Raw genomic sequence first — 56,103 nt, 5'->3', positions numbered from 1 at the left:
TGGACCCGCAATTCCCCTCGATCACTGCAGCTGTTTCGAGCCAGACCTGCGACGCCTCGGCGGCGTTGCTGGTGGTGTCCGAGGCGGCGCTCAAGCGTTACGACTTGACGCCACGGGCCCGCATCCATCACCTCACGGTGCTGGGCGATGATCCGATCTGGCACCTCACCGCGCCGATCGCCGCGACACGTCGGGCCCTGGCAAAAACCGGCTTGCGCATGAGCGATATCGACCGGGTAGAGATCAACGAAGCTTTTGCCTCGGTGGTCATGGCCTGGACCAAGGAACTGGACTACGACCCGGCGCGCACCAACGTCAACGGTGGCGCCATTGCCTTGGGTCACCCGCTCGGCGCCACGGGAGCCCGGCTGATGACCACGCTGTTGAACGAGCTGGAATGCAGCGGCGGCCGTTATGGCCTGCAAACGATGTGCGAAGGCGGCGGCCAGGCCAACGTCACGATCATCGAACGCCTCTAGGTTTTTCCCATCCTTGCCGCCGTCCGCTGGGCGTGCGGTCACGCAGTCATAAGGAGTCAAGCATGGCTATTTGTTCAGGCCGCACCGTGATCATCACCGGGGCCGGCGGCGGACTCGGTCGCGCCTACGCGCTGGCGTTCGCGGCGGCGGGCGCCAACGTGGTGATCAACGATATTCGCGCCGACGCGGCGCAGGATGTAGCGGGCGAGATTCGCGCCAACGGTGGCCAGGCCATCGCCAACAGTGACGACATCACCACCCTGGCCACCGCCGAGCGCATCGTCGAGGCCGCAGTGGCGGCGTTCGGTGAGGTGCACGTGCTGGTCAACAATGCCGGCGTCCTGCGCGACCGCATGTTCATCAGTCTCAGCGAAGAGGACTGGGACATGGTCATGCGTGTGCACCTCAAGGGGCATTATTGCCTGGCGAACCTGTTGGGGCGACGTTGGCGTGATCTGGCCAAGGCCGGCACTCCGGTCGACGCACGCATCATCAACACCAGTTCCGGCGCGGGCCTGCAAGGCTCGGTGGGGCAGTCCAACTATTCGGCGGCCAAGGGCGGGATTGCCGCGTTGACCCTGGTGCAGGCCGCTGAGCTGGCGCGCTACGGCATCACCGCCAATGCCTTGGCCCCGGCGGCACGGACCTCGATGACTGAAAGCGCGATGCCCGATGTGGTGAAGAAGCCTGAGGACGGCAGTTTCGACGCCTGGGCGCCGGAAAACGTCGCGCCGCTGGTGGTGTGGTTGGGCAGCGCCGAATCGGCCCACGTCAGCGGCCAGATTTTCGAGAGCCAGGGCGGCCGTATTTCCCTTGGGGACGGCTGGCGCACCGGGGTCACCCGCGACAAAGGCGCGTTGTGGCGTGTCGAGGAAATCGGCGCCGCCGTGGCTGAGATTCTCGCCGAAGCGCCTGCAGCGCAGCGTGTCTGGGGCAGCTGACCGCGCAAAACCGGTTGCCGGAGGCGGTCATACCCCGTTTTGACGATGTGCCGGCCCGGGCGTGGCTTTATACCTGACAGCGAACTGATACCTTCGGAGGTAAACGCTGTGAAACAAGCTCCCCCTTATGTCCCGGGCCATCAATTACTGGCTGGAAAATCCGTGCTGATTACCGCTGCCGCAGGTGCCGGTATCGGTTACTCGGCCGCCCGGCGCAGCGCCGAGGAGGGCTGCCGGGCACTGATGATTTCCGACGTGCACCCGCGCCGCCTCGAAGAAGCCGTGGAGCGCCTCAAGGCCGAAACCGGCCTGCAGGCCATTTACGGCCAGCTGTGCAATGTCACAATTGAAGACGAAGTCCAGGCCTTGGTGGCGAGCGCGGAAGAGTTGCTGGGCGGCGTCGATGTATTGATCAACAACGCCGGCCTCGGTGGCCAGAAACTCGTGGTCGAGATGAGTGACGAAGAATGGCTGCGAGTGCTGGATGTGACCCTGACCGGCACGTTCCGCATGACCCGCGCGATGCTGCCACACATGCAGCGCCGTGGCGCCGGAGCCATCGTCAACAATGCCTCGGTCCTCGGTTGGCGCGCACAGAAGGAACAGGCCCATTACGCCGCGGCCAAGGCCGGGGTGATGGCCCTGACCCGTTGCAGTGCGCTGGAAGCTGCCGAATTCGGCGTGCGCATCAACGCGGTTTCACCGTCGATTGCCCTGCATGATTTTCTCAAGAAGGCCTCCAGTGAAGAGCTGCTCGCCAGCCTCGCCGGGCGCGAGGCATTCGGCCGTGCCGCCGAAGTCTGGGAAGTTGCCAACGTGATGATGTTCCTGGCCAGCGACTACGCCTCCTACATGGTTGGCGAAGTATTGTCCGTCAGTTCCCAACAAGCCTGAGGAGTGGGCCATGAGTCATGTTTTCAGCAGTGCCCAGGCGTTGCTCGAGGCCGAGGGCCTGGACCTGGGTTGCACCGAGTGGCTGACCATCAGCCAGCAGCGCATTGATCTGTTTGCCGAAGCCACGGGTGATCACCAGTGGATTCATGTCGACCCGGTGCGCGCCGCCAGCGGGCCGTTTGGTGTCTGTATTGCCCACGGCTACCTGACCCAGTCACTCGTCAACCTGTTCCTGCCGCAATTGCTCACCCTCGACAACATGGCAATGGGCGTGAATTACGGCAGCGACCGCGTGCGCTTCCCGGCGCCGGTCAAGGTGGAGTCGCGGGTGCGCGGCAGCGCCAGCATCGTGCGTGCCGAACAACTGGCGGACGCCGTGCAACTGGTGGTACGCGTGACCATTGAAGTCGAGGGCCAGGCGCGGCCCGGCTGTGTGATCGACACCATTAGCCGTTACACCTTCAACCCTATTACCGAGTGAGCCTGTCATGGACCTGAATGAAGTTGTCATCGTTGCCACTGCGCGGACCGCGCTCGCCAAATCGTTTCGCGGCTCGTTCAACGATACCGAAGCCCCGGTACTGGGCGGACATGTGGTGCGTGCGGTGGTCGAGCGCGCCGGTATCGAACCGGGTGAAGTGGACGATGTAATCATGGGCGCGGCCGTGCAGCAGGGCACCCAGGCCTTCAACATCGGCCGCCTCTGCGCCTACACCGGCGGCTTGCCGGACACCGTGCCGGGCATGGCCCTGGACCGCATGTGCGCCTCGGGCCTGATGAGCATCGGCGTAGCCGCCAAGGGCATCATGACCGGCGAAATGACCATCGCCATTGGCGGCGGCGTGGAGTCGCTGTCACTGACCCAGACCAAGCACAAAAACAGCTATCGCGCCCAGTCCGAAGCCGTGCTGGAAATCATGCCCAGCGCCTATATCCCGATGCTGGAAACCGCCGAAATTGTCTCGCGCCGTTATGGCATCAGCCGCGCGGCCCAGGACGAGTATTCCCTGCAGAGCCAACTGCGCACCGCCGCCGCCCAACGTGACGGCTTGTTCGACGATGAAATCGTCGGCTTGAGCGTCGACAAGTTGTGCTTCGATGCAGGTGGCCAACCCAGCGGCCATCAGCGTGTGTTGGTCGAGCGCGACGAATGCAATCGACCGAACACGCGCCTGGAAGACCTGGCTTCGCTGAAACCGGTGTGGAAGGACGGTAAATGGATCGAGCAGGGTGAATTCATTACCGCTGGCAATGCTTCGCAGTTTTCCGATGGCGCCTCGGCCAGCCTGTTGATGAGCCGCGCTGAAGCCAAGCGTCGGGGGCTGACTCCGTTGGGCATCTACCGAGGCATTGCCGTGGGTGGCTGCGCGCCGGAGGAAATGGGCATTGGCCCGGTGGTGGCCGTGCCAAAATTGCTCAAGCGCTTTGGCCTGAACGTGTCGGATATCGGCCTGTGGGAAATCAACGAAGCCTTTGCCTGCCAGGTCCTGCATTGCCGCGATGCACTGCACATCCCGGCGGAACGTCTGAACGTCAACGGCGGCGCGATTGCCATCGGCCACCCGTTCGGCATGTCCGGCGCACGCATGGTCGGTCACGCACTGCTGGAGGGTCGCCGTCGCGGCGCCCGTTATGTGGTGATCGCCATGTGCATTGGCGGCGGCATGGGTGCGGCCGGTTTGTTCGAACTGCCATAGGGCTGACCGGGGTGCGTTGAGCGCCTATAACACCCATTACGATTAAATTGATGCGGGCCATGCAGTCCGGGCCCGCTGCTGGGGAGTGGTTATGCAAAGTCGCGTGCCGAATGCGCAGGTCCTCGCGCAAATGGGGCTGGAGTTGGCCGAGTACGAAGGCCTCATCGGCAACATGTACGACTCGGCCATGGATATTCGCTGCATGGGTGATTCGTTGCGCCAGCTCCGGAAGCTGTTCAAGGCCAATTTCGTGACCTTGATTCTGCGTGTGCAGGATGAGCCGCTGCTGTCGCCGATGATGGTTGCCGGGGACATTGAACTGGGGGAGGGCGGCATCAACCATTACGCCTACTACGCCAAGTCCACGCTGTTCGACGGTCTGCCCACCGACACGGTGTTCACCATCGATGAGTTGATGACTGATGATGAATGGGTCAGCTCTTCCTTTTACCTGTTGTTTTGCCAACCCCATGACTGCCACCAGATGCTCGGCGCCGACATCCGCATGCCGGACGGCAGCACGGTGCGCTTGCGGATCAACCGGCCACGGGGCCAGGCACGTTTTTCCCAGGTCGAGCGGGCCATGTGCGCCATGCTCTTGCCGCATTTGCGCCGTGCCCTGCACATGCATTCGCTACTGGATCGCAGTGAGTCGTTGGGCAGCTTGTACTCGCAAACGATCAGCCGTATGGCGGTGGCGACTATCGTGCTCGATGAAAACGGCACTGTGGTGCAACTGAACCCGGTGGCCCGGGAGATTCTCGCCAGCCAGGACGGCCTTAAAGTCGTCGGCGGGCGGTTGGAGGCGACTTACCCGAGTGACAATCGTGAACTGTCGCGGCTGGTGCGCAACGCCTTTCAACGGGTGAAGCAGGGCCACGCCGGATTACAAATAGCCGAGGCCACGTCGATTTCCCGCCCTTCCGGAAAAGTCAGCCTGGGGGTGGTGGTGGAGTTGATTCCGACGCAGGAGCTGGTCGAGGGCAGGGGAAAACCTACCGTGGTGGTCTATGTCCGCGACGCTGTCAGCAAGTCGCTGGTGAGCAATGTGGTGACTTCGCAGCTGTACAACCTGACACCCGCGGAAACCTTGCTGGCGCTGGAACTGGCTAACGGCCTGTCGCTGGAGGAGGCGTCGGAGGCGCTGAACATCCGCCGTAATACCGCCCGTGCGCACCTGCGTTCGATCTTTTCCAAGACGGGTGTGCGGCGCCAGACCGAGCTTGTGCGGATCATGCTCAACAGTGTCGTGGCATTGGCCGGGCCACAGCTGCCAGGATCCGTGAAGGATGCGCTTTAGTCTGTCGTTCACAGGCGCCGTGGGAAAACGCGTTAGTCCGTGCGGACGATGCTGCCGGTTCCTTGGGCTGCCGATACTGGGTGACCGCTATCGGTAACCAAGGAGAATAAAAATGACCGGCAGTAACCTGGCCTCCAGTTGTCTTGTCTCGCGGGCTGCCAACGCCACTCCCACCTGGGTGCTGGGGTTGTTATTGGGATGCAGTGCAATCGGTACGACGAACGCCGCACCGGAAGATGTGGAGCGCCTGGGCAAGGATTTGACTTGCATCGGTGCGGATAAGAGCGCCAATGCCGATGGCAGCATTCCGGCATTCAGTGGCAAGTGGCTGGGCGTGCCACCGCACGTGGACTTCAAAGGGACCGGCAACCATCCGGTTGACCCGTATCCGGAAGAAAAACCGCTGTTCGTGATTACTGCGGCCAATCTGACGCAATACAGCGATTACCTGTCCGACGGGCAGAAAGCCCTGTTCAAACTGTACCCGGCCACATACAAGATGCCGATCTACGCCACACATCGGGATTTCCGCTTCAACGACTCGACTTGCCAGGCCACTCGCGAGAACGCCAGCGTCGCGCGCCTGGTGGATGACGGCGAAGGCGTAGTGGGCAAAACCGGGGGTACCCCCTTTCCCGTACCGCGCAACGGCCTGGAACTGCTGAAAAATTCCTCGTCCTTCGCCTTGATGGCCTGGACCGAGGAATACACCTCCGACAACGCCTATGTGCTCAAGGACGGCAACATCAACTGGGGCCGTGTGCACTCGCGCAACCTGGCGCCGGGAGGGAAACCGGGCAATGTCGGCGAAACCGTCGGCAACCAATCGTTCTACCTCAACGAAACCTTGCTGCCGCAACGGGACAAGGGCGAGATCAATACCGGCACCAATTTCTGGAACTTCAAAACCGAGCCTAACCAGGCCTGGCGTTACGACCCGGGCACCCGCCGTGTGCGGCAGTCGCCGGGTTATGGCTTCGACATGTCATTCCCCGGCAGTGGCGGTTCGATCACCGTGGACGAGGTGCGCCTGTTCAACGGCTCGGGGGAGCGTTATGACTGGAAGATCGTCAGCAAACGCGAGATGTTCATTCCCTACAACACCTATCGCCTGCATGCGGCCAACCTCAAGTACGCCGACCTGCTGACCCCTGGCCATATCAACCCGGATGCCATGCGCTACGAGCGCCATCGGGTCTGGGAACTGGAAGGCACCCTCAAACCGGGTTACCGCCACCTGTACGGCAAACGCAAGCTGTACATCGACGAAGACACCTGGTTCCCGATGCTCGCCGATAACTACGACAACCGTGGCGAGCTGTGGCGGACCTCGATGCTGAACTTTTTCTACGCCTATGAAAGCCAGCGGCCACAAGCGGGCGTGGGGCTGTACTACGACCTCAATGCCGGCAGTTACCTGGCGTTCAACCTGATCAACGAACAGCGCGAGGGCTATCAGTTGAACAAGCCGGGCTTCAGCCCGCGGGATTTCGGCCCGGAAGCCGCCCGTCGGTTTGGCCAATAGCCAGCGCAGATTCGCGATGGCAGAGGCTGACAGGTGAACCCTTTGAGAGCGGATCTCATTTGATCTAGTCCAAGTGAGGGATGAATCCCTTGTCGAGGCGCTCAATGATATCCGCTATGGGTTCACCCTGTTTTTTTTGGGGGTACTGCTCCCTAAAGTTTCCAATCGAGGAACAATAACAATGACGAAACTCGCTGAAATCAGTATCGAAAACGCCCAGCGTACTCACCGTTACGCCCGTGGTTGGCACTGTCTGGGCGTGGCGGATGATTACCGCGATGGCCAGTTGCATACCTTGAATATCTTTGGCACCCGCCTGGTGGCGTTTGCCGACAGCAAGGGTGCTGTCAGCATCCTCGACGCTCATTGCCCGCACATGGGGGCCGACCTGTCCAAGGGCACCATCGAAAACGACACGGTGGTGTGCCCGTTCCACCACTGGAAATATGACACCAGCGGTAAATGCGTCGAGATTCCTTACTGCAAGCGCATTCCACCGAAGGCCAAGACCCGCAGCTGGTTGACCTGTGAGGAAAACAACCTGCTGTTCGTCTGGAACAACCCTGAAGGCCGTCCGCCGAAAGAGGGCGTGATCATTCCGCACCTGGCCGAAATGGACGACGCGGACTGGATTCACGACTGGAACATCGACACCATGCTGATCGAAACCAACCCACGGGAGTTGGTCGATAACCTGGTGGACGCCATGCACTTCGGCCCCGTGCACGGCACGCCGACCAAGTACTTCGCTAATATCTTCGAAGGGCACATCGGCCACCAGATCTTCCACGGTGATTCCGAGCGCCTGGGTGGCGATCTGATCGCACCGTCGGCCTACTACGGCCCGGCGACCCACTTCACTCACATCAGCTCGATGTTCGGCGATGTGCGGATACACGCCATTTTGCTCAACAGCCATGTGCCTGTGACGGCCAACAGCTTCGACCTGCGTTTCGGCTGCATGGTCAAGCGTGTGCCTGGCTGGAGCGAAGAGCAGAACATTGAAGTGGCCAAAGCCTACATCACGGGTAATCGCACCTCGTTCTATCAGGACGTGGATATCTGGAAGCATAAAATCCGTATCGACAACCCGGTGCTGGCGGAAGCCGACGGTCCGGTCTACCAATTGCGCGAGTGGTATCAGCAGTTCTTTACCGATGAAGATCAGGTGCCCGCGAGCATGGCTGAACGCCGCGAAATCGTCACGGTCGACGAGCGCTGAGCAGTAACGGTTCCCTTCGAGAGGCAGGCAGCGAGTCATCGCTTGCCGCTCGTAAGGGCGGTCCAGAAGGGCGCGCTGCCCTTGGTTTTATTGCAGAACGCAGGTCCGATTAAAAGGTCATGAGAGCACTGACAATGAAAACAAAAAGTCTTCTTGCCTATTACGTTCCTTTGTTAATCCTGTTGGTCCTGATGTTGACCGTGCAGTTTTCGGAGCCGCCGGAATCGGCCAGCGTCAAGGCTTGCAAGCATTACGCTAGCTGTGTCGTCATCAGCTCGAACGTCCCGAGCTGGCTTAATTTTCGCTAGGGTGATGCCTGGCCAGCCAGTCGTAAAGATCGCAGTCTGCGGTAGTTCCTGCCCCGACCGCATGCGCTGTGGATATCGCGCCGTCCGTTAATCCCAAGGAGCTGCCGCAAGCTGCGATTTTTTTGCCTGAACCGCTACAGCCAGTAACTCAGCCCCCGCCCAGGGTCGTTCACTCTTTCCAGTGCCGACATCGGTGAAGGGCTGACGCTGTTCCCGCAAAAGACGCCATCTGAAAGACCTGGCCGTCAAACTGCTCGGCACCTGTGCCGATCAGGTAGACGTCCAGATCGCGCGTAGTCAGATCAAGTAGCCAGCCACCTGTCCGGGATGGTTATCCTTCACTCCGGCAAGTAGATGCAGCGGTACGTGCTGTTTCGCATGAGTGGCTGGAGCTTCGAGACTTCCCACTATCTGGGTGTGTCGTTCATTTAGCTCGGTCGACTCCTCAGCCAGTGCCTTAGCCATTCTCGCGTGGTTCGCTGCGATTTCATTGAGAGTTGACACGTTACATCTCCCGGTGACTGACCAAGCGCATCGCTGGAGTCCTTGAATATTGATTTAATTGCCGCCGCGTCAGAATTATGTCGTTCTGGGGCCGCTAGGGGCGTGCTGTGCAATCCTTAAGCCAGTCAAGGTCATGTAATCGGCGCTACCTGTTCTGATGCGACGAATGGTGCGGCCACTCACCGATACAGACACGGATCATGGTTCTGTAGTGGCAATTGAACTCAGGTTTGCTGCAGCCCATGATGGATGCTCAACCATCCATGGAGTTAGGCCATGTCGAATTTCGAGAAGGGTGATCTAGTGGTTTTGAACAGTGGCGGCCCTGTCATGACTGTTAGAGATGTTGATAACGACACCAGCGACGGTTACAGCGTCCAGGTGACCTGCGATTGGTTTGATAAAGCGGACCAGCATCACACGGCAACTTTTAACGCCGAGATGATTGAAAAAGGTGGCAGCCGGCTTAGAGGCTCAACGCTATGAATAGGTATGACATCCAGGTAACTCGACCGGGAACCCACGTGAGGCCGATGGTCACTCCATCGATATCCGCTCATGGACATTCACAGCCAGTCCCTCTGGCTTGAGTCGTGGCCTTGACACCCCCTTTGCGCGAAGTCGAAACCCCCACACGGTGGGCGAATGGCAGCAGTTCTTTGCCCTCGACCGCGGCCGGTTGGCGAGAATTAGAGCTGTGAGCTATTTCTGAGTTTTGACACGAGATCGGTTTAGGGACATTGCCATGCATTCGAATATTGAAAGACCTTATCCCGTGGAATACCTCCATCCAAATGGAGATAAGGCGAAGATAGGTTTCATCTGGGGCGACCCTGATAGCACGTCGCCTGTCGGAATTATTATTTGGATCAAGGACGAAAACGGTTACGCAAAGCTCGGCGAGGAAGTTGGCGAATGGCCGACCTTTGGAGATGCCATGCGCCGTGGTACTGATCTTGCGTTCAGGTGGCTCAGTCGTTAGGCCTGTTACCGATTGTCAGTTCTTTGGCTTTGGCTGGCGCTCGATGGCCGGAGCCGCACAGTGATCGTGATAGTCAAGACTTAAGTAAGTGCAGTGGCTCAGGATGAGCATTCATCTGAATCGGGAGTTACCGCCATGACTGTGAAATTCGTTTGTCAGAAATGCGGTAAAGACACTGAGGTCGACGTGCATTACGACAAGGATATCGGCCGCCAGGCTTTCGAATGCATCGAGTGCGGTGCGCGACATGTGCAGGTCGAGGAAACCAAGGCGCCTGGCGGACCGGTGGAGATTCAGTTCCGGCTCGCCGATGAGTCTTGAGCCGCTACAGCCTGTAACTCAGCCCGCCGCGGGCGCATTTTCGTGCTTCTTTCAGGCGCCTGGGTCCCACCCATCAGGGGTAGGAATGGGAAGGATTTATCCAGCTATGCTTCGATTGCTGCGAGGAGATCGACCGGATGGCGCTAAGCCCTGTTGCAGCGGTGGTCTATCAAATGAAGGAGGCAAGCATGAAAGAAAAAATAGTGTGCGCTCTATCTCAGTCAGCGCTCGAGGGTAAGAAAGTGACTCAGTTACAGATATGGTCGCGGCAGGCTACGGATGCGATCACGTCCAGTGCTGAGTTTTTCAGAGGGACTTTCCAGGGAGTTCCAGTGGTTTTTTTAGGCCGGGACGAGTCTCTTTCCGCTGAAGATTTCGTTTTGATTTACAAGGATTGATTTCCCACTCGGCGGAGGCAGCATTTCGCCATGGTGAGTAGTGTGCCTCCGGCAAATTACACCGTCATTTCAAAAAAAACCCGACCACTGCGTCGGGATTTTTCGTTTTGGGAGATGGCGCTAAATGGGGGAGCGAGGCGAGGCGGTTACGGAGAACCCCCTTGCAAGGCGGCAGAGTTAAAGTCGCGTGACAATTTCACCGGTCTGTACGAGCGTGAACTCTTGATTGCTCACCCAAAAGACTGGCTTATGATCCAGGGTGCGGTAATAAATCGGCCCGTTGCGCCACGAAGTCGGAGTTGACTCATTTGTGTCGAAACCGAGTTGACGGGTTTCCGCCACAATCGTGTAGCGCTTTCCGGATTTGCTCTCTGCTTCATAAAGTCCAGATTCAACTATCCGTGATCTCAGCATTTTTTCACGCACCGTTTTTGTTGAACAGACTTGAACCGTAGCACGGAGCTTTCAACGCGCCAGTGAGTGGAGGATTTTTTTATCAACTCCATCGGGACGGTGTGCTTGGCAGCGGGTCTACGCCGCGATCGCCGGCGTCGGTTGTTGGTGATTCGGGCGTAAACTAGCGGTGCTACTTCATCAAAAGGAGCCGCATATGATCTCCGACCAAATCACCAAACCGGCGTCCGAAGACAAAGCTATTTGGGATCAATACTTCTGTGCTGCGCTGATCGCGGAAAGCAATCTGACAGCACCGGTTGTAGGAGGGGCCACTCACGATGACAGGCAGAACCTGTTGATTGAAAGAGCCAAGGCTCTTGCTGACAAGATGATGGAAACCAGAAAATAACCAGGCGCCAATCCAGTACGCCAGGCTCTTCATATCTGGAGCCACCACGACCGTCTACGAAGAAATGGCCGTGATGGCTCTGGAGAGATGATCACAGCGGCGTTTGGCCAACTCGTCATCATCAAAGATTTGGCTCCACCGATCTGCTCAAGTCTGTTTCACTGATCCTTTTCGCAATTGACCATCCACGACACGCCAAAACGATCGACCAGCATCCCAAAGCGCGCCGCCCAGAACGTGGCCTCCAACGGCATTTCAATGCTGCCTCCGTCTGCCAGCGCCCCGAAGACCCGTTCCGCCTCGGCAATACTGTCGACATTCAATGAAACCGAACAACCGCTCATGCCCTGGGTAGGGCGATCAGGCGTGGTATCCGAGCCCATGAGCGCCTGATCACCCACCAGCAGGCGGGTATGAATGATCAGGTGGTGAAGGTCCGCCGGAAAGTGTTCGCGAGCCGGGCTTTCGCCGAAGGTCATCATGACTTCGAGGGTGCCTTGCAGGCATTTGGCGTAGAAGGTGAAAGCGTCTTTGCAGTCGCCGTTGAAGATCAGGTAGGGATTGATTTTCATGTTCAGCTCCCGGTAACAGAGGGGGGATCGGCTGGCGGTTGATTTCACCGCCAGTTCCGACATGGATTGACTCCAAGTAGCAAAGCCTTAGACGCCGCGGTTGGCGGTATTTTTTTAGATGTTTTTTCTATGGACGTGGTGAGGCTTATCGCCTCAAGTACGCGCGCATAGGGTTCAAACCAGTGTCAGCGCCGTGCCCACCAGGAACAGAATCAGTGAGCAGGCAATGCCAGCCAATGGCACATTGAACCAGTAGCGTTTTGCAAGAACCAGGAAGCAGCCTAGAAACAAGGCCCCTATGGCCAGCAAAAAGGGCGCTTCTAGCAGAAACGATGGATGGAAGATCGACAGGTAACCGTAGAGCAAACCAAAGAGCATTGCGCCCAGGCTGTGGCTCGCGTTGAAGCCTATCCATGCTCGCCACATGGTGGTTTGCCTGGAGATAACCGGCGATACCATTTTCATCTGTTCGGCCATCGCTTTATCCCGGGGCGAGAACTTGTTGGAGAAAAATGTGTAGACGAGATGAAGGGTGCCGAGCGACAGCACTATCGCTGAACTGGCCGATATCAGGATTTGGGCTAGCACACTCATTCCTTTTTGGTGGTTCCGGGCGTCGTGAAATCAAGTTCCGGGGTGTATCAGGATGAACCGTTGATGCAGGTTTGACGACCGCTTCGCGGCCGGACGCAGCCTTCGGCAGCTGCTACGGGGGGCGAGTCATTTTTGATGGGGTTGCGCTGGACGTCTTGGTTGTACCATGGCGAATTGTCATGACCCTAGATCCCGCGGCGCACATTACCCATCCTCTGCCTGAGTCCATCGCTTTATGCCGGTCCTTAGCCGCTTCACCACTTTGCTCGACCAGGCGCGACGTGCCTTGCTGTTGGTCTGGGGAACGTCCCGCGGGCTGTTTCTGGGACTGGTGCTGGCGACGCTGATCGCCGGGGTGCTGCCGGCCCTGGCGGCGTGGTTGGGGCAGCGGATTGTCGATGCGGTGGTCGCCGCCATGCAGTTGCACGCGCAGCAGGGCAGTGCGCCGTTGTGGCCGGTGCTGCGTTATGTGCTGTTTGAGGCGGGAGTGCTTGCGTTGCTGTCCGGGACCCAGCGCGCATTGTCGGTCCAGCAGTCGCTGTTGCGGGTGCAGTTGGGGCAGAAGGTCAACACGATGATTCTGGAGAAGGCCCAGACGTTATCGCTGGTGCAGTTCGAGAATTCCGAGTTCTACGACAAGTTGGTGCGGGTGCGGCGCGAAGCTTCGACCCGGCCGTTGGCGCTGGTGATGAAGTCGTTGGGGCTGATCCAGAACCTGATCGTGTTGATCAGCTTCGGCGTGTTGCTGGTGCATTTTTCGCCCTGGGCGCTGGTGCTGCTAGTGGTCGGCGCGTTGCCGGTGTTTTTTGCCGAAGCGCATTTCTCCGGGGATGCCTTTCGACTCTTCACCCGCCGCGCACCGGAGAGTCGGCAGCAGAATTACATCGAGACGCTGCTCTCCCATGAGGGCTACATCAAAGAGGTCAAGCTGTTCGGCTTTGCACCGTTGCTGTTGAAGCGCTATCGCGAGACCTTCGCCCGTCTCTATGCCGAAGATCGGCGGCTGACGCTGCGCCGGGATGGTTGGGGATTTGTCCTGGGTCTGTTGGGCACGGGCGCGTTTTACCTGGCCTATGCCTGGGTCGTGGTCGATGCCGTTCACGGCAGTATCAGCCTCGGGCAGATGACCATGTACCTGGTGTTGTTCAAGCAGGGGCAGACGGCGGTCAGCAGCAGCTTGAGCGCCATCAGCGGTCTCTACGAGGACGGGCTTTACCTGTCGAGTCTCTATGAATACCTGGCCGAGCCAGTGGTGGCGGACAGCGGAAATCTGGTTGTGGGTGCAGTGCCTGGCGATGGTCTGCGCTTCGAGAACGTGGGTTTCCGCTATCCGGGTGCCAGTCGAGCCGCTCTGGAGGGCATCGACCTGCACCTTGTACCGGGTCGCAGCTTGGCGCTGGTGGGGGAGAATGGTTCGGGCAAGACCACGCTGATCAAGTTGCTGACGCGGCTGTACCGTCCCGATGAAGGACGTATTCTGCTCGATGGCAGCGATTTGCAGGCGTGGCAGGAGGAGGCATTGCGTCGGCGTATCGGGGTGATTTTCCAGGACTACATTCGTTATCAGTTCTCCGTGGGCGAGAACATTGGCGTCGGTGACACCCTGGCTTTCAACGATGAACTGCGCTGGCAGGAAGCTGCGGCCGAGGGCATGGCCGCGCCGTTCATCGAGCGTCTGGATCGAGGTTATGCCACGCAACTGGGGCGCTGGTTTGCCGGTGGGCAGGAGTTGTCCGGCGGGCAATGGCAGAAGATCGCCTTGTCCCGCGCTTACATGCGGCGCAACGCCGATATCCTGATTCTGGATGAGCCGACTTCGGCACTGGACCCGGCAGCGGAAGCGGCGGTGTTCGAGCATTTCAGTCAGCACACGGAAGGGCGTATGACCTTGCTGATTTCTCACCGGTTCTCCAGCGTGCGCAATGCCGACCACATCATCGTGCTGGATCAGGGGGCGATCCTTGAGCGAGGCGACCATGACAGCCTGGTCGCCGCGGGCGGGCGTTATGCGCAGTTGTTCAGCTTGCAGGCCCGGGGATACCGCTAGGCCAGCAACCTTATGAGTCCCGAGAGCGATGCGAAACAGCCGGCCCGGCGACCTGTTCTGGCGGCTGCGATTGCATCAAGGCGTCCAGCGCCTTGCGATAGGCCGGCCCACCCATGCGCAAGCTGTTGTTGTGCGTTGCACCGGGCACCAGCAACAGACGCTTGGGTTCAACGGCGGCGTTGAACAATTGCTCGCTGAAACGCGGCGGCACGTAGCGGTCATCCAGCCCATGGACCACCAGCAACGGCATGTGAATCCCGGCGATTTTGTCGATGGAATCGAATTTTTGCGACAGCAGCCAACGTACCGGCAGAGAGGTGTTGGCGATTGCCGTGGCGATATCGGCCAGGGAAGTGAAGGTGGACTCGATGATCAACCCTCGGGCGGGCACCGGGGTCTGCTCTTTTACGGCGCTCTGGCCCAATTCGGCCGCCAGATCGATCGCCACCGCGCCACCAAGTGAATGGCCGTAGATCAGCCGTTTGTTTGCGTCCGGTTGCAGGACTTTCAGACGCTCCCAGGCAATACGCGCATCTTCATACACACTGCTTTCCGACGGCAGATCGCCCTGGCTCTGACCGAAGCCGCGGTAGTCGATGGCCAGCACCGAATAGCCGAGTGCTCGCAATTGTTCCAGACGAAACAGCTGTCCGGTGAGGTTCCAGCGCACGCCGTGCAGATACAGAATCGCCGGCGCATCCGCGCGTTCCGCCGGCCACCACCAACCATGAATGCTTTGCCCGGCCTTGAAACTCTTGGGCTGCAACTCGAATTCCTGAATGCTGCTCGGCAGGCCGCTGTACCAGCTGGCGTTACCCGGTTCGATGCGGAACAACAGCTCTCGCTCTTTATGCTCAAGCACCCCGCAACCCACGGGCAGGCCGACGATCAGCGCGGCCATGCACAGCAGTGGCAGCCAGCGTCGTCCGAGACGAGTAAGAAAGGAAGCGGGCATTGGGTGGTCCACCGGCGCCGACATGGAGAACGGTTTTTAACAGAAGTGCCCGGCGAGAGGTGTTTTTTCCGACCATCGTGGAGGGGCAATGAGTTACCAATTGCTGCGTAGGACTGAGTCCGTAGCAGCTGCCGAGCCTGCGAGGCTGCGTTCGAGGATGAAGTCCTCGCAAATCATGCGTACGCGAATTGCCTGAAAGAACGCGCTGCCTGATTTTACGACCGCTCCGCGGCCGAACGCAGCCTCGCAGGCTCGGCAGCTGCTACGGGAGCTAGACCAAAAAGATGTGTAGATACCTACGCTCAATAATCAGCAGATCCCCTTACCAATCCACCGAATAACTAACCGCCAACCGCCGCCCTTCAGCATGTGGATAAGGCGCTGCCGCATTAGCCTGCATGTACAGCGTTTCATAGTTACGGTCGCTCAGGTTGTAGACGCCCATCTCCAGCTTGCCAACCGGCAGCGCCACACCTCCCAGCAGATCGACGGTGGTGTAGCCTTCGATTTTTCGACCATTGCCATCCTGGAAACCAGCGTCATAACTTTCCAGGCGCATGGCCTGCAGGCGCAGGTTGTAGTCGTCCTGGTCGAAGGCGACAAAGGCCGTGGTTTTGGCCGGCGAGAGTGCGCAAGCGACTTGGCCAGGTACTGTTTGACGCTGCTTTCGGATACCTGGAGCTGCCTGGCAATTTCGGCGTAGGAGCAGCCATCGACCCGCGCCATCAGAAAAGCCTTGCGCGGTTTCTCGTCCAGTTCTTCGAGCAACAACTGCAGGACCTTGCCGAGCAACTGGCGCACGGCAATCAGCTGTTCCGGGCCTTGCTGGTGCTGTTCATCGAGCAGCACGGCCATGCTGCGCAGGGTTTCTTCCTCGACCCGGCGGCGATGATACTGATTGATCAACAACCGATTGGCCGCCACCAGAAGATAGGCCCGTGGTTCTTGCAACGTCGGCAAGATGTCCAGGCCCAGCAGCTTGACGAAGGTGTCATGGGTCAGGTCGGCGGCATTTTCAGGGCAACCGAGTTTTTTGCGCAGCCAGCCAAACAGCCAGCCATGATGCCCACGGTAGAGCTCGGAGAGGAAAGAAGCGGACTGGCCCGACACCACAAAACCTCGAACGAAGATAATTCGCAAATGGGAAACTGTTGCAGTTGCGAATGCTGTCATGTTGCAGCGAGACGTTCAAGTCTGACGATTTCAATGTTTCTGTTCTTTCCTCTTCGCAGTCGAAAGGGCAATCTCGACCCGCTCTGATCACCCTTGAGCCGTTGAGGTCCGCCAAGATTGCCGCTTCCAGAGCGCGTAAGTACACGCAAACGAATACATCAGCGGTCTTGATATAGGCGTATGGTGGTAATACGCACTCCCATCGAGGTATTCCCACATGGACCGATTCGGCGAGCGCTTGAAAGAGGCGCGCAAGGCACTAGGGCTCTCCCAGCACGACTTCGGTGCAATTGGCGGCGTCGCTGCGAATGCTCAAGGACGTTATGAGAATGGTGAGCGGCTACCAAAATCGGACTATCTGATGGCCATTCGGCTCAAGGGCGTAGACGTGCTTTACGTGCTCACCGGTGAGCGAACCGCTCTGACTGCCGAGACGCTGTCTGATGAGGAGACGGTCATCATCAGGCACTACCGCACTCTGGACGGAGGGGATCAGGACGCGCTCGCGCAACTCGCTACTTCCCTGTCTGAATGCTGATGGCAAAGCCAGGCCATCCTCTAACGGGCGGCATCAGAACTGGCTGGCTGGCGATAGTATTTTTCCATCCTGCCGTGCTTCCCTCTGAACAAAATCGTTCTAAAAAAAACGGCCAGCGCTTTGGACTTTTTGCTATTCTGAAGTTGTAGGTGAAGACGCAGACTGATGCGCAAGAGGATAGCAAGGAGACGTGGGGTACGTTCCGAAGGGTACACGGTTAGAAAGATCTCCTCGATGAGATCCAGCCCTTATGCCGTGTGAAGCAGAAGAACTCAAAACTCTTCTGTCAGAGTCCTGATAAACCTTGTAAGCCGGGGACCAGCGCCGGCCACCTACTCGAATTTCAAGCCCGCCATGTGCGGGCTTTTTCGTGTCTGAAGATGCAGGTTGCACAAGCTTCAACCTGTTCAGGATTGACGCGCTTCAGATCGAACGGGCTTGCCAATCGCGCAACCATTTCAAACCGTCGGAGGTGTTGCCGCGCGGCCGATACTCGCAACCCACCCAGCCGCTGTAACCCAATTGATCGATCAGCTCGAACAGGTAGGGGTAGTTCACCTCATTGTTCATGTCCGGTTCGTTGCGATCCGGCACACCGGCGATCTGAATATGACCGATGCCGTCGAAATCCCGACGCAGCTTTGTCGCAACGTCACCCTCTACGATCTGACAATGATAGATGTCGAACTGGACCTTGAGATTCGCCTTGCCGAGTTCCTTGCAGATGGCTTGGGCCTGATGTTGGTGGTTGAGGAAAAAGCCCGGAATGTCGCGGGTATTGATCGGCTCCAGCAACACGGTGACGCCAACCTTGGCCGCTTCTGTCGCCGCGTGGCTGAGGTTTTCCAGGTAGGTCGCATGGTGTCTGGCGCGATCTGCTTCGCACGTCAGTAGCCCGGCCATGACGTGAATGCGGTCGTTGCCCAGTACCGCGGCGTATTCCAGGGCCTGGTCGAAACCGGCGCGAAACTCTGATTCGCGACCAGGCAAAGACACGGTGCCTTTTTCGCCCGCCGCCACATCACCGGGAGGCGCGTTGAACAAGGCCTGGACCAGGCCATTGTCGTCGAGCCGCTGTTTCAGTTCGTGCGCGCTGTAGGCGTAGGGGAACATGTATTCCACTGCCTGAAAACCATCGGCGGCGGCCGCGGCGAAACGCTCAAGAAAATCGTGTTCCGGGTAGAGCATGCTGAGGTTGGCAGCGAAACGAGGCATAAAGACTCCTGAAATAAAAACATTAAACGAACGGCCAAGACACCACGTGGTGTTTTACCACTGAACACCAAATACCTCATGCAACTCGTCCAGTGCCGTCCGGTCGAGCGGGGTCGGTTTAGGATTGCTCATCAGCCAAAGGCGAGCGGTTTCTTCCAGTTCTTCCAGGGCATAGCTCGCCCTGGATACCGAAGCTTCCCACACCACCGGGCCCAGCCGCTCCAGCATCACCCCTCGCACGCTGTTGGCCAGTTGCGCCACACGCTCGGCCACCTTTGGTGAACCGGGACGTTCATAGGGGATTAGCGGAATGTGCCCGACTTTCATCACTTGATAGGGGGTCAGTGGTGGCAGGATGTCATCCTGGTGCCAGACACCGGCCAACGTCAGCGCCACGAGATGGGTCGAGTGGGTGTGTACGACGCCTCCGACACCGGGGTTGCGATCATAGACCTGACGGTGCAAGGCCAGGGTTTTTGACGGCTTGTCTCCGCTGACCCATTCCCCAGCCAGATTAACCTTTGAAATCGAGGCCGGGTCGAGACGGCCCAGGCAGGCATCCGTGGGTGTGATCAGCCAACCGTCATCCAGTCGGGCGCTGATGTTACCGGCGCTACCCACCGTATAACCACGGCCATACAAAAGACCGCCGACCTCACAGATTTCCTCGCGCAGAGCGTTTTCGTCGCTCATGATTGAACTCCTGCCAGTTGATTGAGCGCCTTGGCGAAGAAATCAGCACCGCCGAAATTACCGGACTTGAGCGCCAGCGCCAATGGTTCCCCCGGCGTACTGATGCAAACGGGCACACCGGGGTCGATTTGCGCACCGATCTGCAAGAGCTGGATATTCAACGCCTGAACCACTGCTCCCGACGTTTCCCCGCCGGCGACGACGAAGCGACGAACACCTGTTTTGTGAAGCCCGCTGGCGATCCTGCCCATGGCCTGCTCGACCATATTTCCCGCACGCTCGGTCCCTAATTCACGTTGTACGGCCTTGACCTTTTCCGGGGAGCTGGTGGCGTAGATCAGTACCGTTTCTGCGCTGTCTGCGGCGAAGGCCAACGCCTCCTCGATGACCGGTTCTCCCGCAGCCAATGCCAGCGGATCGACACGAAAAGCCGGTCGACCCGCCTGCAGCCAGACCGCGACTTGCCCATTGGTTGCTTGCGAAGCGCTGCCCGCCAGAACCACTTCGCCGCCGTTGACCTTTGGTACTTGAGCGGCGTCCAGGTCACGTAATTTACCGGCACGACGAAAGTTATCCGGCAAGCCCAGCGCCAGCCCCGAGCCGCCAGTCAGCAGCGCAAGATCGGCGCAGGCCTCGCCCAACACATAAAGATCAGCATCGGACAAGGCATCGGCGACGGCCATGCGGATACCGTCGGCGCGTAATTCGGCAATGCGCGTTCGAATGCGCTCGACTCCCCCGGACACCGTGTCATAGCGCAGCAGGCCGACTTTGCCCCGGCTCTGCGATTGCAGCACGCGAACCAGATTCGCGTCAGTCATTGGTGTCAGCGGGTGATGTTGCATGCCGGACTCGTTGAGCAACTGGTCCTGTACGAACAAATGCCCACGAAAGACCGTGCGACCGTTTTCGGGAAATGCCGGACACGCGAGGGTGAAATCACTGTCCAGTGCAGCAAGCAGGGCTTCGCTGACCTGGCCGATATTGCCGGCAGCGGTAGAATCGAAGGTCGAGCAATACTTGAAGAAAATCTGTTCACAGCCACGCTCGCGTAGCCAGCGCAACGCTTCGAGCGCTTCCTTCACGGCATCGGCGGCCGGCGCAGTCCGGGACTTCAGGGCGATGACGATAGCGTCGGCGTCAAGCCCATCGGCAACTTCAGCGCCGGGTACGCCGATGCTTTGTACGGTGCGCATGCCGCCGCGCACCAGCATGTTGGCAAGGTCAGTGGCACCGGTGAAATCGTCAGCGATGCAGCCCAGCAAGGGGCGGGCAGGGGCAGTCGACATGTTGAGCTCCTTAATCTGGTTTATCCGGGCAGATACTCATTCATGAACTGCTTGATCACATCGGTGAAATTCTCATCCGCTGTGAACCCCAGATCCCGGGAGTAGGTGGCGCAAAAGGCTCCTGGCCACGAACCGACGATGCGTTCGATCGCGGGGTTGCGCTCCAGGCGAATCCGTTCGGCAACCTCTGCGCCCGCGGTCTGACGCAGTGCATCGATCATCCGTTCGACGGTGATGGACAGCCCAGGCATGTTGATCACCCGACCCTGGGTCAATTGCTCGCTTGATAGCTCATAACCATGGATCAGGTTTCGAATCGCGAGCGCCGGCGACATCAGCCAGAGCCGGGTATCCAGCGGCACCGGACACACGCTGTCCAGGCCGTTGAGCGGTTCGCGGATTATCCCGCTGGCAAAGCTGGAAGCGGCCAGGTTGGGTTTGCCCGGGCGCACCACAATGGTCGGCATGCGCAGGCTGCGGCCATCGACGAATCCTCGGCGGCTGTAGTCGGCGAGCAGCAGATCGTTCATGGCTTTTTGCGTGCCATAGGAACTCTGCGGCGCCCAGACATGATCATCCCTGACGTGTTCCGGCAGTTGCCCGCCGAACACGGCGACAGAGCTGGTCATCACCCATTTCGGGCAAGTGCCGAGCAGGCGAATGCGTTCGAGCAGATTCTGGGTCGCGGTGAAATTGATCCGCATGCCCAGTTCGAAGTCGCCTTCCGCCTGGCTGGAAACCACCGCGGCCAAATGGAAAATGCCATCAGTGGTGGCATCGATCAGGCTGCCCAGTACTTCAGGGTCAGCAATATCACCACATACCACCTTTACCCGAGGATCATCGATCCCCTCCAGCGCGATCATGTCGAAGGCGACGATTTGAGTAATGGGTTGGGTCTGGCCGGCGCGGTCGCTGAGCGAGCCACGCAGCAGCAGGGCTTCGATCAGGCGGCGGCCGAGGAAGCCGGCTGCGCCGGTCACGAGAATTTTCATGAGTTACTCCAAACGTCAGTGGTTGACGAGTTTTCCGGGAATTCTGAAGACCAGCAGTGCGCCCAGGAACAGCGCGCTTGCCATCACATACATGCCGATCGTGGTGCTGTGGGTCGTGTCTTTGAGGAAACCCATCAAGTACGGAGAGACGAAGCCCGCCAGGTTGCCCCAGGAGTTGATCAGGGCAATGCCGGCGGCCGCTGCCGTGCCTCCGAGGAAGGCGGTCGGCAGGCTCCAGAACAGCGGCAGGGTGCTCATGGCCCCCATGGAGCCAAGGGTCAGGCCGATCATGGAAATCGTGAAGTTGTCGCTCCAGGTGGCGGAGATGAACAAGCCGATACCGCCGAGCACTGCGGTCAGCGCCAGGTGCCAGCGACGCTCACGGAGCCGATCAGCGCTGCGCGAAACCAGGATCATGGTCAGCGCCGCCGCGGCATAAGGGATGGCGGTGAGCATTCCGACTTGCAATACGTCGCTGACCCCGGCCTGGCGGATAAGCGTCGGCAACCAGAAACCCACGGTGTAGAAGCCGGCGATCATGCAGAAATAGATGGCCGTCAGCAGCCAGATGCGCGGCTGGAGGAACACCTCTTTCAGGCTGTGCTTTTGATGACCGGCGGTTTCGGCGTCGATGCGGGTCTGCAGCAGGGTTTTCTCTTCGCTGGTGAGCCAGCTGGCCTTGGAGATCCGGTCGCTGAGGCAAAAAATCACCAGAATCCCGACGGCGATCGAGGGCAGCCCTTCGAGGAAAAACAGCCATTGCCAGCCGGCAAACCCATGGTCGCCATCAAAGGCGCTCATGATCCAGCCGGATAAGGGCGCGCCAATCAGTCCGGACAGCGGCACTGCCGTGGCGAACAGGGCGTACATCTTGCCGCGGCGATGGGTCGGGAACCAGTAAGACAGATAGAGAATGACACCCGGGTAGAACCCTGCCTCGGCGAGCCCCAGCAGGAAGCGCATGATGTAGAAGGACATCGGCGTATTAACCAGTGCCATGGCGGAGGAGATGATTCCCCAGCTGATCATGATGCGCGCGATCCACAACCGGGCACCGACACGATGCAGAATCAAGTTGCTGGGAATTTCGACGAGGAAGTACGCAATGAAGAAAATCCCCGCGCCGAGACCATACACCGCTTCGGAAAATTGCAGATCGTCGGACATCTGCAATTTGGCGAAACCCACGTTCACCCGATCCAGGTAAGCGACGAGGTAGCACAGCAACAACAGCGGCAGGATCCGCCACGCGACTTTGCGATACGCCAGATCCTCGAAGCGATCAGCGGGCACGATGGCGCCGGTTTGAATCACTGATTCAGTCATGTGTTTCCCCCATCCTTATTTTTGTAGTGGGTGACTTTGTTTTTATCGGATTACATGAAGTGCCGTTTTTTATCATAATACGTCATACGAATTCAAGGGCTGGAAGCCGGAGAGGACGGCGGGTCTAAAATGCAGTACCGTTCACCGATTTGAGCCCAGAGATACCTATGCCCACTCCTGATAAATCTTCCCGTTCCGCCGATGCACTGGCTGTTCTGAAGGATTCCGCCAAGGGCACGCTGTCTGATCAGGTGACTGCCGCCCTCAAGGCACATATTGCCAATGGCGCAGCACTGCCAGGGTCTCGCCTGCCTACGGAACCCGTGCTCGCGGAGCGTTTCGGCGTCAGCAGGACGGTCATCCGCGAGGCGATTTCGCGCCTGAAGTCAGCCGGTCTGGTCGAGGTACGCCAAGGCAGCGGTACCGTGGTCAGCGAAGGTGCGCACATCAAGGCGTTCACTATCGATCTGGATGTGTCCGGGTCGATCGAGGCGGTATTGCGAGTCACCGAGTTACGCCGTGGCATTGAAGGGGAAGCCGCTGCTCTGGCGGCGCAGCGGCATACGCCTGAGCAGCTGAATGCCATCCACCAGGCGCTGAAGGCCATCGATGCCGCCGAGCAGGCCGGTCGCGATGGTGTCGAGGAAGACCTGGCATTCCATCACTCCATTTCTCAAGCGACGGGCAATCCGCTGTACCCGTCATTGCACGAATTTATCGCTCAGTTCATCAAAGAGGCAATCCGCATCACGCGCTCGAACGAAGAGCGGCGCCATGATCTGTCCAAGACGGTGCGGGTCGAGCACTTCGCGGTCTACGCGGCCATCGCTGCAGGTGATCCAGAGGGCGCGCGGCATGCTGCGCTCACTCATATCAACAATGCCGTTGAGCGGCTCAAGAGTGCCGATCCGTCGTTTTGGCAAAATCCGGGGGCAAGGACGTCTTAGCGTCATGCGGGCTGAGTTGAAGGCTGTTAACGGGCTCCGTGTCTCTGTGCCGCCTGACGTGAAGGCTGGGCTGGCTGACTGGTTTCGATGTCCAGCAAGTGCGAGGACAGAACCTCACTCAGGAATCGGAACTGGTCGTTGAAACCAATGACTTCGTTGTTGAAGTGATGGGTCGCCGCGGACATCAAAAACGGGTCGAAACGCTTGTCGACGATGAGCGCGACGTCCTTGCGAGAGACCGCGTGCTGCGAGTAGTAGTTTTTACCAAACCTCGGGAAACTCACGACCAGGCTGACTTGATGGTTCACGTTGGTAACTCCGCTGCGTTTCAGATGACGTCTCTCACGCGAGAGCGTCGCCGGTTTTTTGGGCTGCCTCGACTCGAGGCGATTCGCTGTTCAAATCGCCAACATGAAGAACGAAGCGCGAGAACAACGACAGGGTTACCACCGTCAGGGCCAGGCAAGTCAGGATGTGGATGAGCATGATTTTCCCCCTCGATTCGTAAAGTGCGTTGGCTTGCGTTGGATTGTTACGCGCACGTTTATGAAGGGGAAGAAATTAGCGCAGATGGTGATTATCGACGAGAGTGATGATGGGTAAGCCAAGTCCTGGTTGTTCCCGGACATCACACCTCGCTGGGCCGCTGCCGGTTATCCGGCAGCAGAGATAACCCTCAGCGCAGATCTCGACGGATAGCGTCGAGGCGTTCATCGAGCAGTGGGGTGAGAAGGGCGTAGCACTGCGCTGCGGTAATCGACACTACCGGCGAGCCGATCAGTCCTTGTTGCAGCCGTTCGAGAGCGTCGAGCAGCGAGCGGGGGGCATGCTTGAGCAAGCGTTCGTGCAGGTACTGCAATTGAATAAGCATGTCCAATGGGCAACTCCGATGGGCGGCGGCGCGCACCGACAAGCCGCGCAGCCGCCCCAAGTCTTCCAGCTCCCAACAGCGCTCGGCGATGACCGGGGGCTGCAGACTGAGCGCACAGCGATGCAATTCGAGGTGTTGGAGGGTGCCGAGCAAGTCTTGTATCGACAGGCAATGACCTTCGAAATCCGCCGGGTCGCGGCGTAATGCCTGCCAAGCCTGGCGTTGCATGGGGCACGGCCAGTCCCTCCAGCGTGGGTCGAGCGAGTCAGCCAGTGCCTGGCAGCGCTGCCGAGCCTCAGGGGTGGTCTGTCCGCCGAGTCCGCGATGCTGTTGCAGGCCTTGCAGCAGGTCGAGGCCCAGCAAGAGCGCCTGTCGCAGGCCAGCGTCACCCTGTGGCATCCGGGTTCGTCGGGATTGTTCGCCATCGAATGCTGTGACGAGTTGTGGGTTCATGGGTGACCTCCGACGGTGAGCTGATTGAGATAGCGGGTCAGGTCATGCAGCGCATGGGTCTGCGTGCTCTGTTCCTGCACGGCCCCATTGACCTGTTGCAACTGTTCGCTGAGGGCATGATTGGCTTGTTGGTGCTCGCTGAGCGCCTGTTGCATGGCGCCGAGGTGTTGCAGATTGGTCTGGCTCCGTTGTGCCAGGTCGTCGAGGTTGGTAGCGAGGTGCTCACTCTGTTGACTACCGGCTTCCAGCAAAGCGCGGTGCTCTTTGACCTCGCCATCCACCTGGCGCACTGCCGTGGCAATCGCTGTCGCGGCGGTGGTGATTTCGTGGGTAGCCCGGTCGGTGGCCTGGGCCAGGCTGCGGACCTCCGCCGCGACCACGGCGAAACCGCGACCGTGTTCGCCAGCGCGAGCGGCCTCGATGGAAGCGTTGAGGGCCAACAACTGGGTCTGCCTGGCCAGTGCCTGGATGCTATTGACGGTGCTTTCCACTGCGCTGGTGCGCTGCAGCAACGCTTCCACGGCCAGTGCGGTATTGCCCAGACTGTGCTGAATGGCGCGCATGCTGCCACCCACCGAGCGCGCCTCCAGACAACCGGCATCGCTCTGGGCATGGGCGTCGGCAAAAGCTGCCAAAGCACCTTGGGCCAGGGCGTCGATGCTATGCAGGGTCTGATCGATTTGCTCGCTGGCGGCAGCGATCATGGCGATCCGTTGGCTCTGTTCCTCACCCTGGTCGCGGGCCTGCCGGGCCATCTGCTGCAGGGCACGACTGGCGAACTGTACTTCGCTGCGCAAGCGTTCGCTGTTGCGCAGCTGCATGCTGGCGGCCACCAGTAGCGTCGCCGGGTCGGCATCCCGTGAGCTGAGCAGCAGCCGTGCCAGTTCGGTGCTCCAGAATGTCTGTAGATGGCGTTGATGGCGTTCGCGAAGGTGCCAGGCGCAGCCCAGGTAGAGGACACCAGGGATCAGAGTCAGTGCGCTGGCGGGTTGTTCAGCCAGCGCGAGACCACAGGCGCCGAGTGCCAGTGCGAGGGGTAACCAGAGGCCGATCCTGCTGCGTTCGAGCAGAGCCATACCGGGTTCAAACAATGCCGTGAATGCAATGCCGGCAGGGCGCGACTTGTCGACAACGCTGTGCGCAGTAGCGATGGCAAGACCCGCAGGGATTCCTTGAGCAGACATGAGGATTTCCTTTGTGCCGGGATAAAAAGCAAAACGGCGCACGCCCACCTGACGCAATGCGAAGGGGAGCGGACGCCGTTGCCCGTGATAGTTGCGAAGCCATCGTCGTTGATGGCTCAAGCCTGACTAGACTTAAGCAAGTTGTTTGCCAGTCTTCGCCGTTGGCGGTAAACCGGCGTGTCACCCATGCAGTGAAAAGGCCGATGCCATTCGATCGCCATGATGAGTGACAGGCCCGGCGCTGAGCGTGCTTGCAGTAAAAACCGGATCTGGAGAGGGGCAGGCTTATATTTTTCTCCTCCGGCCTCACTCTGATTTTTACTTCGCGGGTTGCGAAGGTAGAAAAAAATCAATGCACCAGTCACGGGAATTGCCGGGCTGCAGTGCGCTGTTTTGGGTCGAGCCAATCAGGTCCGAGAATCGGTCGTACTGCGGGGAAGGCTATTTCAAAGAAGGCCGAGAAGGCTGGCGTCTCGTCCGCAGAAACAGAACGCCGGCTCATAGTGGCCGGCGTTTTTACTTTGGTGCGCGAGTTGGCGCCCGTTCGACCTCAGTAAGCCCGCTCTACAGCTCCAGCCCCTCTTGTATTAGCGAAAGCAGACTGTCCTCATCAAGCAGCAGCGGATCTACCTTGTGTTGTCCAGACTGTGGAACCCTGTGAATAACCCATTGCGGATCACCCTGCTCGACGCCGGTCCGCAGGAGATACAGTTCTTTGCCTTTCAAGTGGATGTCGACCCGACCCAGACCCACATCAGTGAAGCGAGCAATCGGGTCGAGGGTAATGCTTTTATGGTTGCCCTCGATCAGCAGCTGATCGATGGCGTAGTTGTAGGTCGAACCTGAAGAATGGCTCTCGAAGACTCGCGTCGATACTCGCCGGATGTTCAATCCCGCTTCAGACAGCGGCTCCAGCCACGTTTCGAGCTGGTGATACATTTCATAAACCTGGCCGGGCCAATGCTCGATCGCGTTGTCGGCAGATACTGTTGAGTCAGCACTGCTTTCCTGCTTTTGTTTCAGCTTCGCGGCGAGTTCTTCTGCCTTACTCATTTCGATTTCCTATCGTCACGTGAGTTTAATCATGGCCTCCACGGTACTCCACTCGGTATGCGCTGAACAGGATCCAGGGACAGCTTCGCGCCAGGCTTGTGGTGATCAGACTATGCCGAGATCGTCATGCCCACGGGCTAAAGCGATCAAGCCGCGGGCCTTGGAATGAGCCAGTCTGGACGGTCTGTCCAAGGAGTTGAATATGATCCGACTGACCCTGATCGAGGCCCAAACGCTGGCCGAATCGATCCTGCTGCACAACGGTTTCAATGCTGCCCATGCTCAAGCGGTGGCCGCTACGGTGATCGCTGGCGAACGCGATGGCTGTGCTTCCCATGGTCTGTACCGGATTCTCGGCTGTGTGAATTCGCTCCGGGCCGCCAAGGTGGTGGCCGATGCCGAGCCGCGGGTGATCGACCAGGCACCTTCGATTGTGCGGGTCGATGCCGCCGGTGGTTTCTCCCAGTTGGCGTTCCAGGCGGGCCTGCCATTGCTGGAGGAGAAAACCCGGGCTAACGGTATTGCCGCCTTGGCGATCAATCGCTGTGTGCATTTTTCCGCGCTTTGGGTGGAGATCGAGCAGCTGACCGCTGCCGGTCTGGTGGCGCTGGCCTGTAATCCCAGCCATGCCTGGGTTGCGCCTGCGGGGGGCAGGCAGCCGGTATTCGGGACCAACCCCATTGCTTTTGGCTGGCCGCGTGCGGGTAAGGAGCCGTTTGTTTTCGACTTTGCCACCAGTGCGATTGCCCGCGGCGATATCGAGTTGCACCGGCGTGCCGGCAAAGCGATACCCGAGGGCTGGGGGGTGGATGCCGAGGGCCAGCCGAGTACCGATGCGAACGTGGTGCTCGATACTGGGGCGATGCTGACGTTCGGCGGGCACAAGGGCTCGGCGCTGGCGGCGATGGTGGAGTTGATCGCCGGGCCGTTGATCGGTGACTTGACCAGTGCCGAGTCGCTGGCTTACGACGCTGGCAGCAAGTCGTCGCCGTACCACGGCGAGCTGATCATCGCCCTCGACCCGCGACGCTTCCTCGGCGAGGCCACCGAGCAGCATCTGGCCCGTGCCGAAGTCTTGTTCGAGAGCATTCAAGGGCAGGGCGCACGCTTGCCGTCGCAACGCCGCTATGAGGCGCGAGCGCGCAGCCTGGTGGAGGGCGTGCAGATTCCCGAGGCCCTATACAACGACCTGAAGGCACTGCTGGCCTGAATGAACGGGAGGGCCAGTCCTGTGGGAGCGAGCTTGCTCGCGATAGCGGCGTATCAGTCAACGAGGATGTTGAATCTGATGGCCTCATCGCGAGCAAGCTCGCTCCCACAGGAGGTCTCCCGTTCATTTGAGTGGTTTTTTAAACCGGTTCGCGGTGGCTGTTACCATCGACCAGGCGATTGATGCCCAGCGGGTTAGCGTTTTTCAGCGCGTCGGGCAGTAGCGCGTCCGGGCAGTTCTGGTAGCACACCGGACGCAGGAAACGCTCGATGGCCAGGCTGCCGACCGAGGTGCCACGGGCATCGGAGGTGGCCGGGTAGGGGCCGCCATGCACCATCGCATCGCAGACTTCGACGCCCGTCGGGTAGCCGTTGAACAGCACGCGGCCGACCTTCTGTTCCAGCAGCGGCAGCACTTCGCCATGAGTGTGCAGGTCAGCGGCTTCGGCGATCAACGTGGCCGTGAGCTGACCGTGCAAACTCTGCAGCGCTCGTTGCAGTTCGGCCTTGTCGGCCACTTCCACCAGTACCGTGGTCGGACCGAAGACTTCTTCCTGCAGCAGCGGGTCGCCATTGAGCAGCAGGCTGACGTCGGCCTTGAACAGCTGGGGCCGGGCTTGTCTGCCCTGTTGTTCGCGGCCGGCCAGGTGGCTGATTCCCGGATGAGCGTGCAACGCCTGCACGCCCTTGCCGTAGCTGTCGAGTGTGCCGGCGTTGAGCATGGTTTGTTCCGGTTGTTCGGCCATCAGCGCACTGAGATGCTCCATGAATGCGCTGAACTCGGGGGAGCGAATACCGATCACCAGTCCCGGGTTGGTGCAGAACTGGCCGCAGCCGAGCACCACCGAGGCGGCGAGTTCGCTGGCGATTTTCTCGCCACGCACCCGCAGGGCTTCGGGCAATACCAGCACCGGGTTGATACTGCTCATTTCGGCGAACACCGGAATCGGCTGTGGGCGTGCGGCGGCCATGTCGCAGAGGGCGCGGCCGCCCTTCAGCGAGCCGGTAAAGCCGACCGCCTGGATCGCCGGATGCTTGACCAGCGCTTCGCCGACCCCGGCCCCGTAGATCATGTTGAACACACCCTTGGGCATGCCGGTTAGCTCGGCGGCGCGAATGATAGCGTCGGCCACCTGCTCGGCGGTCGCCATATGCCCGCTGTGGGCCTTGAACACCACCGGGCAACCAGCGGCAAGCGCAGCTGCGGTGTCACCACCGGCGGTGGAGAAGGCCAGCGGGAAATTGCTCGCGCCGAACACCGCGACCGGACCGACGCCGATCCGGTACTGACGCAGATCGCCCCGTGGCATTGGCTGACGCTCGGGCAATGCCCGGTCGATGCGCGCGCCATAGAAATCGCCGCGACGCAGGACCTGGGCGAACAGACGCATCTGGCCGCTGGTACGACCGCGCTCGCCCTGGATACGCCCGGTCGGCAGTGCGGTTTCACGGGTTACCAGGGCGATGAACTCGTCATCCAGTGCGTCCAGTTGCGCGGCGATGGCCTCGAGGAATTCCGCGCGCCGGCTTGCCGGCAGGTTACGGAAGGCTGGATAGGCTGCCGCGGCGGCTTGGGCAGCAGCGTCCACTTCTTCACCGGTGGCTTGCATGAACGAGTAGGGCAGGGCTTCGCCGCTGCTGGCGTCATGACTGTGCAGGGTGATGTTGCTGGCGGCGCTGCGCGTACCGTTGATGTAGTGGTGGCCGATGATCTGGGGCATGGAAAATTCCTTTCGGGAAGGGGGCTCAGGCAAGTCTTTTGCTGTTTGTCAGATTGCCAAGATCGCAGCCTGCGGCAGCTCCTACGGGGATCGGGTACAACCGCGGATTGTCGGGTGTATGCGGCGTGTGTAGGAGCTGCCGAAGGCTGCGATCTTTTGGGCTCAAGCCAACGAATCGCCCCGGCGTGTGGCGGCCGGTTCGGCGTTGTCCAGGGCGGCGATGCGCGCGGCGGATTCGGCGTCCACCTGGTGCAACGACTTGCCGCGGGTTTCCCGGGTCAGGCCGACGGCGACGATGGAGATCAGCGACGCACCGACCAGGTACCAGGCGATCGGTGTCGAGCTGTGGTACTTGTTGAGCAGGGTGATGGCAATCAGCGGCGCCAGGGAGCCGGCGAAGATCGGCGCCACCTGGTAGCACAGGGACAGCGCGGTGTAGCGCACGTGGGTCGGGAACATTTCGGCCATCAGCGCCGAGTAGGGTGCGTAGGTCATCGACTCGATAGCCAGGCCCAGGGTGATCGCCGCGATGATCAGCCAGTTGTTGCCGGTGTCCATCATCGGGAAGCCGACGAAGCCCCAGAAGGCGGTGAGGATCGCGCCGGTCAGGTACACCGGTTTGCGCCCGACCAGGTCGGACAGATAGCCCATCAGCGGGATCATGAAGAAGTGCAGAAAGTGCGCGCCGAACATCAGAAACAGAATCTCTGAGGTGTCCTTGTGCACCACCAGTTTCAGGTAGGTAATCGAGAACGTCACGACCGTGTAGTAGAGGATGTTCTCGGCGAACCGCGCACCGATGCCGACCAGCACTGCGCGCCAGTGGTGACGCAACACTTCGACCACGCCCAGTTGCTGTTGCTTGTTCTGTGCCTGACGAGCCTGGGCTTGCTTGAAGATCGGCGCGTCATCGACGCTGGTGCGAATCCAGTAGCCGATCAGCACCACCACTGCCGAGAACCAGAACGCCACGCGCCAGCCCCAGGCGAGGAATTGCTCCTCCGACAGGTTCGACGACAACAGCAGCAGGGCGACGGTGGCCACCAGGTTGCCGGCCGGGACACCGGCTTGCGGCCAACTGGCCCAGAAGCCCCGGCGATTGTCCGGACAATGTTCGGACACCAGCAGAATCGCGCCGCCCCATTCGCCGCCGAAAGCGAAGCCCTGGATCAGCCGCAGCAGCACCAGTAACACTGGCGCCGCGTAGCCGATTTGGTCGAAACCGGGCAGGCAGCCCATCAGGAAGGTAGTGATGCCGACCACCACCAGGCTCAGTTGCAGCAGGCGCTTGCGGCCGAACTTGTCACCGTAGTGACCGAACACCAGACCACCTAATGGGCGGGCGAGGAAGCCCACGGCATACAGGGCGAAGGCGGCGATGATGCCGTCGATCGGGCTGTCGGTCTGGCGAAAGAACAGCTGGCCGAAGACCAGTGCCGAGGCGGTGCCGTAGAGGAAGAATTCATACCATTCGGCGACGGTGCCGGCCATGGCGGCGGCCACCACTCGTTTCAGTCCCGAAGGGGTGGTTGCGCTGGAGCCGTGTTGAGGAGTGGGCATGCTGGCGTTTCCTGTAGGGGCGCAAAGACAGGTAAGCCGGGCCGGGGCCGCAAGGGCCGGCCCGGCAATCACTCAGAGACCGACGTCCGGCAACTCCGGACGATTAGCCAAAGCCTTGGCCATAATCTGCTCAACGAAAACCCGATCGGCTTCCGGCAGGGCCAGGCGTGGCGGACGGGTCAGGGCGCTGCCGCGACCGGCGATGGCTTCGCAGAGCTTGATGCACTGCACCAGGTCGGCACGGGCGTCGAGGTGCAGGATCGGCATCAGCCACTCGTAAATCGGCATGGCCTCGGCGAAACGACCGGCCTTGGCCAGACGGAAGATGGTTTCGCCTTCTTTCGGGAACACGTTGGACATGCCCGAGACCCAACCTTCGGCACCCACCGCGATGCTTTCCAGCACCACGTCGTCCAGACCTGCGAACAGCACGAAACGATCGCCGACTTCATTGCGCACGTCGATGAAACGTCGGGTGTCGCCGGATGAATCCTTGAAGCACACCACGTTGTCGCAGTCGGCCAGGGAAATCAGGATGTCCGGGGTTACGTCGTTTTTGTAGATCGGCGGGTTGTTGTAGACCATCAGCGGTACGTCGGCGTTCTTTGCCACGTAGCGGTAGTGCTCGGCGGTCTCGAACGGCTTGGAGCCGTAGACCAGCGCCGGCATCAGCATCACCCCGTCGACGCCGACCTTGCGCACCGCGTTGGCAACCTTGGCCGCCTGCACGCTGGTGAATTCGGCCACACCGCAGATCACCGGCACCCGGCCGCGGGAGGCGTCTACCGCGACTTCGGTCACGGCGATTTTTTCTTCGGCGCTCAGCGAGGTGTTTTCCCCCACCGAACCGCACACCACCAGGCCCGAGACGCCGTCACGGATCACGTTGGAAATCACCTGGTGGGTCTTTTCCAGGTTGATCGAGAAGTCATCGTTGAATTGAGTGGTCACCGCGGGGAAGACACCACTCCAGTTTATGCGCTTGCTCATTGTTGCCTCCGGTTCGTTAATTGTATTTCGTATACGATATTTTAAATGCCGATACTCGGCTAGTGCTTTTTCAAAAATAATCAGGGGTTTTGGTCGCCGTTTGTCTGAGTGAGTGTCAGGCGCCAGGCCAGGTGTCTGAGAGTCGGTAGCCTTGTGGCCAGGGGTCGCTCGGATCGAGCAGCAGTTGGTGGGTGCCGGTGATCCAGGCTCTACCGGAAATGCACGGGTAGATGGCCGGGCGTCCAGCCACTTCGGTCAGCGAATCGATCCGGCAGTGGAACTCGGAACCGATAATCGAGCGGCCGATAAACTTCTCACCGACCTGCATCAGCCCCTTGGCGTGCAACACCGCCATGCGCGCCGAGCAGCCGGTGCCGGTCGGCGAACGGTCGATCTTGCCGGGTTGAATCACCACTGCGTTGGCCCCCGTGGCGATGCCATTTTCTACGACTATGGGCGCGGCGATCTGGCAGAAGGAAATATGCGACCACTCGGGGTTCAGCGGATGGACGAAGCCCAGTTGTTCGTTGGCCGCACGGGTGATTTTCAGCCCGACCTCGACCAGTTCCGCAGCCTCGTCGGGACAGATGGAAAAGCCCAGGCGCTGAGCATCGGCGATCACGAAGCTATCGCCGCCATAAGCGGTGTCGACCTGCAATGAGCCGAGGCCTTCGACTTCGATCCAGGCATCGAGACGATCCGCGAAGGACGGCACGTTCTTGATTTCCACCCGTTCGACCTTGCCGTCGCGGCAATCGGCCACGACCTCGATCAGCCCGCCGGGCGCTTCGAGCACCAGCCGGGTTTGCGGTTCGGTCATCGGCAGGATGCCACTGTCCAGCAGCACCGTGGCCACGCACAGCGAGTTGGAACCGGACATCGGCGGCGTGTCGGCCGGTTCCATGATGATCCAGGCCATCTGCGCCCGCGGGTCCTTGGCCGGCACTAACAGGTTGACGTGGCGGAACACCCCGCCACGGGGTTCGTTGAGCACGAAGTTGCGCAGGGTCTGGTCCTTGGCGATCCAGCGTGACTGTTCCCACACCGTGGCCCCGGGTGGCGGGGCGACGCCACCGACGATCACGTCGCCGACTTCGCCTTCGGCGTGACAGCTGACTACATGAATGATTTTTGATGAGCGCATTGCCTGCTCCTTGTTTTGTCTGTTAAGGCCCCATCGCGAGCAGGCTCGCTCCCACATTGATCTGTGTAGGCCACCGATTTTGTGTGCGCCGCCAAACCCTGTGGGAGCGAGCCTGCTCGCGATGGGCCATTGGGTTATTTCACTGATCTGAGAAAGGCCGCGGTTTCCGCGTGCACCGGGTTGCCAATCACCTGGTCCGGCGAGCCGATTTCATGCACCAGGCCATTGCGAAAGAACGCCACGCGGTCCGACACATCGCGGGCGAAGCGGATCTCGTGGGTCACCAGGACCATGGTCATGCCGTCTTCGGCGAGCATGCGCATGGTGTCCAATACCTCGCCCACCAGTTGCGGGTCGAGGGCCGAAGTGGCTTCGTCGAACAGCATGTAGTCCGGCGACATGGCCAAAGCGCGGGCGATGGCCATGCGCTGTTGCTGGCCGCCTGAGAGCTTGCCGGGAAAGGCTTTGAGCTTGTCGCCCAGACCGACGTGGGTCAGTTGCTTAACCGCCAGTTCTTCAGCTTCTGCCTTGCTTTTGCCGAGCACTTTGCGCGGCGCCAGCATCACGTTTTCCAGCACGGTCAGGTGCGGGAAGGCGTTCCATTGCTGGAAGACGATGCCGATTTTCTGCCGCAGACGATTGAGGTCGGTGGTGCTGTGGTGGACCTCGACACCATCGACGCGGATGTTGCCTTTCTGGATCGGTTCCAGGCCGTTGATGCACATCAGCAGGGTCGATTTACCCGAGCCGGAGCCGCCGATGATCGACACCACCTCGCCCTTGTTCACCGTCAGGTTGACGCCCTTGACCACTTCGAGGTTGCCGAAGGATTTGTGTACGTTGTCGATCTCAATCATTTTCTTGCCACCTTCTTTCCAGACGAGCGCCGAGGCGAGCGACCACCAGGCTCATGACGTAGTAGATGAGGCCCGCGATGCACAGCACCAGCAGCGGTTCCTGGATGCGGGTGACGATGGTTTGCGAGGCGCGCAGCAGCTCGACGATGCCGATCCACATCACCAGCGCGGTGTCTTTCATCACGCTGAGCACCAGGTTCAGCCAGCCGGGGAAGGCCACCCGCGTGGCCATCGGCAGGACGATCCAGCGCAGGTCCTGGAGGAAGCTCAGGCCCAGCGAACGACTGGCCCGGCGCAGGGTGAACGGCACGGAGAGCACGCCGCTGCGCACGATCTCGGTGAAGTACGCGGCGGCGTAGACCCCGAGCACGATGCAGCCGACGCTGAACGCGCTGATGTTCAAGCCGACGATGCTTTTGAGCGAGTTGAACAGGACGAACTGGATCAGCAGCGGCACGCTGCGAAACACATCCAGTACCCAGGCCAGTGGCAGGCTGGCCCGCGGCAACAGGGCCCGCAGCAGGCCGAACAGCAACCCGGCAAAGGAACCGAGGATGATCGCCCAGCAGGTCAGTTGCAGCGTGACCCAGGCGCCATCGAGCAGGAACAGTAGGTCGTTCCAGGAAAAACTGGTGGAAAACATGAACAGCTCCTCAGTAACGGAACAGCCGCCAGGCCATCAGCCGGGCTGCCGCGACGATCGCCTTGGCAATCAGGTAATACAGCACCGCGGCGATGGCGAAGTATTCGAAGGTGCGGAAGGTCTTGACGTTGTAATCCTGGGTCACCCCGGTGAGGTCATTGTTCAGCCCGACGATTACTCCCAGCGAGGTCATCAGCACCGCCCAGACCATCTGGTTGCTCAGCGGGTAGAAGACGATCCGCAGCAGTTGCGGGACGATAATCATCCGGTAGGCCTGGAAGGCACTCATGCCCAGCGAACGGGCGGCACGCACTTGGGTGTCGGGCACTGCCTTGAGGCCGCCGCGAAAGTTCTCCGCCAGGTAGCCGGCATTGTTGAAGGTGATCCCGGCCAGCAGGGCGAACCAGGAACTGACATGCAAACCGAGCGAACCGAGGCCGAAGTACAGGACGTAGATCTGGAACAGCGACGGGGTGTTACGGGCGATCGATACCCAGCCGTTGCCGATGCCGCGCAACAATGGGTGTCGGGTTTCGCGCATCACCGTCAGGGCCAGGGCGATCAACACGCCGAAGATCATCGACAGCGCGGCGGTCTCGAAAGTGACCCAGGCGCCACCGAGCATGTCCGGCAGGGCGCGCAGGGTTGCGCGCCATTGGAAGGTGTAATCAAACATGCGCGGGATTCTCCAGAGGGGCGGCCGCTTGCAGCCAGGCGGGCAGACGACCGCTGGCCGTGGCGCTGTAGGCAGCGTCGACGCATTCGGCGAGGCTGGCGAAGTGCACCTTGCGCCCGACCAGTCCGGGTGCGTAATGGGCGTACTTGCCGGAATTGGTCATCAAGTTTTTTGCGGCCAGCGGGATCACCGGCTCGCCGAGCATGCACCAGCAGGTGTCGGTGACCAGGGTCGCGCCGAAAGCTTCGATGACGGCGATGTGCCCGGCCTCGCGCGCCTGCTCCAGCACCGCCCGGCCGCAGGTGATGGCGAGGACGACTTCAGGGTGCTTTTTCCGACCCCGACACAGCCGCGCCAGGTGGGCGAATTCGCTGAGGGAGAAATGCGGGTTGCCCAGCGAGACCACATCCACCCGGTTGTCGCGGGCACTGTTGAGCTCGCGCCAGCTCAGCAGCAGGTCCTTCAGACGGATTTTTTCCACCGGCAGCGGATCACCCGGATTCAGTACCTGTGTCGGGTCGAGCGCCTCCGGAGTCACCCCGGCGATGTGGAACAACGGCGCCGCGGAGGTGGTGGCGAAGGCCGCGCCGAAAGCTTTCAGGTCGTCGAGGCTTGGCCGAGTTTTTTCCAGCCCGAGCACCAGCGGAATCCGGCTGCCCGCCAGGGCGCCGATGTGATAACCGAGCAGCGGGTAGAAGGCATCGTCCAGCTCGCCCAGAGCGGGCAACTCGATTCGCAGAGAAGCTTTGCGATGCGCTTCCAGATGGCAGCCGATCAATGGCGCGCGGCCGGTCAGGGCGATGCAGATATCCAGGTAGTCCGGGTATTTCAGGGTGCGTGCACCGAGCACGCTGTTGGCGTAGACCACTGCATTGGATTCGGCCCAGACGATCTGCTCGCCAGCTTTCGGCGCGCTGTCGAGCAGGTAGGGCGCGCAGGTGAAGCTGAGTTGCGCGCCCATCGCCATATAGGCATCGCCCAAGGCACTGGCCGGTTCGCCGAGGGCCGGGTCGATGCCCAACTCACGCCAGCGACGCTGGTCGACGGAAATCGAATTGAGGGTGGTCGGCACCCGTACTTTTGCTCCCCATTGCACCAGTTGTTCGGCAAAGCGCAGGCTCGCCGGGCCGGTGTAGATGCAGCCGTCGATGTGTGCCTGGGTGACATCCACCAGGCCGTGGGCACCTTGCAGTTCGGCCATGCGCAGGACGATCTGCATGGCCACCTGGGCAGCCTTGCCATGTTGGCCGTCGAGCAGCGCCCGGTCGAGCTCGCTGAGTTCGATCGTGGCGGCCGATGCTGCTGTCTGCAAAGGGCTGGCGAGTGCCTGCCAGGCATCGCCGGGCAGGTGCTCGAACAACGTCACGGATGCGCCTTCGACCCGGGCGAAGGCCTTGCCGCGCAAGGCGGAAAAGGCCTCCCGGCCGATGCACAGCACCGGCAGGGAACGCTCGAAAATAGTCTGTGCCACCAGCACGCCAAGGGTCAGGATCTCATCGGCTTCGGCCAGCACCAGTGCGGCGGGCGCGTGACCGTTGCTGATCAGTTCCATCAGCACGCTGCTGCCGGTGCACGAGCCGCGGCCACTGGGAATGGCCAGCACGCGGCCGGCCAGGTGTTCGCCGCTGAGGGGGTGGTGACGGTCGATGACCTCGCCACTGTACGAGTCGACCCCGCCCCAGAAGCTCAGCCCGACATCGGCGAACAGCAGGGCGCCTTGGGCGGCGCCCGCGACCAGGCTGCGCCCGGTCAGGGAAGTGCTCCTGGGCATGCCGGACACCTCAGTAGTAGACCTGTGGCACGGTCAGGTTGGTCGGCGGGATCTCGGTGCCGACCCATTTGACGAACAACTCTTGGTAACGTCCGCTGCGCACCTGCTGGTTGACGAACAGGTTGAGATAGTTGAGCAGGCCATACTCGTTGCGCTTGGCGCCGAGGGATACGTAGTCGATCACGTACGGCGCGTTACCGGCGATTTTCAGGTTCTTGTATTTACCTGATTTAAGTGTAGCGGCGGCCACGGTATTGGTGACCACGGTGGCGTCGATGTGGCCTTGGGCGACTGCCAGCAGCGTGTCGTTCTGCGACTGATAGGCGCGGAAGGTGCCACTGCCCCAGTTCTTCACGTCTTTTTCCAGGGCGATGGCTTCATAGGTGCCGCTGGTATTACCCAGGGCTTTGCCTTTGATATCGGCGAAGCTGTTAATGCCAGTGTTGTCGCGGGTCAGCACCACCATCTGGAAGGCGAAGTACGGCACGGTGAGGCCGACGGTCTTGGCCCGTTCGAGGGTGTCTGAGGTGGAGGCGACGATCACGTCGGCACGCCCGGAAACCAGTGCCGGAATTCGATCCGGGAATGGCGTTTCAACCACTTCGGCATCGACCCCGAGGATTTTCGCCAGGTCATTGCAGTAGTCCACGTCGAAACCTGCGGGCTTGTTGCCTTCATCACGAAAGCCCATGGGCGGGAAGTCGAGGGTCACGGCGCAACGCAGCTTGCCCGAACCAATGATCTCGTCGAGCTTGTCGGCTTGGGCGGTGGCCACAAAGGAAGTACTTAGAACAGCGCTGAGGGCTACGGCAAATGCGGGGTTTTTCATAGAGGCCTCGTTGTCGGAAAGTGCTGTTGGATATCGTATTGTGAATTTCGTATACGATATTTTATTAGCAATGAGCGTGCCTGTTTCCGAATGAGTCCGAGAATTATCCGGCAACCCTTGAGCCAGGGGGTCTGCAAGGACAAGGGAATACCGAGGGTGAGACGAAGGCCTTTGTGGCCAGTATCAGGCGGGTGTTACAGAAGGGAGCAACGGGAACGCCGGGCGCCCCTTAAAGGAACACTCGCCCGGATTCAGCGACGGCTTTCCCGATACTGGCTGGGCGACAGGCTGGTCAAGGCGCGAAACTGCCGGCTGAAAGCACTGTGGTCGGTGTAACCGCAGCGCAGGGCAATCTCGGTGATGGGCAGTTCGGTGTGCAGCAACAGCCGTGAGGCTTCCTCCAGCCGGGCCTTGTGAATCATCTGCCGAGGGGTGAGTTGGAACACCCGTTTGCAGTGGCGCTCCAGTTGCGCCACGGAAAACCCGGCGATCTCAGTCAGCTCGGCGAGGCTGATGGGCCGGGCGAAGTGGCTGCGAATATGCGCGTCCACCGCGGCGAGTTTCTGAAACGCCGGATGGCTCGATTGTGGCAGTTGCAGGTCGCGGGAGATACCGGCGAGGCCGACGATATGACCCTGCTGGTCGTGCAGCGCGAGTTTGTGGGTCAGGCACCAGACCGGTTGATTACCGTAATAGAGGTGCAGTTCGAGCTGGTCGGCCAGCTCGCGGCCGCTGGACAGCACCCGCCGATCCTGCTCGGTGTACAGCGGGCCGAAGCGCTCCGGGAAGACCATTTCGGCGGTGCGCCCAAGCAGTTCTGAGCTGTGTTTGAAGCCACAGCGCCGGGCCAGGGTCTGGTTGACGAAGGCGTAGCGGGCCTCGCTGTCCTTGATGAAAAACACCACGTCCGACAGGGTATCGAGCAACGCCGCGATCGGCTGCAGACTGCTTAGCAGGGTCGGCAGGTCGCAGGGTTTGAAGGTAGTGAGCGAGGCATACATGGCGCTGGGGATCTGATGGCAATCTCCGGGATCATAATGACTCGGCAGCGCTGCCGAAAGCCCCGGCCCGGCATTCAGTCCGGCGGGGTGTCGTCCAGGCACATCAAAGTTTCGATCCGCGCCGGGCTGAACGGTGGACGTGGCGCCGAGGGTTGCCAGCCGAACAGGTGCTGCAGTGCGCCGCCGCAGACCCGGCCCTGGCAGGCGCCCATGCCGCAGCGACTGGCCAGCTTGGCCTCGCGCCAGCCCGTGTGCCCGGCCACTGCCGCATAGGGCACGTCTTCGCAACGGCACACCAGCGTATCGGCCTGCGCCAGCGACTTGAGCTGCGGGTCGAGGGCGAATGCTTTGTTCAGGGCCTTGGCGAAACCCTGCCAGCGCGCCCGGCGTGGCCATAATTGTCGAGCTGCCTGAAGGTCACCGACGGCGGTATGGCCGGCGATCGCGCCTTCGACCAACGCCAGTTCACTGCCACCGAAGCCGGTGCATTCGCCCGCCGCGTAGTGATCGGCGCGGCTGCTGGCCTGCCAGGCATCGACCGCGAGTGCCTGGTCATCAAGGGCGCAACCCAGGGCCTGGCCGAGCTGAGTATTGGGAATCAGGCCGAAGCCGCAGGCCAGGCGATCACAGGCCAGCTCGAGGATTTTTCCCTGCTGTTTCAAGCGCACGCCTTCCAGCCGCTCATTGCCCAGAGCGGCCAGCACGTGAGTCCCGCTACGATAATGACGGTCGAACAACCTGAACGACTGCAGCAGTTTGTTGGGCCAGCGCGGCAGTTGCGCGGCGAAACCGGTGACGGCGGCCGTGGCGGCCTGTTCGGCAATGCGCAGCACCTGGGCGCCGTTGTGTTTCGCGGTGGCAGCGCTGGCCAGTAACAACGGCCCGCTGCCGGCGATCACCAGGCGCTCGCCGTGCACGGGCAGGCCGCCCTTGATCAATGCCTGAAGACCACCCGCGCCCGTCACGCCGGGCAGGGTCCAGCCCGGGAAGGGCAGCAGCAACTCGCGGGCGCCGGTACACAGAATCAGTTTGTCGTAACCGATCAGCCAGCCGCGATCGGCATCTTCAACCAGCAGTTCTTTCGGGCCGGCGCAGGCGATCACCCGAGTGCCGGAGTGGCGGCGAATGTTGCTGCACGCCTCCAGTCGCTCACGCATGTGACGGGCCTGATCCGGCAGGCTGGCCTGCGGCCCGTCGCGCCAGATTTGCCCACCCGGCAGCGGATTATCGTCGAGCAGTATGATGCGGGCAGCGCTGGGTGCCGCGGCGAGCGCGGCGGCCATCCCGGCGGGACCGGCACCGATGATCAGCAGGTCGGCGTATTCGTTCATGCTTGAGTCTCCACATTCATGCCGTCGCGACACAGCGTCTGGCAGGCCAGGCGACGTCGGCCGTCGATGGTCACCCGGCACTCCTGACAAACGCCCATGCCGCACAGCGGTGCACGACGCTGACCACTGACCGAGGTGCGACTGCAACCGTCCCCGCCCAGGGCCAGTGCTGCCGCGACACTGGTGCCCTCGGCCACCCTCAACGCACGGCCGTCCAGCATCAATTCAGGCATACACAGGCTCCTTGAGAAAACGCTGCGGCAGATAAGGTTGCGCAGCCAGTGGCGGCGTTTCGTCGAACAATTGCGCGACCAGCAGATCGGCGGTGCCAGGAGCGGTGGTGACACCCAGGCCTTCGTGGCCGACCGCCAGCCATAAGCCTTTGCGTTGCGGGTGCTGGCCCACCAGCGGCAGACCGTCGGGGCTCGCGGCGCGAAACCCGGTCCAGGCGCGGATGCCGTTGAGCTGCGCCAGGCCCGGCATGTAGGCGGTGGCGCGCTTGAGCATTTTCGCCAGCATCCAGCCTTCGACCTGCGGATCGGTGGTGCCGAATTGCCGAGAAGCGCCGATGAACAATTGTCCGGTCGGTCGGGGCTGGATGTTGCAGGCCGTCGAAGGTCCAGTTGCGTTGTGGGCACTGGTGACGTAGCCGAGTTCCACCAGGGTGTGGGTGACTGTTCCAGGGTAGCGGTCGGTGATCAACAAGTGGCCTTTCTTCGCCTCGATCGGCAACTCGGGGCATAGATCGTTGGCCTGGATGCCGTTGGCCAACACCACCGCCTCGGCACTCAGCCACTGACCGTCATCAAGTCGCACGCGGTTGCCATCGACTTCACTGACCCGTGCCCGGCGCTGGCTGATGTTGGGTGCGTCGAGCATCCAGCGTGCGGTTGCCGGGGCATAGAGGATGCCGTCGCCATTGATCAACAGGCCGCCTTCCAGGCCCTTGCGCAGTTCAGGTTCGCGTTGACGCAAGGCACTGCTGGCGATCAACTCGCAAGCCACGCCTTGGGCCTGCAAGTTCAGGTATTTGCTGTGGGCAACGGCCATTTCTTCGGCATCGGCCGCCAACCACAGGGTGCCGTTGCTGCGATAGGCGCAGCCGTCGGGCAAGGCCGGCGCCTGTTCGCGCCAGCGTTGCAGAGAGTATTGGCTCAGGGCCAGTTCTGCCGGATTGTCGTCGAGGACCAGCAGGTGGCCCATGCCCGCCGCCGTAGCGCCGGGCAAGCCGGCATCGAGCACCAGCACGCGCAAGCCGCGCCGGGCAAGCGCCTGGGCACAGGCGGCGCCGATGATGCCGGCACCGATCACGATCACATCGGCCACCCGGCCCTCGCTCACGGGCGAATGCCCCAGGCGAACGGGTCGTCCTGTTCGATGATCAGGCTGGTTTCGGCGCTGATATAGGCACGGCCGCGAATCGTCGGCACGATGCGCTCGCCGTCGATTTCGTAGGAACCCTCGAACTCGCTGCCGATGACACTGGCCTGGCGCCAGATCTGTCCCGGCTGCAACTTGCCGTCGGCCGCCAGGCACGCCAGTTTGGCACTGGTGCCGGTGCCGCAGGGTGATCGATCGTAGGCCTTGCCGGGGCACAGCACGAAGTTGCGGCTGTCGGCCTGCTCGTCTTCGGCGAACAACTCGACATGGTCGATCAACCCGCCGTCTTCGCCACGGATACCCTGAGCCTCCAGCGCCTGTTGCACGGCAAAGGTATAGGCGGTCAACGCTTCGAGGTTGTCGCCGGCAATCTGCAAGCCATGCTCGGCAATCAGGAAGAACCAGTTACCGCCCCAGGCGATATCGCCGACCACCTGGCCGAGCCCCGGCACCTGCAGTGTCAGTCCCTTGCGGTAACGGTAGGCCGGGACGTTGCGCACGCTGACCGAACGGTCCTGGTGCAGCGTCGCCTGCACCGTCCCCACCGGCGTCTCGATGCTGTGCACGCCGGGGCCGATCTTGCCCAAGTGTGCCAGGGAGGCCACCAGGCCAATGGTGCCATGGCCGCACATGCCGAGATAGCCGCTGTTATTGAAGAAAATCACCCCGGCACAGGCTGTCGGGTCCACCGGCTCACAGAGCAGGGCGCCGACCAGTACGTCGCTGCCCCGTGGTTCGAGCATACAGGCGGCGCGCCACTGGTCGTGATGGTCGGCCAGCCGCTGGCGACGTTCGGCCATGCTGCCGCTGCCCAGGTCAGGAAAGCCGGCGGTGACCAGACGGGTGGGTTCGCCGCCGGTGTGGGAATCGATCACGGTGATGCGTTTCATGGGAGGGCCACGTCCGTTCAGATGAGTGAACGAAAGAGTGGCCTGTGCGGGGCTTGCCGGCTTGATGGTTTTATCCAGCACTCATGACGAAATCGGCACAGTGGGTTGAGCTGTCAGTGGCTGTGAGGCAAGTGCTCGAACAGGGTTTTGCAGACCCCGGCAATGTGCTCGTCGAGCAACTTCACCGCGAGATCCACATCACCGGCGCGACAGGCCGCAAGGATTTCCCGGTGTTCGTGATCGGCGCGCTCCTTGCCGGCCGAGAGGCTCATCTGCATGCGCAGGTAACGTTCCAGCTTGTCATTGACCGAGCGGATCAGGCTGACCAGGAACGGGCGTTGCGCCGGTTCGTAGAGACAGGCGTGCAGTTCCCAGTTGAGCTCGGCCCAGCGCCCCACGTCATCTTCGCCGATGAACTCCTGACAGATCCGTTCGGCACGGGCGAAGGTTTCTTCGGTCATGTTCGGAATGGCCAGGCGCAGCACCTTGTCTTCGAGCAGCATGCGCACTTCGAACATCTGCGCCAGTTCCGGCTCGGAGATGCTCGTGACCATCGCCCCGCGATTACGCTGGAACATCACCAGGCCCTCGGCTTCCAGGCGCTTGAGCGCCTCGCGCACCGGGATCTTGCTGACGTTGAACTGGCGGGCGATATCGTCCTGGCGAATCGGTTCGTCCTCGGCGAAATGCCCGGCGACGATCGCATCGCGCAGATGACGGGTGATGATCTCCGAAGTCGAAGGCGAATTGCCCAGGTCCGGTGCGTTGAGTCTAGGTAGGGTCACGGTGGTGGTCGTTCGATGAGATTTGTGGATATGGTATACGAATTCATCCTGGACGTTGCCCTCGACTTTGCTGCCAATCCGACCATTGGTGAGGTCGTAACGTCAAAGCCCGCTGCTGAATATCCTCCAACAGCGGGCAATTCAGCAGAGTTACGACAACTCACCAACCCTCGGAGTCTGCCTGGCAAATCTCATCAGCCAGTAGTAACCGAAGGCCGGCACCACCAACCCGACCACCCAGGCCAGGTCGATGCCGCCCAGTTGCGTGGCCAGCGGACCGACATAAAGGGTGGTATTCATGAACGGGATCTCCACGGCAATGGCGACAATGAAACTGGCGCAGGCGATCCAGTTGACCCGGCCGTAAATGCCATTCATGTCGAAGATGTCGTCAATCCGGTATTCGCCTTTCCTCAGCCAGTAGAAATCGACCAGGTTGATCGCCGTCCAGGGGATCAGGAAATAGCTCATGAAGAAAATGAAGTTGAGGAAAAAGCTGATGAAGTCATCCTGACTGATGGTGCACAACGCCGTGGCCACCAGGCTGATGATCAGCATGAACACGCATCTGACCCTTGGTGTGACGCGCAGGCGGGCGAAGGGTTCGATCACTGTGATGGTCGACATGAACGCCCCATACAGGTTGAAGACGTTGATCGAGACCTGGCCGTAGACGATAAACACGAACAGCAGCAGGGCGACCGGACCGAACAAGCCGGCGACATGACCACCGACATTGCTGGCAAAGTCGGGAATGGCGACGCTGAGGATTGCGCCGAGGATCATCATCCAGGCACCGCCGCTGACCGTTCCGGCGTAGCTGTACCAGAACACCTGGGGCATCGAGGTCTTGCTCGGCAGGTAGCGTGAGTAGTCGGCTACATACGGGGCATAGGACAGTTGCCAGGTCACGGCGATGCTCACCGCCATCAGGAATTTCGCCAGCGAGAAGTCCGTCGCCGCCCATTGCTCTGGGGCGATCGGCAGACTCAATGCGAGCAGCGTGGCGGCGATGAACACCACCAGTGAGAGCAGCGACAGCATTTTTTGCAGCCGGTGGATCAATCGGTAGCCATACAGCGCCACCACGAAACACAGCGCGCCGATCAGCAGAATGTTGCCATTACTCCCCAGCGGACTGACCGTCTCCAGGGCCTGGGCTGCCAGCAAGGTGTTGCTGACGAAGAAGCCGAGGTAGATCAGCATCACGAACAGCAACGGCAGGATCGCCCCGATCACCCCGAACTGCGCGCGGCTCTGGATCATTTGCGGGATGCCCAGCCGGGGTCCCTGGGCCGAGTGCGAGGCCATGAAGATCGCTCCCAGCAGCGAGCCGAGAATGATCGCCAGCGCGCTCCACAACAGATTCAGTCCCAGCACCACTGGCAGCACGCCAGAGGCAATGGTGGTGATGTTCATGTTGGCGCCGAACCAGATGAAAAACAGCGAGCCGGGTTTGCCATGGCGTTCAGCTTCCGGAATGAAATCGATGCTTCTTTTTTCGATACTCATGGCAGTCACTCCTGGCGCTGAAGGCTGGATTGGAGGCGGGCAATAGTGTTCGGCAACTCGTCCGGCTGGTGGGCGAACAGGTCCGGTTGTCGCGGGGCGCAGCAGACGAATGGCTCTCCACTGAGTGAGCGGAGGAATTGCTCGCAGGTGAACAACTCGATGCAGTACACCCAGTTGGCCATGATCAGCAGCGCCGAGTAGTGCGCCGCCTGGGTGGTGGCGGTGCAGGCGTCGGTGATCAGCTGGACGCGGTAACCCAAGGAGAAGGCGTCGAACACAGTGCTCAGTACGCAGACGTCGGTCAGCATTCCGCTGACGATCAGGGTGTCGACACCCAGCTGTTTGAGTCGAGCGTCGAGGTTGGTCTGATGGAAGCCACTGTAGCGATGTTTGTCGATGACCTGCTCGTCCGGGCGGGGCGCCAGGGCGGCGATGATTTCCACCTGCGCAGTGCCGGCCCGGTAGCTGCTCGGGCCACCGTCGTCGGACCTGGGTTCGCCGGGTGGCAGGCCAACACCGTCAGCCTGATTGATATGGCGGGTGTAGAACACCGGGACAGCGTTACGGCGGGCGGCCGTGAGCAATGCAAGGTTGTGGGCGATGACCCCCTGGAGGTTTTCCAGGGGGAAGCCATCTTCCTGTTGCATGTCGATAATCAACAGTGCGTTTTTATTATTCATGGGCAAACCTGATAAAGCGCGCGGCACCAACGGCCGCCACGCGGACCCGATCGAATCGAGTACGAAGCAGAGTACAGAGTGACAGGCCAAAACCGGTCACGCTGTGGTTCTAACTCAGGGTTTGCTCAGGGGACTATCTGCCAGAAGCCGTTCTGCTTGGCCGAAACGCAGGCGCGCAGGCGCTTGAGATGGATGTGCGAAGAGGTCGACTCGCCACGCAGGTACGCCTGTTCAGCGCCTGGCGCAGAGGTAGGTGCAAGTGGCTGGAATCGACGGTTTATCATGAAAATCGACCATGACAGGCAATGCTGATCGGGAACTGCCGGACCCATGCCGGACCGGCAGTATACGTAACCCTTGGATTACTGGAACGCAGGCACGACGTGCTTGATGAACAGTTCCAGGGATTTCTTTTTCTCGGCGTGGGGCAGGCTGTTGTCACACCAGAAGCTGAATTCGTCGACTCCCAATTCCTGGTAGTACTTGATGCGCGGAATGATTTCCTGCGCGGTGCCAATCATGGCGGTTTTGTGGAGACTCTCCAATTCGAATTCCGGGCGACCGGCGAATTTCTCTTCCGGGCTCGGCGCCAGGAAGCCGTTGACCGGCACTTCCTTATTACCAAACCAGGCGTCGAAGGTACGGTAGAACTTCGAGATCGCCTTGGCCCCGACTTTCCAGCCGTCAGGGTCATCGGCCGCGTGGACGTGGGTGTGGCGCAGCACCATCAATTGCGGGCGCGGCACGTCCGGATTGTTATCCAGGGCGGCCTGAAACTTGTTCTTCAGGTCGAGGACTTCTTCGTCGCCTTTCATCAGCGGCGTGACCATCACGTTGCAGCCGTTGGCTACGGCGAAATTGTGCGAGTCCGGGTCGCGGGCGGCGATCCACATCGGCGGGCAGGGTTTTTGAATCGGTTTCGGCACGCTGGTGGAGGTGGGGAATTTCCAGATCTCACCGTTGTGGGCGTAGTCGCCTTGCCACAGGGCACGCACCACCGGGACCATCTCCCGCAGGGCCTGACCGCCGGAGGAGGCGGGCATGCCGCCGGCCATGCGGTCGAACTCCACCTGGTAGGCGCCGCGGGCCAGCCCGACTTCCATGCGACCGTTACTGATCACGTCGAGCAGGGCGCACTCGCCGGCAACCCGCAACGGGTGCCAGAACGGCGCGATGATGGTGCCGGCGCCGAGGTGAATGGTGGTGGTCTTGGCAGCCAGGTAAGCCAGCAACGGCATCGGGCTAGGCGAGATGGTGTATTCCATGGCGTGGTGTTCGCCGATCCAGACCGTGCTGAAGCCACCGGCCTCGGCCATCAGGGTCAGTTCGGTCAGGTCTTCGAACAATTGGCGGTGGCTGACTTGCTCATCCCAGCGCTCCATATGAACGAATAACGAAAACTTCATGACGCATACCTCGAATTTTTTATTGTTGGCCTGTCAACTACAGGCGCGGGATTTGGGGTCAGGCAAAGGCTGGCAGCGCGCCCATCTTGCCGCGGCAATACACCAGCGGGCGGGTTTGCTGCTGCGGCACGATCAGGTTCTTCACGGCGCCAACCATGATGGCGTGATCGCCGCCTTCGTATTCTCGCCACAGCTCGCATTCGATAATCGCCGTGGCATTGCTCAGCAGCGGATTACCCAGCTCGCTGAGCGTCCATTCGATGCCTTGCGCCTTGTCCTTGCCTTTGCGGGCGAAAGCATAGGCTTCATTCTGTTGCTCACCGGACAGCAGGTGAATGGCAAAGCGCTTGTTCTTGATTAGCACCGGATAGGAGTCGGAGCTGTAGTTGGGGCAGAACAGCACCAGGGCCGGGTCCATCGACAGCGAACTGAAGGCGCTGGCCGTCAGGCCGACGATCTGGCCCTCGTCATCCAGCGTGGTGATAACCGTCACACCGGAAGGGAAAGAGCCCATGACTAATTTGTAGACGTTCGCGTCGATCATTGGATGTTCCTCGGTCAAACGGTAGCGCTGTGCGCCTTATTAAATGCTTTGTATGTCTGATGGTATACCGTAATACCTGCTTTGCAAGTGCTTTTTGCGCTGGGCGGACGAACGTCGGTTTTTCGCTGATGCTCAATGAATACGGGGTTTTCAGGCTGATAGACACCTATTTACGGCTGTGAATTGCGGATCAGTTGGTCGGTAAAACCCCGGATCAGTCTTGTTAAAGCATTGGAATACCATAATATGGTGTCCGTCGACGAATCTGTCAAAAACAGATGTGCGTCGCGGTCCAGGCGGCTTGGCGACAGCTTTGTGCCGAGGTACGCGCTTCATGATTTGGCTTCATACAAAGATAAAAACAGGCAAATACATGTCCCAGACGTCCAGTCAAAACCAGCTCATCGAAAATCATACGGTGGATTACGTTCCGCTTGCGGAACGCCATGGAAAGGCACGCGATCTGTTTACCCTGTGGTTCAGCACCAACATTGCACCGTTGCCGATCGTTACCGGGGCGATGGTGGTCCAGGTGTTCCACCTCAACCTGTTCTGGGGGCTGATTGCGATTGTCCTTGGGCACATGATCGGCGGCATTGTCATCGCCCTCGCTTCCGCCCAGGGGCCGCGTATGGGGATTCCGCAGATGGTCCAGAGCCGTGGACAGTTCGGCCGCTACGGCGCGCTGTTGATCGTGTTCTTCGCCGCGGTCATTTATGTCGGTTTTTTTATCTCCAACATCGTCCTGGCCGGGGAGTCGATCCATGGCATGGTCGAGTCGGTGCCATTGCCGGCCGGTATCCTTATAGGTGCCTTGAGCGCGACGGCCATCGGCGTGATCGGCTACCGTTTTATCCATACCCTCAACCGGATCGGCACCTGGGTCATGGGCAGCGCGTTGCTTGCAGGCTTTGTCTATATCTTCGGTCATGACCTGCCGGCGGACTTCTTCAGCCGTGGCAGCTTCAATCTGTCCGGCTGGCTGGCGACGATATCCCTGGGGATCATCTGGCAGATCAGCTTTTCGCCATACGTTTCCGACTATTCGCGTTACCTGCCGGCGGACATCGGCATTGCCAGGCCGTTCTTCGCCACCTACGCCGGGGCGACGCTGGGCACTATCCTGTCTTTCAGCTTCGGCGCAGTCGCGGTCCTGGCGACACCCGAAGGCACACCCGCGATGGCGGCGGTGAAGCAGTCCACCGGCTGGTTGGGGCCGATCCTGATGGTGCTGTTCTTGCTGAATATCATCAGCCACAACGCGTTGAATCTGTATGGCGCGGTCTTGTCCATCGTGACCTCGATCCAGACCTTCGCCAGCAACTGGACGCCGAGCATCAAAGTGCGCGTGCTGCTGTCGACGCTCGTGCTCACCGGCTGCTGCCTGATGGCACTGAGCGCTTCGGCGGACTTCATCTCACAGTTCATCGGGCTGATTCTGGCGCTGTTGTTGGTGTTGGTCCCCTGGGCCTCGATCAACCTGATCGACTTCTACCTGATCAAGCGCGGCCACTACGACATCGCCTCGATCTTTCGCGCCGATGGCGGGATCTACGGACGGTTCAACCTGCACGCGATCGTCGCGTACTTCATCGGCATCCTGGTGCAGCTACCCTTCGCCAATACTTCGCTGTACGTCGGGCCTTACGCCAATATCATCGAAGGCGTGGACCTGTCGTGGCTGGTGGGACTGGCCGTGACGTGTCCACTCTATTATTGCCTGGCAACGCGTAATCAGGCGTTGCTGAGCGAGGCGCGGAAGCTGAGCTTCGCTGACTGATCGATCGGTTTCAAATAAAGGCACCGTGCGTATTAACGTCCGGTGCCTTTTTTGTTGTGAGGGTTTAGGTAGAACTTGTGCCCGGCCCGGATCGAGTTTAGCTGCGGGGCTGTTCAGCCGGTTAAGGAAGAGGGGCCGAACGCGGACTTCTGCTATCCCGTGAAAATAGTCAGGCATCCCATCAACTAGCCATCGCTGTAGGCATATTCGGCAAAGGTTATAGGGACGTTCCTGATGCGACTTTAGGGGGTGTCGCGGTCGCTCAAGATGATCCATCGTTCGGATTTCTCTGGCTGACACCTTCGCAAGGAGCGAACACCCCATGAGCAAGTTGTCCACTTGGCTTTTTGGACGGCAATACACTGACCGGAACTCTCGGTTTGAGGTGCGCGATTCCCCGATCCTGCCGACGCCCGACACAGGCCCGGTCCGCGCATCTTTACCCCCGGAACCAGGCGCCGACGCTCTGCAACCGCTGAAGAACTGGAGCCATCCGTTCAAGGACACGCGCAACCCGCTGCAGCAGTTGACCCACTTGGCCAAGGCGACGGCGGGCTACTACCCCCTGGGACGCAACGGCCTGTGGCACGGCGGCGTGCATTTCGACAGCGGCACCGCCGGCGGCCTGGATCAATCCAGCGTGCAGTGCCTGGCCGACGGTGAAGTGGTGGCTTTCCGCATCGACACGCATTCGCCGACCACGCGCTACTTCATCAACACAATCACCGTCGAGAAACCCTTCTCGCGCAATTTCGTATTGGTTCGTCATCGGTTGCAGCCACCCAATATCGAAGGCAGCCCGGACACGCCGCCCAGCCTGACCTTCTACAGCCTGTACATGCACCTGCAGGACTGGGCGGTGTACCAGGAAGACTCCGCCATCGCTCGCCCGGCGTTCTGGCCCGAGGCACCGACCCGACGCGTAAAGGAGTCGGCGAATGACGTACGCCCCGGAAATCTTGAGCAGCGTGGCCTGAACGTGCGCAATAAGGACTCACAGGGCAAGGTGATCGACCTCCTGCCGCGCGGCGCAGAGGTGACCGTCATTGGTGAGGGGAAATACCGCAAGCTGGAGAACACCCTGGGCCCGGCCAATCTGCTCAACACCGATGGATCGCTACGCGGCTACGTTTCCAACAGCCTTCTGATACCTGTCGCCGGGGACGAGTATCGCATCGCGACCGTGCATGACTCGTTCGACATCCGCGCCGAACCGAGCTTTCACAGCGACATTATCGGGGAGCTGCCGACTGGCACGCACGTCACGGTCAGCGGTGAAGGCCAGTACCGCAAACTGGAGCGCATCAACCAGTACGTGCATTTCGACTGGCTGCAAGGCGAGCAGAAACCGCTGGCAGCGGATCGGGTGGTGGTGCTCGAAACGCCCGTCGCGATCAAGGCCGGCGCGCTGATCGGTCATCTCGGCCTGTATCAGGACGGCAGCGCGGATCAGCCGGAAGAGAAGCTGCACCTGGAAGTGTTCAGTGGCGATGACATCGATTTATTCATCGAAGCCAGTCGAGCCTGGGCCCAGCGCCTGCCGGATAAAGACAAAACCTGGTTAAAGCTCGCCCAAGGCACCGCTGTGGTGACTCATCAAGAAAATGCCACTGCCGCACAACTGAAAATATTGAGTGCAGCCAGCCCACTCAGTGCTGCCGACTTGTTAGTCCCCAAAAGTTTGCTTGATGGTCTGCCGGCCGACAGAAAAATCGCGGTACCGGCGACGGCTGACCGCAGGGCCTGCAACTGGTATCGCCTCGATGGGCTGCTGCACGACGCGGACAACACCCTGCTCGACGGCTGGGTGCGCGAAGAAGTAGGTGTTACACCTTGGCTCAGTCCCTGGTCGTGGGAGGGCTATGACGTTATTTTCGACTACAGCACGCCCAAGCACGCCATGGCCTCGTTTCTGAGTGCTGTCGACCACTTCAGCGAAGCGCAACGCGAACGCTATCGGCCCCTGGCCGACAAAGACGACCAGGGGCCGATGAAGAGCCGGCTGTACGACATCATCGACCGCAACCGCGACGGCAAGATGACCGCCGAGGAACTGCAAGCGGTCCTCCACCTGCCGGCCCACGCGCAGTCGATTTCGCAGCTGATCATTTACAAAGAGAGTGAATGGTTTCACCAGGCGCAAAAGTGGGACGCGCTGGATGAATTGCTCGGTCATAGCGGGTCGACTCCACACTTGAATTGGTTGGCGGAGAAGCAGCGGATCGAGCAACTGAGTTGGTGGGGTGAGGTAGCGGAGAAAGTAGGGTTGCCGTCGTGGGGGAAGGCGTATCACTTTCATCCGGTGGGGTTGGTGGGGAGTTTCTCCGCGGAGAATGATGACAATGATCTTAAGTGGCTGAAAGTACCTTATGGCCAACTGACCTTTGATGTGGAAGGCAATGATATAGAAGATGAGTCGCATCCGTTGTACAGGTACTTCAGTCGGGTTGTGCACTGGCCAGGTGGTGCATCGGGCATCACTATCGGACGGGGCTACGATCTCGGTCAGCGGCCTGCTCCAGAAAGTGACCTACGTGCAGCCGGCGTTGAAGAACAGCTATTAACTTGGTTGATTGGGGCTAAAGGACTTTAGGGCGATACAGCTAAGACTTATCTTGCCCAGGCTCCAGCGGAGATCCTAAATCATAAAATTACTAGAAAGCAACAATATGATATGTTTGTTTCTGTTTATGATTATATGAAAAGTGAAATCATAAGGATCTCAGGAAAGACCGATACCGCTGAGCTATACGGGCGACTGGACTGGGATTTGACTCATGAAAAGATTCAAGAAGTGGTAGTGGACCTGATGTATCGAGGAGATTATGGGGCTCGTACTAGAGAGATTCTTCAGAGGCATATTACCGGAAATGACTTGGCTCGTTTCTCAGAAACAATATCTGACAGGGCCAGATGGATGAGCGTACCTCTGGATCGATTTAACAAGCGTGTTCAATATTTGAGATAATTTTGTGAGGGAATTTTTTTTTGGCGTTATGCTAGCCATTCTTCCAGTGTTTGTGCAGGCGGAGGATGTTAATTATAAGGACGTGTTTAGAGTCGATTCGCATCGGATAGGGAAAGTCGTCGTGCGGTACATAAAGCTATTCTCAGATCCCTGTTTGACTATACAGGCACTAAGCCAAAAACCTGAATGGCAGGTGGTCTCAGCCACGCATATTTGCTCATTTGAAGGTAAGTCGTTTGAAGATGAAGTTGCGGATGCACAATTTGAGGGCGTTTATTTTGCCGAAGATGGTGTTCATTTTACTTTGAGTATTACTCCCTTGCAATTGGCTGCGGAGCAGCGAAGGGCATGCACTGTTCCGGTTGAGCAAGGAGTTATTGGGGAGCTTGTGTGCGCAGGTCCAACCTGAGTTCGGCTAAATGGGAGTTTGCATTGATAATGCACAATTTTTAGTAAAGTCCCTATTTTCGTTTGGTGACTTAAAGTCTAAGCCTATATCTGATAGGGGGTCGTAGTTTGCTCGACTACGATGCACTAGCAGATAGTTTTGATGGTCAGAGAACTTTGCTTTGTCTAACTCAAGGATTTCGGATAAGGAACTCGATCTATGATAGTCAAAATATCATTTTTTGTTATTTTGGCATTCTGCTTAGCCGGCCTGGCCGAAGCCAAGGAATTTGACTATCGGAATGTGCCAGAGGCAGGGACAGGCCGCGTGGGAGATAATCTTGTTCGATATTTGGTTTGGTCGGAGGACCACTGCATCGTTATTCAGAATATGGTTTTTGGTGGGAACGGCAAGGTCTCAGCAGAGAAAAAATTTGCTCATTAGAAGGAAAGCTTTTAGTAATGGTTATGCCGAAGTGGATTTTAAAAAAGGGAGCTTTGAAGGTGGTAAGCTTTTCTTGGACCTTGCAGTCTATCCATTACGTTTAGTTGATAAAGTAATTATGACCTGCGAGGTTGTGTTCCATGATGGTCTGGCAGATCACCTTTCCTGTAAGAAAAAAGAAGAACGTACTGTAGAATATTGTACATGCGGCTCTGCAAAGTTAGATTCTAGAGTTTCCAAGGTCACAACCGCGACGGCAAGATGACCGCTGAAGAGCTGCAAGCGGCCCTCCGCTTCCCAGCCCACGCGCAAGCGATCTCGCAGTTGATCATCCGCAAAGAAAGCGAGTGGTTTCACCAGACGCAGAAGTGGGACGCGCTGGATGAATTGCTCGGCCATAGCGGATCGACTCCACACTTGAACTGGTTGGCGGAGAGCGGATCGAGCAAATGAGTTGGTGGGGTGAGGTCGCGGAAGGGTTGGGTTGCCGTCGTGGGGGAAGGCGTATCACTTTCATCCGGTGGGGATATTGGGAGCATTCACCACTAAGGATGAAGCAAAAATTCTAGCAGGGAAGATTACCTACAATGCGGAAGGCAACGATAGTCCAGGCTCAATGCACTACAGCAGAGTTATCCATTGGCCTGGGAATGATTTGTCTGGAGTAACTTTAGGTCGTGGATATGACATGGGGAGTAGAACAAGGAATGAAATATATACACATATGACTCAGGCGGGTGTTGGCGACGAGAAAGCTAGTAAGATTTCGTTAGCTCACGGCTTAAAGGGGGAAACTGCTGGAGATTTTGTCAGAAATAACAAAGCGTTAATTGGCGAAATAACAAAGAGTCAACAAATATCACTGTTTAACTTGATCTATCCCGCTTATGTAGGTAGGGCTATTTCAATTTACAATAAGTGGACTGAGTCTGAAGTGGGGAGAGTCGCATGGGAAAATCTTGATCCGATTATTCGGGATGTCCTAGTGGACTTTGTGTATCAGGGATTCACTGCGGGACCTAATCCAATGAAGTCTGGGATGCGCAACAGCAGGGATGAAATGATTTCATACGTTCAAAATACACCCGCGATTAGCCAGTATGAGCCAGGGCGGCGGCGAGCTAGCTATTTGAGAGATAATTAACTGGAGAGATTTTATGGCGATGAAATTGATTTTTGGGTTGATGTTTTTTACTTGCAGTTTGTGTTATGCAGAATCTTCTTTGTTGGATGTTTGTTCTCCTGAGGTAGTGGATAGCCAGGGGGTGTATGAGTGCTCTAAGAAAAAGAGCAAGGAAGCCGATTTAGAATTAAATAATGCATATAGAGAGTTGAATGACAAGGTTTCTGTGGATTACAAAGCAGATCCCCTGCTAGGAGATGAGCTTAAGTCCCATATAAAAAAATCACAGCGAGCTTGGATTGTTCTTAGGGATGAGAATTGTGCGATTGAGAGCTTTGTGACCCCCTCAGGAACACAAGCGTTTGAAACATCAATGAACTATTGTATTGCTAGGGAAAGTATCTTAAGAGTTAGATATCTAAGAGGCTTGAAATTCTGACGCTCCGCTATCATTGAGCGTGCGATGCTATCGTCGATTACTTGATTGGTGGTTTGTAAGTGTCAATGACCACATTTTTATGTTTTCTGGTTTTATTGACCCTATGCTGCGCATTTCTAATGCGGAACCGAAGATAGTCCATCCTCAATGGCGATCAAGTGTAGGGCTGATCAGACCTAATAGCAGTCAGTTAAGGAAGATGCGTCGAGCGCGGACCTGTGGCGAGGGGGCTTGCCCCCATAGGCGCTAACCAAATCTCTCGCTCCATAGCTCATCTTGCTGGTATCCCCGCTTTTTTCGCGGGGATTCGCGCAGTGCACGACTGAAGTAATCCCATTTCTCAAGACACGTAAACAACGACAAGCGGGGACTGATCACGCTACAAAGCAACCAATGGATAAAGGCCATTTCACGCCAGCGACAACGCCTCTGAGCCACGTTTTCTTGAATGCCCCTCGCTCTCGACAGGGGAAAAATGCTCGCCTGTGGCGATCAACCGCTCAATAAGGCAAGCCACTAATAATTTCCCTTGCAGCCAGGCTTTCGCGCCTTCCGGGTTTTTCTTTCTCAAGCGCGATAACCCTAGCAATGACTTCATCCGCTTGAACGCCAACTCCACCTGCCAGCGGTGCCGATAAAGGGCCAAGACCTCTTGCGCACTCAGGCAGTCCAAGGTCGTGACCACCACAACGTAGCCTGCTGCCTCCACTGTCTGTGATTGAAGCTGCTTCTGTTTTTGCTTTTTTTGTGC

The 56,103-nt window shown here is 59.5% G+C and carries 59 protein-coding genes and 2 pseudogenes (1 of these 61 only partly in view); 24 read left to right on the top strand and 37 right to left on the bottom strand.

The annotated features are described in order from the left end of the window. The 8 genes from F8N85_RS27560 to F8N85_RS27525 all read left to right on the top strand — a co-directional run. Positions 1-479: the 3' portion of an acetyl-CoA C-acetyltransferase gene (locus F8N85_RS27560; protein WP_150806663.1), read on the top strand. It extends 673 nt beyond the left edge of the window; the window shows 479 of its 1,152 coding nt (coding positions 674-1,152); its start codon lies off the left edge, out of view; its stop codon occupies positions 477-479. 62 nt (positions 480-541) lie between these two features. Beyond that, positions 542-1,420 carry an SDR family oxidoreductase gene (locus F8N85_RS27555; RefSeq protein ID WP_150806662.1) on the top strand — a complete coding sequence of 293 codons (879 nt, stop codon included), beginning with the start codon at positions 542-544 and terminating at the stop codon, positions 1,418-1,420. 108 nt (positions 1,421-1,528) lie between these two features. After that, positions 1,529-2,314: an SDR family oxidoreductase gene (locus tag F8N85_RS27550; protein ID WP_150806661.1), complete on the top strand. Its 786-nt coding sequence runs from the start codon at positions 1,529-1,531 to the stop codon at positions 2,312-2,314. 10 nt (positions 2,315-2,324) lie between these two features. Further along, on the top strand, positions 2,325-2,795 hold the full coding sequence (locus tag F8N85_RS27545; protein WP_150806660.1) for a MaoC family dehydratase: 471 nt from the start codon (positions 2,325-2,327) through the stop codon (positions 2,793-2,795). A gap of 7 nt (positions 2,796-2,802) precedes the next feature. Continuing rightward, positions 2,803-4,011, top strand: coding sequence for an acetyl-CoA C-acyltransferase (locus F8N85_RS27540; protein ID WP_150806659.1), 1,209 nt, complete (start codon positions 2,803-2,805; stop codon positions 4,009-4,011). A gap of 91 nt (positions 4,012-4,102) precedes the next feature. Next, positions 4,103-5,311: a LuxR C-terminal-related transcriptional regulator gene (locus F8N85_RS27535; RefSeq protein WP_150806658.1), complete on the top strand. Its 1,209-nt coding sequence runs from the start codon at positions 4,103-4,105 to the stop codon at positions 5,309-5,311. Positions 5,312-5,423: 112 nt separating this feature from the next. Beyond that, the gene (locus F8N85_RS27530; protein ID WP_150806657.1) at positions 5,424-6,836 is read left to right on the top strand and encodes a DUF1329 domain-containing protein; all 1,413 of its coding nucleotides are present in this window, start codon (positions 5,424-5,426) and stop codon (positions 6,834-6,836) included. 181 nt (positions 6,837-7,017) lie between these two features. Then, entirely contained in the window at positions 7,018-8,058 is a 1,041-nt protein-coding gene (locus F8N85_RS27525; RefSeq protein WP_150806656.1) for a Rieske 2Fe-2S domain-containing protein, read from the top strand. Positions 8,059-8,663: 605 nt separating this feature from the next. Here the strand turns inward: F8N85_RS27525 and F8N85_RS35200 are convergent. Beyond that, on the bottom strand, positions 8,664-8,870 hold the full coding sequence (locus F8N85_RS35200; RefSeq protein ID WP_150806655.1) for a hypothetical protein: 207 nt from the start codon (positions 8,868-8,870) through the stop codon (positions 8,664-8,666). Positions 8,871-9,146: 276 nt separating this feature from the next. Between F8N85_RS35200 and F8N85_RS27515 the strand changes: the two genes are divergently transcribed. The 5 genes from F8N85_RS27515 (at position 9,147) to F8N85_RS27495 (ending at position 11,376) form a co-directional block, all read left to right on the top strand. Further along, entirely contained in the window at positions 9,147-9,356 is a 210-nt protein-coding gene (locus F8N85_RS27515) for a DUF2158 domain-containing protein (protein ID WP_150806654.1), read from the top strand. Positions 9,357-9,615: 259 nt separating this feature from the next. Continuing rightward, positions 9,616-9,852, top strand: a complete 237-nt coding sequence (locus F8N85_RS27510; RefSeq protein WP_150806653.1) for a hypothetical protein — start codon at positions 9,616-9,618, stop codon at positions 9,850-9,852. Positions 9,853-9,987: 135 nt separating this feature from the next. Further along, positions 9,988-10,173 (top strand): hypothetical protein, encoded by a 186-nt coding sequence (locus F8N85_RS27505; protein ID WP_150806652.1) that lies wholly within the window; start codon positions 9,988-9,990, stop codon positions 10,171-10,173. Between the two features lie 188 nt (positions 10,174-10,361). Next, positions 10,362-10,571, top strand: coding sequence for a hypothetical protein (locus tag F8N85_RS27500; protein WP_150806651.1), 210 nt, complete (start codon positions 10,362-10,364; stop codon positions 10,569-10,571). A gap of 610 nt (positions 10,572-11,181) precedes the next feature. Further along, positions 11,182-11,376 carry a hypothetical protein gene (locus F8N85_RS27495; protein WP_150806650.1) on the top strand — a complete coding sequence of 65 codons (195 nt, stop codon included), beginning with the start codon at positions 11,182-11,184 and terminating at the stop codon, positions 11,374-11,376. A gap of 158 nt (positions 11,377-11,534) precedes the next feature. Here F8N85_RS27495 and F8N85_RS27490 read toward each other — a convergent pair whose 3' ends face one another. Together F8N85_RS27490 and F8N85_RS27485 are read right to left on the bottom strand one after the other, a co-directional pair. Next, positions 11,535-11,948: a VOC family protein gene (locus F8N85_RS27490; protein WP_150806649.1), complete on the bottom strand. Its 414-nt coding sequence runs from the start codon at positions 11,946-11,948 to the stop codon at positions 11,535-11,537. Between the two features lie 174 nt (positions 11,949-12,122). Then, complete coding sequence (locus F8N85_RS27485; protein ID WP_412072513.1) at positions 12,123-12,542, bottom strand: LIC_13387 family protein; 420 nt, start codon at positions 12,540-12,542, stop codon at positions 12,123-12,125. Positions 12,543-12,777: 235 nt separating this feature from the next. Between F8N85_RS27485 and F8N85_RS27480 the strand changes: the two genes are divergently transcribed. After that, complete coding sequence (locus F8N85_RS27480; protein ID WP_150806647.1) at positions 12,778-14,589, top strand: ABC transporter ATP-binding protein; 1,812 nt, start codon at positions 12,778-12,780, stop codon at positions 14,587-14,589. 10 nt (positions 14,590-14,599) lie between these two features. Here the strand turns inward: F8N85_RS27480 and F8N85_RS27475 are convergent, their stop codons facing one another. The 3 genes and pseudogenes from F8N85_RS27475 to F8N85_RS27460 form a co-directional block, all read right to left on the bottom strand. Beyond that, positions 14,600-15,544 carry an alpha/beta hydrolase gene (locus tag F8N85_RS27475; protein WP_150806646.1) on the bottom strand — a complete coding sequence of 315 codons (945 nt, stop codon included), beginning with the start codon at positions 15,542-15,544 and terminating at the stop codon, positions 14,600-14,602. A gap of 322 nt (positions 15,545-15,866) precedes the next feature. After that, positions 15,867-16,181: pseudogene (locus F8N85_RS27465) on the bottom strand (hypothetical protein); the annotation flags it as partial. Between the two features lie 50 nt (positions 16,182-16,231). Further along, positions 16,232-16,717, bottom strand: a pseudogene (locus tag F8N85_RS27460) (sigma factor); the annotation flags it as partial. Between the two features lie 217 nt (positions 16,718-16,934). Here F8N85_RS27460 and F8N85_RS27455 point away from each other — a divergent pair. Continuing rightward, positions 16,935-17,255, top strand: a complete 321-nt coding sequence (locus tag F8N85_RS27455; RefSeq protein ID WP_150806644.1) for a helix-turn-helix domain-containing protein — start codon at positions 16,935-16,937, stop codon at positions 17,253-17,255. Between the two features lie 423 nt (positions 17,256-17,678). Here the strand turns inward: F8N85_RS27455 and otnI are convergent, their stop codons facing one another. From otnI to F8N85_RS27430, 5 genes are read right to left on the bottom strand one after another with little or no spacing between them, the layout of a single operon-like run. Beyond that, the gene (gene otnI / locus F8N85_RS27450; RefSeq protein WP_150806643.1) at positions 17,679-18,470 is read right to left on the bottom strand and encodes a 2-oxo-tetronate isomerase; all 792 of its coding nucleotides are present in this window, start codon (positions 18,468-18,470) and stop codon (positions 17,679-17,681) included. Positions 18,471-18,524: 54 nt separating this feature from the next. Next, complete coding sequence (locus tag F8N85_RS27445) at positions 18,525-19,163, bottom strand: aldolase (RefSeq protein WP_150806642.1); 639 nt, start codon at positions 19,161-19,163, stop codon at positions 18,525-18,527. Continuing rightward, positions 19,160-20,452 carry a 3-oxo-tetronate kinase gene (otnK, locus tag F8N85_RS27440; protein ID WP_150806641.1) on the bottom strand — a complete coding sequence of 431 codons (1,293 nt, stop codon included), beginning with the start codon at positions 20,450-20,452 and terminating at the stop codon, positions 19,160-19,162. The genes F8N85_RS27445 and otnK overlap by 4 nt, the downstream gene beginning before the upstream one ends. A gap of 20 nt (positions 20,453-20,472) precedes the next feature. After that, a complete protein-coding gene (denD, locus tag F8N85_RS27435) occupies positions 20,473-21,447 on the bottom strand; it encodes a D-erythronate dehydrogenase (protein ID WP_150806640.1) in 975 nt (324 codons plus the stop codon). A gap of 15 nt (positions 21,448-21,462) precedes the next feature. Next, complete coding sequence (locus tag F8N85_RS27430) at positions 21,463-22,773, bottom strand: MFS transporter (protein ID WP_150806639.1); 1,311 nt, start codon at positions 22,771-22,773, stop codon at positions 21,463-21,465. 167 nt (positions 22,774-22,940) lie between these two features. Here F8N85_RS27430 and F8N85_RS27425 point away from each other — a divergent pair, with 167 nt between their 5' ends. Further along, complete coding sequence (locus F8N85_RS27425; protein WP_191636275.1) at positions 22,941-23,720, top strand: FadR/GntR family transcriptional regulator; 780 nt, start codon at positions 22,941-22,943, stop codon at positions 23,718-23,720. 26 nt (positions 23,721-23,746) lie between these two features. Here the strand turns inward: F8N85_RS27425 and F8N85_RS27420 are convergent, their stop codons facing one another. From F8N85_RS27420 to F8N85_RS27405, 5 genes are all read right to left on the bottom strand, one after another. After that, entirely contained in the window at positions 23,747-24,028 is a 282-nt protein-coding gene (locus F8N85_RS27420; protein WP_150806638.1) for a hypothetical protein, read from the bottom strand. 34 nt (positions 24,029-24,062) lie between these two features. Next, entirely contained in the window at positions 24,063-24,206 is a 144-nt protein-coding gene (locus F8N85_RS34670) for a hypothetical protein (RefSeq protein WP_191636274.1), read from the bottom strand. A gap of 190 nt (positions 24,207-24,396) precedes the next feature. Continuing rightward, complete coding sequence (locus F8N85_RS27415) at positions 24,397-25,044, bottom strand: hypothetical protein (protein ID WP_224795761.1); 648 nt, start codon at positions 25,042-25,044, stop codon at positions 24,397-24,399. Beyond that, positions 25,041-25,607 carry a methyl-accepting chemotaxis protein gene (locus tag F8N85_RS35880; protein ID WP_412072514.1) on the bottom strand — a complete coding sequence of 189 codons (567 nt, stop codon included), beginning with the start codon at positions 25,605-25,607 and terminating at the stop codon, positions 25,041-25,043. The genes F8N85_RS27415 and F8N85_RS35880 overlap by 4 nt, the downstream gene beginning before the upstream one ends. 1,185 nt (positions 25,608-26,792) lie before the next feature. Then, positions 26,793-27,281 (bottom strand): hypothetical protein, encoded by a 489-nt coding sequence (locus F8N85_RS27405; protein ID WP_150806636.1) that lies wholly within the window; start codon positions 27,279-27,281, stop codon positions 26,793-26,795. A 202-nt stretch (positions 27,282-27,483) separates the two neighbouring features. Between F8N85_RS27405 and F8N85_RS27400 the strand changes: the two genes are divergently transcribed. Continuing rightward, positions 27,484-28,491: an Ldh family oxidoreductase gene (locus F8N85_RS27400; protein ID WP_150806635.1), complete on the top strand. Its 1,008-nt coding sequence runs from the start codon at positions 27,484-27,486 to the stop codon at positions 28,489-28,491. A 139-nt stretch (positions 28,492-28,630) separates the two neighbouring features. On the opposite strand, the gene F8N85_RS27390 is transcribed toward F8N85_RS27400, so the two are convergent. The 20 genes from F8N85_RS27390 to F8N85_RS27300 all read right to left on the bottom strand — a co-directional run bounded on the left by F8N85_RS27390 (position 28,631) and on the right by F8N85_RS27300 (position 48,210). Continuing rightward, complete coding sequence (locus F8N85_RS27390; RefSeq protein WP_150806634.1) at positions 28,631-30,211, bottom strand: aldehyde dehydrogenase (NADP(+)); 1,581 nt, start codon at positions 30,209-30,211, stop codon at positions 28,631-28,633. A 162-nt stretch (positions 30,212-30,373) separates the two neighbouring features. Next, the gene (gene abaF / locus F8N85_RS27385; protein WP_150806633.1) at positions 30,374-31,771 is read right to left on the bottom strand and encodes a fosfomycin efflux MFS transporter AbaF; all 1,398 of its coding nucleotides are present in this window, start codon (positions 31,769-31,771) and stop codon (positions 30,374-30,376) included. Positions 31,772-31,843: 72 nt separating this feature from the next. Next, positions 31,844-32,761, bottom strand: coding sequence for a dihydrodipicolinate synthase family protein (locus F8N85_RS27380; RefSeq protein ID WP_150644769.1), 918 nt, complete (start codon positions 32,759-32,761; stop codon positions 31,844-31,846). A gap of 115 nt (positions 32,762-32,876) precedes the next feature. After that, positions 32,877-33,905, bottom strand: coding sequence for a trans-3-hydroxy-L-proline dehydratase (locus tag F8N85_RS27375; RefSeq protein WP_150806632.1), 1,029 nt, complete (start codon positions 33,903-33,905; stop codon positions 32,877-32,879). Positions 33,906-34,039: 134 nt separating this feature from the next. Beyond that, on the bottom strand, positions 34,040-34,762 hold the full coding sequence (locus F8N85_RS27370; RefSeq protein WP_150806631.1) for an amino acid ABC transporter ATP-binding protein: 723 nt from the start codon (positions 34,760-34,762) through the stop codon (positions 34,040-34,042). After that, positions 34,755-35,405 carry an amino acid ABC transporter permease gene (locus F8N85_RS27365; RefSeq protein ID WP_150644766.1) on the bottom strand — a complete coding sequence of 217 codons (651 nt, stop codon included), beginning with the start codon at positions 35,403-35,405 and terminating at the stop codon, positions 34,755-34,757. The genes F8N85_RS27370 and F8N85_RS27365 overlap by 8 nt, the downstream gene beginning before the upstream one ends. A 10-nt stretch (positions 35,406-35,415) precedes the next feature. Then, positions 35,416-36,081 carry an amino acid ABC transporter permease gene (locus F8N85_RS27360; protein WP_150806630.1) on the bottom strand — a complete coding sequence of 222 codons (666 nt, stop codon included), beginning with the start codon at positions 36,079-36,081 and terminating at the stop codon, positions 35,416-35,418. After that, entirely contained in the window at positions 36,074-37,852 is a 1,779-nt protein-coding gene (locus F8N85_RS27355) for an aconitase X (RefSeq protein WP_150806629.1), read from the bottom strand. The genes F8N85_RS27360 and F8N85_RS27355 overlap by 8 nt, the downstream gene beginning before the upstream one ends. Positions 37,853-37,862: 10 nt before the next feature. After that, entirely contained in the window at positions 37,863-38,681 is an 819-nt protein-coding gene (locus F8N85_RS27350; protein WP_150806628.1) for a transporter substrate-binding domain-containing protein, read from the bottom strand. 251 nt (positions 38,682-38,932) lie between these two features. Then, on the bottom strand, positions 38,933-39,682 hold the full coding sequence (locus F8N85_RS27345; protein ID WP_150806627.1) for an AraC family transcriptional regulator: 750 nt from the start codon (positions 39,680-39,682) through the stop codon (positions 38,933-38,935). Between the two features lie 74 nt (positions 39,683-39,756). After that, positions 39,757-41,013, bottom strand: a complete 1,257-nt coding sequence (locus tag F8N85_RS27340; protein ID WP_150806626.1) for an FAD/NAD(P)-binding oxidoreductase — start codon at positions 41,011-41,013, stop codon at positions 39,757-39,759. Continuing rightward, the gene (locus F8N85_RS27335) at positions 41,010-41,246 is read right to left on the bottom strand and encodes a (2Fe-2S)-binding protein (protein ID WP_150806625.1); all 237 of its coding nucleotides are present in this window, start codon (positions 41,244-41,246) and stop codon (positions 41,010-41,012) included. Before F8N85_RS27335 ends, F8N85_RS27340 begins: the two co-directional genes overlap by 4 nt. Continuing rightward, entirely contained in the window at positions 41,239-42,354 is a 1,116-nt protein-coding gene (locus F8N85_RS27330; RefSeq protein ID WP_150806624.1) for an NAD(P)/FAD-dependent oxidoreductase, read from the bottom strand. Before F8N85_RS27330 ends, F8N85_RS27335 begins: the two co-directional genes overlap by 8 nt. Then, positions 42,351-43,283 (bottom strand): 4-hydroxyproline epimerase, encoded by a 933-nt coding sequence (locus tag F8N85_RS27325; protein WP_150806623.1) that lies wholly within the window; start codon positions 43,281-43,283, stop codon positions 42,351-42,353. The genes F8N85_RS27330 and F8N85_RS27325 overlap by 4 nt, the downstream gene beginning before the upstream one ends. 113 nt (positions 43,284-43,396) lie before the next feature. Beyond that, positions 43,397-44,068 (bottom strand): GntR family transcriptional regulator, encoded by a 672-nt coding sequence (locus tag F8N85_RS27320; protein WP_150806622.1) that lies wholly within the window; start codon positions 44,066-44,068, stop codon positions 43,397-43,399. Positions 44,069-44,218: 150 nt separating this feature from the next. Continuing rightward, complete coding sequence (locus F8N85_RS27315) at positions 44,219-45,580, bottom strand: purine-cytosine permease family protein (protein WP_150806621.1); 1,362 nt, start codon at positions 45,578-45,580, stop codon at positions 44,219-44,221. Between the two features lie 5 nt (positions 45,581-45,585). Further along, on the bottom strand, positions 45,586-46,260 hold the full coding sequence (locus tag F8N85_RS27310; RefSeq protein WP_150806620.1) for a cysteine hydrolase family protein: 675 nt from the start codon (positions 46,258-46,260) through the stop codon (positions 45,586-45,588). 125 nt (positions 46,261-46,385) lie between these two features. Next, positions 46,386-46,544 carry a hypothetical protein gene (locus F8N85_RS34665; protein WP_191636273.1) on the bottom strand — a complete coding sequence of 53 codons (159 nt, stop codon included), beginning with the start codon at positions 46,542-46,544 and terminating at the stop codon, positions 46,386-46,388. A gap of 78 nt (positions 46,545-46,622) precedes the next feature. Beyond that, positions 46,623-47,666, bottom strand: coding sequence for an LLM class flavin-dependent oxidoreductase (locus F8N85_RS27305; RefSeq protein WP_150806619.1), 1,044 nt, complete (start codon positions 47,664-47,666; stop codon positions 46,623-46,625). Between the two features lie 58 nt (positions 47,667-47,724). Continuing rightward, the gene (locus F8N85_RS27300) at positions 47,725-48,210 is read right to left on the bottom strand and encodes a flavin reductase family protein (protein ID WP_150806618.1); all 486 of its coding nucleotides are present in this window, start codon (positions 48,208-48,210) and stop codon (positions 47,725-47,727) included. A 373-nt stretch (positions 48,211-48,583) separates the two neighbouring features. On the opposite strand from F8N85_RS27300, the gene F8N85_RS27295 reads away from it, so the two are divergent. The 7 genes from F8N85_RS27295 to F8N85_RS27270 all read left to right on the top strand — a co-directional run bounded on the left by F8N85_RS27295 (position 48,584) and on the right by F8N85_RS27270 (position 55,352). Then, a complete protein-coding gene (locus tag F8N85_RS27295) occupies positions 48,584-49,990 on the top strand; it encodes a purine-cytosine permease family protein (protein WP_150806617.1) in 1,407 nt (468 codons plus the stop codon). Between the two features lie 322 nt (positions 49,991-50,312). Further along, complete coding sequence (locus F8N85_RS35195; RefSeq protein WP_224795760.1) at positions 50,313-52,583, top strand: hypothetical protein; 2,271 nt, start codon at positions 50,313-50,315, stop codon at positions 52,581-52,583. Between the two features lie 529 nt (positions 52,584-53,112). Beyond that, the gene (locus tag F8N85_RS27285; RefSeq protein ID WP_150806616.1) at positions 53,113-53,367 is read left to right on the top strand and encodes a hypothetical protein; all 255 of its coding nucleotides are present in this window, start codon (positions 53,113-53,115) and stop codon (positions 53,365-53,367) included. A 319-nt stretch (positions 53,368-53,686) separates the two neighbouring features. Further along, positions 53,687-54,055: a hypothetical protein gene (locus F8N85_RS27280; RefSeq protein ID WP_150806615.1), complete on the top strand. Its 369-nt coding sequence runs from the start codon at positions 53,687-53,689 to the stop codon at positions 54,053-54,055. Further along, a complete protein-coding gene (locus F8N85_RS27275) occupies positions 54,052-54,243 on the top strand; it encodes a hypothetical protein (RefSeq protein ID WP_224795759.1) in 192 nt (63 codons plus the stop codon). Before F8N85_RS27280 ends, F8N85_RS27275 begins: the two co-directional genes overlap by 4 nt. 76 nt (positions 54,244-54,319) lie before the next feature. Next, a complete protein-coding gene (locus F8N85_RS34655) occupies positions 54,320-54,934 on the top strand; it encodes a calcium-binding protein (RefSeq protein WP_191636277.1) in 615 nt (204 codons plus the stop codon). Between the two features lie 13 nt (positions 54,935-54,947). Next, complete coding sequence (locus F8N85_RS27270) at positions 54,948-55,352, top strand: lysozyme inhibitor LprI family protein (protein ID WP_150806614.1); 405 nt, start codon at positions 54,948-54,950, stop codon at positions 55,350-55,352. 409 nt (positions 55,353-55,761) lie between these two features. Here F8N85_RS27270 and F8N85_RS27265 read toward each other — a convergent pair. Continuing rightward, on the bottom strand, positions 55,762-56,103 hold a 342-nt coding region (locus tag F8N85_RS27265), incomplete at its 5' end, for a transposase (protein WP_150805924.1).

It is taken from the genome of Pseudomonas fluorescens, from assembly GCF_902497875.1.
GTDB classification, from domain to species: Bacteria; Pseudomonadota; Gammaproteobacteria; order Pseudomonadales; family Pseudomonadaceae; genus Aquipseudomonas; species Aquipseudomonas fluorescens_BR.
Note: the sequence above shows the minus strand (reverse complement) of the source record. Positions and strands in the feature narration are given on the sequence as shown.

Coding starts and splice junctions, on each gene's coding strand:
- F8N85_RS27555 (WP_150806662.1), top strand. CDS start 542: ATGGCTATTTGTTCAGGCCGCACCGTGATCATCACCGGGGCCGGCGGC.
- F8N85_RS27545 (WP_150806660.1), top strand. CDS start 2,325: ATGAGTCATGTTTTCAGCAGTGCCCAGGCGTTGCTCGAGGCCGAGGGC.
- F8N85_RS27540 (WP_150806659.1), top strand. CDS start 2,803: ATGGACCTGAATGAAGTTGTCATCGTTGCCACTGCGCGGACCGCGCTC.
- F8N85_RS27535 (WP_150806658.1), top strand. CDS start 4,103: ATGCAAAGTCGCGTGCCGAATGCGCAGGTCCTCGCGCAAATGGGGCTG.
- F8N85_RS27530 (WP_150806657.1), top strand. CDS start 5,424: ATGACCGGCAGTAACCTGGCCTCCAGTTGTCTTGTCTCGCGGGCTGCC.
- F8N85_RS27525 (WP_150806656.1), top strand. CDS start 7,018: ATGACGAAACTCGCTGAAATCAGTATCGAAAACGCCCAGCGTACTCAC.
- F8N85_RS27515 (WP_150806654.1), top strand. CDS start 9,147: ATGTCGAATTTCGAGAAGGGTGATCTAGTGGTTTTGAACAGTGGCGGC.
- F8N85_RS27510 (WP_150806653.1), top strand. CDS start 9,616: ATGCATTCGAATATTGAAAGACCTTATCCCGTGGAATACCTCCATCCA.
- F8N85_RS27505 (WP_150806652.1), top strand. CDS start 9,988: ATGACTGTGAAATTCGTTTGTCAGAAATGCGGTAAAGACACTGAGGTC.
- F8N85_RS27500 (WP_150806651.1), top strand. CDS start 10,362: ATGAAAGAAAAAATAGTGTGCGCTCTATCTCAGTCAGCGCTCGAGGGT.
- F8N85_RS27495 (WP_150806650.1), top strand. CDS start 11,182: ATGATCTCCGACCAAATCACCAAACCGGCGTCCGAAGACAAAGCTATT.
- F8N85_RS27490 (WP_150806649.1), bottom strand. CDS start 11,948: ATGAAAATCAATCCCTACCTGATCTTCAACGGCGACTGCAAAGACGCT.
- F8N85_RS27485 (WP_412072513.1), bottom strand. CDS start 12,542: ATGAGTGTGCTAGCCCAAATCCTGATATCGGCCAGTTCAGCGATAGTG.
- F8N85_RS27480 (WP_150806647.1), top strand. CDS start 12,778: ATGCCGGTCCTTAGCCGCTTCACCACTTTGCTCGACCAGGCGCGACGT.
- F8N85_RS27475 (WP_150806646.1), bottom strand. CDS start 15,544: ATGCCCGCTTCCTTTCTTACTCGTCTCGGACGACGCTGGCTGCCACTG.
- F8N85_RS27455 (WP_150806644.1), top strand. CDS start 16,935: ATGGACCGATTCGGCGAGCGCTTGAAAGAGGCGCGCAAGGCACTAGGG.
- otnI (WP_150806643.1), bottom strand. CDS start 18,470: ATGCCTCGTTTCGCTGCCAACCTCAGCATGCTCTACCCGGAACACGAT.
- F8N85_RS27445 (WP_150806642.1), bottom strand. CDS start 19,163: ATGAGCGACGAAAACGCTCTGCGCGAGGAAATCTGTGAGGTCGGCGGT.
- otnK (WP_150806641.1), bottom strand. CDS start 20,452: ATGTCGACTGCCCCTGCCCGCCCCTTGCTGGGCTGCATCGCTGACGAT.
- denD (WP_150806640.1), bottom strand. CDS start 21,447: ATGAAAATTCTCGTGACCGGCGCAGCCGGCTTCCTCGGCCGCCGCCTG.
- F8N85_RS27430 (WP_150806639.1), bottom strand. CDS start 22,773: ATGACTGAATCAGTGATTCAAACCGGCGCCATCGTGCCCGCTGATCGC.
- F8N85_RS27425 (WP_191636275.1), top strand. CDS start 22,941: ATGCCCACTCCTGATAAATCTTCCCGTTCCGCCGATGCACTGGCTGTT.
- F8N85_RS34670 (WP_191636274.1), bottom strand. CDS start 24,206: ATGCTCATCCACATCCTGACTTGCCTGGCCCTGACGGTGGTAACCCTG.
- F8N85_RS27415 (WP_224795761.1), bottom strand. CDS start 25,044: ATGAACCCACAACTCGTCACAGCATTCGATGGCGAACAATCCCGACGA.
- F8N85_RS35880 (WP_412072514.1), bottom strand. CDS start 25,607: ATGCGCGCCATTCAGCACAGTCTGGGCAATACCGCACTGGCCGTGGAA.
- F8N85_RS27405 (WP_150806636.1), bottom strand. CDS start 27,281: ATGAGTAAGGCAGAAGAACTCGCCGCGAAGCTGAAACAAAAGCAGGAA.
- F8N85_RS27400 (WP_150806635.1), top strand. CDS start 27,484: ATGATCCGACTGACCCTGATCGAGGCCCAAACGCTGGCCGAATCGATC.
- F8N85_RS27390 (WP_150806634.1), bottom strand. CDS start 30,211: ATGCCCCAGATCATCGGCCACCACTACATCAACGGTACGCGCAGCGCC.
- abaF (WP_150806633.1), bottom strand. CDS start 31,771: ATGCCCACTCCTCAACACGGCTCCAGCGCAACCACCCCTTCGGGACTG.
- F8N85_RS27380 (WP_150644769.1), bottom strand. CDS start 32,761: ATGAGCAAGCGCATAAACTGGAGTGGTGTCTTCCCCGCGGTGACCACT.
- F8N85_RS27375 (WP_150806632.1), bottom strand. CDS start 33,905: ATGCGCTCATCAAAAATCATTCATGTAGTCAGCTGTCACGCCGAAGGC.
- F8N85_RS27370 (WP_150806631.1), bottom strand. CDS start 34,762: ATGATTGAGATCGACAACGTACACAAATCCTTCGGCAACCTCGAAGTG.
- F8N85_RS27365 (WP_150644766.1), bottom strand. CDS start 35,405: ATGTTTTCCACCAGTTTTTCCTGGAACGACCTACTGTTCCTGCTCGAT.
- F8N85_RS27360 (WP_150806630.1), bottom strand. CDS start 36,081: ATGTTTGATTACACCTTCCAATGGCGCGCAACCCTGCGCGCCCTGCCG.
- F8N85_RS27355 (WP_150806629.1), bottom strand. CDS start 37,852: ATGCCCAGGAGCACTTCCCTGACCGGGCGCAGCCTGGTCGCGGGCGCC.
- F8N85_RS27350 (WP_150806628.1), bottom strand. CDS start 38,681: ATGAAAAACCCCGCATTTGCCGTAGCCCTCAGCGCTGTTCTAAGTACT.
- F8N85_RS27345 (WP_150806627.1), bottom strand. CDS start 39,682: ATGTATGCCTCGCTCACTACCTTCAAACCCTGCGACCTGCCGACCCTG.
- F8N85_RS27340 (WP_150806626.1), bottom strand. CDS start 41,013: ATGAACGAATACGCCGACCTGCTGATCATCGGTGCCGGTCCCGCCGGG.
- F8N85_RS27335 (WP_150806625.1), bottom strand. CDS start 41,246: ATGCCTGAATTGATGCTGGACGGCCGTGCGTTGAGGGTGGCCGAGGGC.
- F8N85_RS27325 (WP_150806623.1), bottom strand. CDS start 43,283: ATGAAACGCATCACCGTGATCGATTCCCACACCGGCGGCGAACCCACC.
- F8N85_RS27315 (WP_150806621.1), bottom strand. CDS start 45,580: ATGAGTATCGAAAAAAGAAGCATCGATTTCATTCCGGAAGCTGAACGC.
- F8N85_RS27310 (WP_150806620.1), bottom strand. CDS start 46,260: ATGAATAATAAAAACGCACTGTTGATTATCGACATGCAACAGGAAGAT.
- F8N85_RS34665 (WP_191636273.1), bottom strand. CDS start 46,544: ATGATAAACCGTCGATTCCAGCCACTTGCACCTACCTCTGCGCCAGGC.
- F8N85_RS27305 (WP_150806619.1), bottom strand. CDS start 47,666: ATGAAGTTTTCGTTATTCGTTCATATGGAGCGCTGGGATGAGCAAGTC.
- F8N85_RS27300 (WP_150806618.1), bottom strand. CDS start 48,210: ATGATCGACGCGAACGTCTACAAATTAGTCATGGGCTCTTTCCCTTCC.
- F8N85_RS27295 (WP_150806617.1), top strand. CDS start 48,584: ATGTCCCAGACGTCCAGTCAAAACCAGCTCATCGAAAATCATACGGTG.
- F8N85_RS35195 (WP_224795760.1), top strand. CDS start 50,313: ATGAGCAAGTTGTCCACTTGGCTTTTTGGACGGCAATACACTGACCGG.
- F8N85_RS27275 (WP_224795759.1), top strand. CDS start 54,052: ATGACCGCTGAAGAGCTGCAAGCGGCCCTCCGCTTCCCAGCCCACGCG.
- F8N85_RS27270 (WP_150806614.1), top strand. CDS start 54,948: ATGGCGATGAAATTGATTTTTGGGTTGATGTTTTTTACTTGCAGTTTG.